The 56544-nt window shown below is 64.7% G+C and carries 53 protein-coding genes and 1 pseudogene (1 of these 54 only partly in view); 31 read left to right on the top strand and 23 right to left on the bottom strand.

Annotated elements, in window-relative coordinates; all coding sequences use genetic code 11:
* On the bottom strand, nucleotides 1-496 hold the 5' end (the start) of the coding sequence (hglS, locus tag FM101_RS03715; protein WP_086995661.1) for a 2-oxoadipate dioxygenase/decarboxylase. 887 nt of this gene lie to the left of the window's left edge; 496 of the gene's 1383 nt are visible here — the first part of the coding sequence; the start codon lies at nucleotides 494-496; its stop codon lies beyond the left edge, outside the window.
* Between the two features lie 43 nt (nucleotides 497-539).
* Nucleotides 540-1739, bottom strand: coding sequence for an NAD(P)/FAD-dependent oxidoreductase (locus FM101_RS03710; RefSeq protein ID WP_086995658.1), 1200 nt, complete (start codon nucleotides 1737-1739; stop codon nucleotides 540-542).
* A gap of 140 nt (nucleotides 1740-1879) precedes the next feature.
* Between FM101_RS03710 and FM101_RS03705 the strand changes: the two genes are divergently transcribed.
* Nucleotides 1880-2806, top strand: a complete 927-nt coding sequence (locus FM101_RS03705; RefSeq protein ID WP_086995656.1) for a LysR family transcriptional regulator — start codon at nucleotides 1880-1882, stop codon at nucleotides 2804-2806.
* Between the two features lie 20 nt (nucleotides 2807-2826).
* Here FM101_RS03705 and FM101_RS03700 read toward each other — a convergent pair whose 3' ends face one another.
* Together FM101_RS03700 and FM101_RS03695 are read right to left on the bottom strand one after the other, a co-directional pair.
* Nucleotides 2827-3669: an NAD-dependent epimerase/dehydratase family protein gene (locus FM101_RS03700; RefSeq protein WP_218778256.1), complete on the bottom strand. Its 843-nt coding sequence runs from the start codon at nucleotides 3667-3669 to the stop codon at nucleotides 2827-2829.
* A 39-nt stretch (nucleotides 3670-3708) separates the two neighbouring features.
* Nucleotides 3709-4470 carry a GntR family transcriptional regulator gene (locus FM101_RS03695; RefSeq protein ID WP_086995650.1) on the bottom strand — a complete coding sequence of 254 codons (762 nt, stop codon included), beginning with the start codon at nucleotides 4468-4470 and terminating at the stop codon, nucleotides 3709-3711.
* Nucleotides 4471-4588: 118 nt separating this feature from the next.
* Between FM101_RS03695 and FM101_RS03690 the strand changes: the two genes are divergently transcribed.
* The gene (locus FM101_RS03690; RefSeq protein WP_086995713.1) at nucleotides 4589-7429 is read left to right on the top strand and encodes an FAD-binding and (Fe-S)-binding domain-containing protein; all 2841 of its coding nucleotides are present in this window, start codon (nucleotides 4589-4591) and stop codon (nucleotides 7427-7429) included.
* 6 nt (nucleotides 7430-7435) lie between these two features.
* Here the strand turns inward: FM101_RS03690 and FM101_RS03685 are convergent, their stop codons facing one another.
* A complete protein-coding gene (locus FM101_RS03685) occupies nucleotides 7436-7831 on the bottom strand; it encodes a hypothetical protein (protein WP_086995646.1) in 396 nt (131 codons plus the stop codon).
* Between the two features lie 40 nt (nucleotides 7832-7871).
* Complete coding sequence (locus FM101_RS03680; RefSeq protein WP_086995643.1) at nucleotides 7872-8258, bottom strand: ArsR/SmtB family transcription factor; 387 nt, start codon at nucleotides 8256-8258, stop codon at nucleotides 7872-7874.
* 111 nt (nucleotides 8259-8369) lie between these two features.
* On the opposite strand from FM101_RS03680, the gene arsB reads away from it, so the two are divergent.
* Genes arsB through FM101_RS03665 form a run of 3 tightly spaced genes read left to right on the top strand, consistent with a single transcriptional unit; the run spans nucleotide 8370 to nucleotide 11192 of the window.
* Entirely contained in the window at nucleotides 8370-9461 is a 1092-nt protein-coding gene (gene arsB / locus FM101_RS03675) for an ACR3 family arsenite efflux transporter (RefSeq protein ID WP_086995640.1), read from the top strand.
* A complete protein-coding gene (locus FM101_RS03670; RefSeq protein WP_086995638.1) occupies nucleotides 9458-9922 on the top strand; it encodes an arsenate reductase ArsC in 465 nt (154 codons plus the stop codon). The genes arsB and FM101_RS03670 overlap by 4 nt, the downstream gene beginning before the upstream one ends.
* A complete protein-coding gene (locus tag FM101_RS03665; protein WP_086995635.1) occupies nucleotides 9912-11192 on the top strand; it encodes an FAD-dependent oxidoreductase in 1281 nt (426 codons plus the stop codon). The genes FM101_RS03670 and FM101_RS03665 overlap by 11 nt, the downstream gene beginning before the upstream one ends.
* Nucleotides 11193-11223: 31 nt before the next feature.
* On the opposite strand, the gene FM101_RS03660 is transcribed toward FM101_RS03665, so the two are convergent.
* Together FM101_RS03660 and FM101_RS03655 are read right to left on the bottom strand one after the other, a co-directional pair.
* Nucleotides 11224-11904 (bottom strand): response regulator transcription factor, encoded by a 681-nt coding sequence (locus FM101_RS03660; RefSeq protein ID WP_086995633.1) that lies wholly within the window; start codon nucleotides 11902-11904, stop codon nucleotides 11224-11226.
* The gene (locus FM101_RS03655; protein WP_086995630.1) at nucleotides 11892-13157 is read right to left on the bottom strand and encodes a sensor histidine kinase; all 1266 of its coding nucleotides are present in this window, start codon (nucleotides 13155-13157) and stop codon (nucleotides 11892-11894) included. Before FM101_RS03655 ends, FM101_RS03660 begins: the two co-directional genes overlap by 13 nt.
* A 133-nt stretch (nucleotides 13158-13290) precedes the next feature.
* Here FM101_RS03655 and FM101_RS03650 point away from each other — a divergent pair, with 133 nt between their 5' ends.
* A complete protein-coding gene (locus tag FM101_RS03650) occupies nucleotides 13291-14277 on the top strand; it encodes a CPBP family intramembrane glutamic endopeptidase (protein ID WP_179204216.1) in 987 nt (328 codons plus the stop codon).
* A gap of 135 nt (nucleotides 14278-14412) precedes the next feature.
* On the opposite strand, the gene FM101_RS03645 is transcribed toward FM101_RS03650, so the two are convergent.
* The 3 genes from FM101_RS03645 to FM101_RS03635 form a co-directional block, all read right to left on the bottom strand.
* Entirely contained in the window at nucleotides 14413-15675 is a 1263-nt protein-coding gene (locus FM101_RS03645) for a metal-dependent hydrolase family protein (RefSeq protein WP_086995624.1), read from the bottom strand.
* Nucleotides 15676-15773: 98 nt separating this feature from the next.
* A complete protein-coding gene (locus FM101_RS03640) occupies nucleotides 15774-17285 on the bottom strand; it encodes a SulP family inorganic anion transporter (RefSeq protein WP_086995620.1) in 1512 nt (503 codons plus the stop codon).
* Nucleotides 17286-17503: 218 nt separating this feature from the next.
* Nucleotides 17504-17884 (bottom strand): MerR family transcriptional regulator, encoded by a 381-nt coding sequence (locus tag FM101_RS03635; RefSeq protein WP_086995617.1) that lies wholly within the window; start codon nucleotides 17882-17884, stop codon nucleotides 17504-17506.
* A 101-nt stretch (nucleotides 17885-17985) separates the two neighbouring features.
* Here FM101_RS03635 and FM101_RS03630 point away from each other — a divergent pair, with 101 nt between their 5' ends.
* The 6 genes from FM101_RS03630 (at nucleotide 17986) to FM101_RS03605 (ending at nucleotide 23890) form a co-directional block, all read left to right on the top strand.
* Nucleotides 17986-18630 (top strand): hypothetical protein, encoded by a 645-nt coding sequence (locus tag FM101_RS03630; RefSeq protein WP_086995615.1) that lies wholly within the window; start codon nucleotides 17986-17988, stop codon nucleotides 18628-18630.
* Entirely contained in the window at nucleotides 18627-19199 is a 573-nt protein-coding gene (locus tag FM101_RS03625) for an OmpA family protein (RefSeq protein WP_086995612.1), read from the top strand. The genes FM101_RS03630 and FM101_RS03625 overlap by 4 nt, the downstream gene beginning before the upstream one ends.
* Before the next feature lie 95 nt (nucleotides 19200-19294).
* Nucleotides 19295-20377, top strand: coding sequence for an ABC transporter ATP-binding protein (locus FM101_RS03620; RefSeq protein ID WP_086995609.1), 1083 nt, complete (start codon nucleotides 19295-19297; stop codon nucleotides 20375-20377).
* 119 nt (nucleotides 20378-20496) lie between these two features.
* On the top strand, nucleotides 20497-21564 hold the full coding sequence (locus FM101_RS03615; protein ID WP_086995607.1) for an extracellular solute-binding protein: 1068 nt from the start codon (nucleotides 20497-20499) through the stop codon (nucleotides 21562-21564).
* Nucleotides 21565-21566: 2 nt separating this feature from the next.
* On the top strand, nucleotides 21567-23117 hold the full coding sequence (locus FM101_RS03610) for an ABC transporter permease (protein WP_086995604.1): 1551 nt from the start codon (nucleotides 21567-21569) through the stop codon (nucleotides 23115-23117).
* Nucleotides 23118-23194: 77 nt separating this feature from the next.
* Complete coding sequence (locus FM101_RS03605) at nucleotides 23195-23890, top strand: HAD family hydrolase (RefSeq protein ID WP_086995601.1); 696 nt, start codon at nucleotides 23195-23197, stop codon at nucleotides 23888-23890.
* 14 nt (nucleotides 23891-23904) lie between these two features.
* Here the strand turns inward: FM101_RS03605 and FM101_RS03600 are convergent, their stop codons facing one another.
* Genes FM101_RS03600 through FM101_RS03590 form a run of 3 tightly spaced genes read right to left on the bottom strand, consistent with a single transcriptional unit; the run spans nucleotide 23905 to nucleotide 26319 of the window.
* Nucleotides 23905-24561, bottom strand: coding sequence for an SDR family oxidoreductase (locus FM101_RS03600; RefSeq protein ID WP_086995598.1), 657 nt, complete (start codon nucleotides 24559-24561; stop codon nucleotides 23905-23907).
* A 9-nt stretch (nucleotides 24562-24570) separates the two neighbouring features.
* A complete protein-coding gene (locus FM101_RS03595) occupies nucleotides 24571-25614 on the bottom strand; it encodes an NAD(P)-dependent alcohol dehydrogenase (RefSeq protein ID WP_086995595.1) in 1044 nt (347 codons plus the stop codon).
* 48 nt (nucleotides 25615-25662) lie between these two features.
* Nucleotides 25663-26319, bottom strand: coding sequence for an NAD(P)H-binding protein (locus FM101_RS03590; protein WP_086995593.1), 657 nt, complete (start codon nucleotides 26317-26319; stop codon nucleotides 25663-25665).
* 97 nt (nucleotides 26320-26416) lie between these two features.
* Between FM101_RS03590 and FM101_RS03585 the strand changes: the two genes are divergently transcribed.
* The 8 genes from FM101_RS03585 (at nucleotide 26417) to FM101_RS03550 (ending at nucleotide 34560) form a co-directional block, all read left to right on the top strand.
* Nucleotides 26417-26761 carry an ArsR/SmtB family transcription factor gene (locus FM101_RS03585; RefSeq protein WP_086995590.1) on the top strand — a complete coding sequence of 115 codons (345 nt, stop codon included), beginning with the start codon at nucleotides 26417-26419 and terminating at the stop codon, nucleotides 26759-26761.
* 101 nt (nucleotides 26762-26862) lie between these two features.
* Nucleotides 26863-28104 carry an amidohydrolase family protein gene (locus FM101_RS03580; RefSeq protein ID WP_086995585.1) on the top strand — a complete coding sequence of 414 codons (1242 nt, stop codon included), beginning with the start codon at nucleotides 26863-26865 and terminating at the stop codon, nucleotides 28102-28104.
* Between the two features lie 34 nt (nucleotides 28105-28138).
* Complete coding sequence (locus FM101_RS03575; RefSeq protein WP_179204215.1) at nucleotides 28139-28804, top strand: MFS transporter; 666 nt, start codon at nucleotides 28139-28141, stop codon at nucleotides 28802-28804.
* Complete coding sequence (locus FM101_RS03570; RefSeq protein WP_143269194.1) at nucleotides 28765-29388, top strand: MFS transporter; 624 nt, start codon at nucleotides 28765-28767, stop codon at nucleotides 29386-29388. The genes FM101_RS03575 and FM101_RS03570 overlap by 40 nt, the downstream gene beginning before the upstream one ends.
* Before the next feature lie 82 nt (nucleotides 29389-29470).
* On the top strand, nucleotides 29471-30784 hold the full coding sequence (locus tag FM101_RS03565) for a LolA family protein (protein ID WP_086995574.1): 1314 nt from the start codon (nucleotides 29471-29473) through the stop codon (nucleotides 30782-30784).
* The gene (locus FM101_RS03560) at nucleotides 30781-31818 is read left to right on the top strand and encodes an ATP-binding cassette domain-containing protein (RefSeq protein WP_428844138.1); all 1038 of its coding nucleotides are present in this window, start codon (nucleotides 30781-30783) and stop codon (nucleotides 31816-31818) included. The genes FM101_RS03565 and FM101_RS03560 overlap by 4 nt, the downstream gene beginning before the upstream one ends.
* Nucleotides 31808-32626, top strand: coding sequence for an ABC transporter permease (locus FM101_RS03555; protein ID WP_342744349.1), 819 nt, complete (start codon nucleotides 31808-31810; stop codon nucleotides 32624-32626). The genes FM101_RS03560 and FM101_RS03555 overlap by 11 nt, the downstream gene beginning before the upstream one ends.
* Nucleotides 32627-32769: 143 nt before the next feature.
* A complete protein-coding gene (locus FM101_RS03550; protein WP_086995570.1) occupies nucleotides 32770-34560 on the top strand; it encodes an HNH endonuclease in 1791 nt (596 codons plus the stop codon).
* Between the two features lie 704 nt (nucleotides 34561-35264).
* Here FM101_RS03550 and FM101_RS03540 read toward each other — a convergent pair.
* The gene (locus FM101_RS03540; RefSeq protein ID WP_158225954.1) at nucleotides 35265-36209 is read right to left on the bottom strand and encodes an FUSC family protein; all 945 of its coding nucleotides are present in this window, start codon (nucleotides 36207-36209) and stop codon (nucleotides 35265-35267) included.
* Nucleotides 36210-36431: 222 nt separating this feature from the next.
* Nucleotides 36432-36836 carry a VOC family protein gene (locus FM101_RS03535; protein WP_086995561.1) on the bottom strand — a complete coding sequence of 135 codons (405 nt, stop codon included), beginning with the start codon at nucleotides 36834-36836 and terminating at the stop codon, nucleotides 36432-36434.
* 249 nt (nucleotides 36837-37085) lie between these two features.
* Here FM101_RS03535 and FM101_RS03530 point away from each other — a divergent pair, with 249 nt between their 5' ends.
* Nucleotides 37086-38030, top strand: a complete 945-nt coding sequence (locus FM101_RS03530) for an NADP-dependent oxidoreductase (RefSeq protein WP_179204214.1) — start codon at nucleotides 37086-37088, stop codon at nucleotides 38028-38030.
* 66 nt (nucleotides 38031-38096) lie between these two features.
* On the opposite strand, the gene FM101_RS03525 is transcribed toward FM101_RS03530, so the two are convergent.
* Entirely contained in the window at nucleotides 38097-38624 is a 528-nt protein-coding gene (locus FM101_RS03525; RefSeq protein ID WP_086995556.1) for a GNAT family N-acetyltransferase, read from the bottom strand.
* A gap of 322 nt (nucleotides 38625-38946) precedes the next feature.
* On the opposite strand from FM101_RS03525, the gene FM101_RS03520 reads away from it, so the two are divergent.
* The 5 genes and pseudogenes from FM101_RS03520 to FM101_RS03500 all read left to right on the top strand — a co-directional run bounded on the left by FM101_RS03520 (nucleotide 38947) and on the right by FM101_RS03500 (nucleotide 46913).
* A complete protein-coding gene (locus tag FM101_RS03520) occupies nucleotides 38947-40779 on the top strand; it encodes an alpha/beta hydrolase (RefSeq protein ID WP_245806607.1) in 1833 nt (610 codons plus the stop codon).
* Nucleotides 40780-41199: 420 nt separating this feature from the next.
* On the top strand, nucleotides 41200-42120 hold the full coding sequence (locus FM101_RS03515) for an ABC transporter permease (protein ID WP_218778255.1): 921 nt from the start codon (nucleotides 41200-41202) through the stop codon (nucleotides 42118-42120).
* An 8-nt stretch (nucleotides 42121-42128) separates the two neighbouring features.
* Nucleotides 42129-43052 (top strand): ABC transporter permease, encoded by a 924-nt coding sequence (locus FM101_RS03510; protein WP_086995551.1) that lies wholly within the window; start codon nucleotides 42129-42131, stop codon nucleotides 43050-43052.
* A pseudogene (locus FM101_RS03505) lies at nucleotides 43049-45151 on the top strand (dipeptide ABC transporter ATP-binding protein). The gene FM101_RS03510 and the pseudogene FM101_RS03505 overlap by 4 nt, the downstream one beginning before the upstream one ends.
* A 43-nt stretch (nucleotides 45152-45194) precedes the next feature.
* A complete protein-coding gene (locus tag FM101_RS03500) occupies nucleotides 45195-46913 on the top strand; it encodes an ABC transporter family substrate-binding protein (RefSeq protein ID WP_179204213.1) in 1719 nt (572 codons plus the stop codon).
* A gap of 102 nt (nucleotides 46914-47015) precedes the next feature.
* Here the strand turns inward: FM101_RS03500 and FM101_RS03495 are convergent, their stop codons facing one another.
* Nucleotides 47016-47459 (bottom strand): hypothetical protein, encoded by a 444-nt coding sequence (locus FM101_RS03495; RefSeq protein ID WP_086995545.1) that lies wholly within the window; start codon nucleotides 47457-47459, stop codon nucleotides 47016-47018.
* Between the two features lie 182 nt (nucleotides 47460-47641).
* On the opposite strand from FM101_RS03495, the gene FM101_RS03490 reads away from it, so the two are divergent.
* From FM101_RS03490 to FM101_RS03475, 4 genes are all read left to right on the top strand, one after another.
* On the top strand, nucleotides 47642-49123 hold the full coding sequence (locus tag FM101_RS03490) for an amidase (RefSeq protein WP_428844137.1): 1482 nt from the start codon (nucleotides 47642-47644) through the stop codon (nucleotides 49121-49123).
* Between the two features lie 81 nt (nucleotides 49124-49204).
* The gene (locus FM101_RS03485; RefSeq protein WP_086995542.1) at nucleotides 49205-49708 is read left to right on the top strand and encodes an RNA polymerase sigma factor; all 504 of its coding nucleotides are present in this window, start codon (nucleotides 49205-49207) and stop codon (nucleotides 49706-49708) included.
* Nucleotides 49705-50289: a methylated-DNA--[protein]-cysteine S-methyltransferase gene (locus tag FM101_RS03480; protein ID WP_086995539.1), complete on the top strand. Its 585-nt coding sequence runs from the start codon at nucleotides 49705-49707 to the stop codon at nucleotides 50287-50289. The genes FM101_RS03485 and FM101_RS03480 overlap by 4 nt, the downstream gene beginning before the upstream one ends.
* Nucleotides 50286-50960 carry an alpha-ketoglutarate-dependent dioxygenase AlkB family protein gene (locus FM101_RS03475; RefSeq protein ID WP_086995536.1) on the top strand — a complete coding sequence of 225 codons (675 nt, stop codon included), beginning with the start codon at nucleotides 50286-50288 and terminating at the stop codon, nucleotides 50958-50960. Before FM101_RS03480 ends, FM101_RS03475 begins: the two co-directional genes overlap by 4 nt.
* Before the next feature lie 25 nt (nucleotides 50961-50985).
* Here the strand turns inward: FM101_RS03475 and FM101_RS03470 are convergent, their stop codons facing one another.
* Nucleotides 50986-52341: a dihydrolipoyl dehydrogenase family protein gene (locus FM101_RS03470; protein ID WP_086995533.1), complete on the bottom strand. Its 1356-nt coding sequence runs from the start codon at nucleotides 52339-52341 to the stop codon at nucleotides 50986-50988.
* 81 nt (nucleotides 52342-52422) lie between these two features.
* Nucleotides 52423-53031: a helix-turn-helix domain-containing protein gene (locus FM101_RS15525; protein WP_179204211.1), complete on the bottom strand. Its 609-nt coding sequence runs from the start codon at nucleotides 53029-53031 to the stop codon at nucleotides 52423-52425.
* Between the two features lie 109 nt (nucleotides 53032-53140).
* On the opposite strand from FM101_RS15525, the gene FM101_RS03455 reads away from it, so the two are divergent.
* Entirely contained in the window at nucleotides 53141-54340 is a 1200-nt protein-coding gene (locus FM101_RS03455; RefSeq protein ID WP_158225960.1) for an MFS transporter, read from the top strand.
* A gap of 31 nt (nucleotides 54341-54371) precedes the next feature.
* On the opposite strand, the gene cls is transcribed toward FM101_RS03455, so the two are convergent.
* The 3 genes from cls to FM101_RS03440 form a co-directional block, all read right to left on the bottom strand.
* Nucleotides 54372-55835: a cardiolipin synthase gene (cls, locus tag FM101_RS03450; RefSeq protein ID WP_086995527.1), complete on the bottom strand. Its 1464-nt coding sequence runs from the start codon at nucleotides 55833-55835 to the stop codon at nucleotides 54372-54374.
* A 77-nt stretch (nucleotides 55836-55912) separates the two neighbouring features.
* Nucleotides 55913-56110: a hypothetical protein gene (locus FM101_RS03445; protein WP_086995524.1), complete on the bottom strand. Its 198-nt coding sequence runs from the start codon at nucleotides 56108-56110 to the stop codon at nucleotides 55913-55915.
* A complete protein-coding gene (locus FM101_RS03440; RefSeq protein WP_086995522.1) occupies nucleotides 56107-56349 on the bottom strand; it encodes a hypothetical protein in 243 nt (80 codons plus the stop codon). The genes FM101_RS03445 and FM101_RS03440 overlap by 4 nt, the downstream gene beginning before the upstream one ends.
* Between the last annotated feature and the right edge of the window lie 195 nt (nucleotides 56350-56544).

The following is a 56544-nucleotide window of genomic DNA, read 5'->3' as shown; positions in this document are numbered from 1 at the left end:
GGTCGGCCAGTTCCAGCAGGCCATCAGGGAACAGGCTGCGAGAGTCGATGAACTCCCGCAGCTCGCGTTGGAGTTCTTCGTTGAAGAAGCGGGGGTCTTCGGTAGCCAGCAGCGAGGTGAAAACCCGGAAGGGGTTCTTGGCCAGCTCGTCCTCATCGACGGGCCGGAACGCGGTGGCGATGACCGGGACCGAGGACGACGAGGCATCGCGGAGGTCATAGAAGCCGACCGGATGCATGCCGAAGGCTGCGAAGACGCGGGCGACTGACGCCAGCTCTTGAGGTGAGCCGACGCGGATGGCGCCGTGGCGTTCGGCGGTGACCCGCTCCAAGGTGCCCAGCCGTTCGGCGTCGGATCCGTGGCGATCCATGAAGTCTTGGTTCACGTGGCTGGAGACCTCAACCAGTGTGTTGTATGCCGGAACCTCTTCGCCATACATCTGTGACAGGCGCAGGGCGAATTCGGCTCGTAGTTGCCAAGTGTGCAGAAACGGCACGTGTTCTTCCTTTCCGAGGTGTGGTGGTCGGGGTGGGGGCTGGTCAGATGATGTGGACTTCGTTCAGCTGCGGGACGTTCTGGCAGCTGAAGCGTTCCGCGGAGAACCCGGAGGCGTCCATGAATGATTCGCGGCCCAGATGCAGATCGGCCATGATCTCCCCGACGCCAGGGGCCTGAAGGAAGCCGTGGCCGGAGAAACCGGTGGCGTAGGAGAACCCGCGCACGTCTTCGGAGGCCCCGATCAGGGCATTCCTGTCGGGGGTGTTCTCATAGAGGCCGGCCCAGCCGTGCTCCAGTTCGCGATCGCTCAGCGCCGGTGCGCAGATCTCGGCCGAAGCGTTGAAGTCCGGGACCCAGTCGAAACTGAAATCACGGTCGAAGCCCTTTTCCTGTCCGGGGTTCGAGATGCCGAGCAGCAACTGGTCATCGTAGTTATGGAAGTACATGGTGGTGCCCAGATCGAGCGTGAAGGGAATCACCGGGGGAGTGGGGCCGCCGTCGGGCCGGGTGATGCCGATCTGGCGCTTGACCGGCACCACCGGCAGGTCGACGCCGACCATGTTCCCGATGGAGGCGGACCATGCCCCGGCGCAGCAGATCACCGAGGTGGTTCGGATGGTCCCGCGCGAGGTCTGCACGGATTCGACGGAACCATTGGACGCCTCGATGCCGGTGACCTGCGTCCGGTCAGCGATGACGAGCCCGAGTTCCTTGGAGAGCGATGCGTAGCCGTCGACCACGCTGCGGGGGCAGGCGAGCCCGTCCTCGGGGGAGAACTGGGCGCCGAGCAAGGCCCCGGGGGCGATGTATGGATTGATGCGTTGGGCTTCGTGCGGGCTGACCATGCGGCTGTTGCCGCCGAGGCTGTTCTGTAGCTCCACGCTGGCTTCGCAGGCCGCAAGTTCTTCGGGGGTCCGGCACAGGAAAAGGTAACCGACCTCGCGGAAGGAGATGTCGATGCCGTGGGTGGACTCGAAGTCGCGGAACTTGGCCAGGCTGTGGCGACCCAAGCGGATGTTGTTCGGGTCGGAGAACGTACCTCGCACCCCGCCGAGGGGCTTGGCAGAAGAACCGGCCCCCAAGGCGCCGCGCTCGAGGAGAACGACATTTTGAACTCCGGCTTCAACGAGGTGGTAGGCGACGCTCATGCCGATGACGCCGCCGCCAATCACCACGACGTCGGCGGATTCCGGTAGATCTGTCGAATGCTCTGGGGTGAGGTCGGTGAGCAAACTGGCCATGTCCCCTCCTTCCTATGTGAACCGTGGGAGTGACCCACGTCATGTTTTCTTCTGGAATCACCATCCCCCGAGAGCGGTTATTACACAAGCTATTGTTTTTTGAGCAATTGCTTTAGTGAAACTATAGGTAGGGTCGAGGCATGAACTGGACGCTCCACCAACTCAAGTTATTCGCAGCCGTCGCCCGCACCGGCAGTATGACGGCGGCCGCGGACGATGCCGGATATACGATCGGGGCCGTTTCCCAGCAGATGAAGGCCCTGCAGCAGGAAGTCGGTTCCGCCCTGTTCATCAAGGACGGGCGGGGCGTGACGCTCTCCGATGCCGGGATCAAACTGCTCAAACATGTGGGCCCGCTCCTGACGGCAGAGCAGGATGCGGTGCGCAGCGTGGATGATGATTCGAAAGGCAGCGAATCGGTGGTCACCTTGGGGATCTTCGCCACGGTCGGCGCCATCGCCTGCAAGCCGCTGATTGATGCGCTGCGCGTCACCGATCCGGATCTGGAGGTGATCTTTCATGAAATCGATGTCGAACGCGACGCTGAATACGTCAGATCGGGCGCGGTGGATGTTGCCTTGACCGTCGAGTACTCCCAGCTACCGGACATGGTTGGCAGAGATCTGGAGCGAGTGGTCCTGCATACCGAACCGATGCTTTTGGCCGGCAATGACCATGCCGGGCTCCACCCGGGAATGGACTTGACCCGAGAACGAACGTGGATCCTGCCTCCGGCTGAAACGGCATTTGGCAGTGCTGCCCGGCAGGCGTGCCTGAGTCAGGGCGCCCAGCTGGATGATGTGCACAGCATCACCGATACCGCCCTCGTACTCGCGCTGGTGGAGGCCGGGGTGGGGATGTCGATCACCACGCCGTTGATGCAGATTGTCCACCCACTGCGCCTGCAGACGCTGGCTCTGGCTTCGGGATCGAGTAGGTCGCTGGTGACCCTGGCCAAAGCCAGCCATATGCAGCGCCGCTCGGTCCGCCGGGTGGTTGAAACCCTGGAGACCATCCTGAACGGCAGCCTCATGGAAACCCGGCAGCCGGATGAGGCTCCACGCTAGAGGGAGCTGCCGCCGAGGCCTCAGTCGCCGACGCCCTCGGATCTCATCCTGTCCAGCGAATACTCGGCGGAGGCGAAGCTACCGCCTTGAGGGGTCCCGGGGTCGATGGCCTCGAGGACACCATGCTCTGCCGCATCATCGACGGGAACGAAACCCAGGGTCTTGCCGGCGTCAAGGTTCCACCAGAGTTCCGAATTCTTGGAGACCGCATAGAAGACGCCGTGGTGCTGCGATGTGCGCATGGCCGCCGTGAAGGCGCGCACCGCATCCCCGGGACTGAGCATGGTGCGCATATGCCGCGGTGATGCGGGTTCGGAGAGGTAGGTTCCGATGCGCAAGGCGATGGTGCTCAGGCCGAATTTATCGGAGTAGAGCTGGCACAACGCTTCGCCGGCGGCCTTGGAGACCCCGTAAAAACCATCCGGCCTAGCAGGCATGTCGACCGTCAGCTCGGTATCCACGTCGTAGAAGCCGGTCAGTCGGTTGCTGCTGGCGAAGACGACCCGGCGCACACCGGCCCGGCGGGCGGCTTCGAGCACATGGTAGGTCCCGACGATGTTGACCTGTGCGAGGTCATGGAAGTCCGCTTCGTCCGAAATGCCGCCGAGGTGGATCACCCCATCCGCTGACGCAAAGGTCTGCTCGAGTGTCTTGAGATCCTCGACATCGCCCCGCACCACGGTGTCCGTGGGCCCCACCGGCTCGGTGTCGGCCACATCGACCGAGACCAGGTTGACTCCCAGCTCGGCCAAGGCCCGACGGAGGGGGCGGCCGATCCTTCCGGCGGCCCCGGTGACGATCCACCGTTGGCCCGTGAAATCCTCCATGCCGGCGGCATCTTCCGTTGGTGAAGTCTGTGTCATGCCCCGAGTGTACAAAAATGCTTGGCCCGGAGCTGCTGGCTAGTAGCCCCGGGTCAGTTCATCCCAGAGGCGGGCGGCGTCGATATCGAGGTCCTGCCGAGCAGCAGCCTGGGCCAGAAGTAGCCGTCCTGTGGTGGCCAGGTGTTCGCTCATCAGCTGCCCAGCGCACTGTGGATCGTTGGCGATGACTGCTGCCACGATGGGCGCATGCTCGTTCAGGATGTCCTCGTAGGTCCGCTGTCTGCCGGCGGTGGAGACCCCCAGCAGCCGGGTTGATACCCGCAAGCGGTTGACCACCTCCCGGGCGCGATGGCTTCCGGCCGCTTCGAGGAGCAGGTCATGCAAGTACTGGTCATCGGCGAAGAAGGACTCGTCATCGCCCGCCCGCGCAGCACGGGCCATGCTGGCCTCCAGTGCCTTCAGGGCGGTAGCGAGTTCATCGCTGCAGGCCATCGCGGCCCGACGCGCTGCGGGGACTTCCAAAGCCAGGCGAATCGAAAAGATCTCGGCCACGTCCTGCGGGGTGGTGGGGATGATGCGGAAGCCGCGATTGCGGGCGAACTCCACCAAACCGGCTTCTTCGAGCCGCAGGAGGCCGTCACGGACCGGGGATCGTGAGAAACCCAGACGTTCAGCCAGTTGGTAGACGCTGTAGAGCTCGCCGGGACGCAGATCCCCCGAGGCTGTGGCAGTGCGCACGAAGTCCATGACCTGCTCGGTCAACGACCTCCTGACGGGAGGGGCGTTCCCGGCTCCCGGGCTGTTGCTCGTGGTGCCGGGGGCCGAAGGCTGGATGCTCATAAGTAACATGTTACTCTAATTCAAGTCGTGATCGTGAGGAGCAGCAGTGGAACAACTAGCGCCAAACCCCTTCAAGGCGGTGCCCCCGGGAACGATCCATGAACTACTACGCACGGACATGACCACCCGGGCCGCCTACGTTTCGGACGCCTCGATCTATCGGCGCCTTCCCGCGGCAGTACTGGAAGTGCGCAGCGTTGAAGATCTCCGCGGTGCCGTCGCCCTGGCCGGCGAAAAGAACTGGTCGATCACCATGCGTGGTGGAGGAACCTCGGTGGCCGGCAACGGCATCGGGGAAGGGCTGGTACTCGACACCTCCCGCTACTTCAACCAGATTCTTTCCATTGACCCCCAGGCGCGAACGGCTAGGGTCCAGCCAGGGGTGATCTGCGACCAGCTCCGCGATGCAGCCGGGGAATTCGGGCTGACCTACGGCCCGGATCCCTCCACGCATAGCCGCTGCACCATTGGGGGAATGGTGGCCAATAATGCCTGCGGTTCACATTCACTGGAGTGGGGGACCGCGGCGGAGAACCTTGAATCGGTGACCTTGATGCTCGCCGACGGCCGGGAAGTCGTCTTTGGACCCGACGGTACCGACGATCCCGAAATCAACGCCAAGTTGCTGGCGCTGCGGGATGGGAACCTGAAGACCCTGCGGACCGAGCTGGGGCAGTTCCCGCGCCAGGTCTCCGGCTACGGGCTCCACTACCTGCTGGCCGAGAACGGCTTCGACGCCGCCAAGGCCCTGGCCGGCAGCGAGGGGACCTGCGGGATCATCACCGAGATGACCGTGAAGCTGGTCAAGCGTCCACTGGCCAGCGCGCTGGCCGTGCTGGCCTTCGAGACCGTCTTCGATGCCGCCGAGGCCGCGGCCGTGGTCCGCGGTACCGGGATGACGACCGCCGAAGGCATGGGCTACGACCTGCTCGAAGCCTTGCGTTCACGCCCCGGCCAGGACTTGGCGGGCTCGGAGCTGCCCGGGGTCAATGATCCGGCCGGCGGGCAGGACGCCGGAGGCTGGCTGTTCTGTGAGGCCGTCGGCGATACGGTCGAGCAGGCCAGGGGAAATGCCGAAGACTTCGTTGCTTCGGTCACTACGGCCACGTCATCGATTGTGGTCACCGAGCATGCGGAGGCCCGGGCGCTCTGGCGCATCCGTGAGGCCGCCGCCGGCATCGTGACCCGCCTGCCCGACGGTGGGGAGGCTTGGCCCTCCTGGGAGGACTCGGCGGTGCCACCGAAGCATTTGGCCCATTACCTGCGTGATCTGTACGCCTTGATGGACCGGCACGGGCTGCGCGGAATCCCTTTCGGACACTTTGGTGAGGGCTGCGTCCACATCCGGCTCTCCTTCACGCTAGGAACCGATGAGGGGGTCGCCGACTTTCGTTCCTTCATGGAGGAAGCCGCCGACACGATTGCCCGTTATGGCGGTTCGGTGTCAGGGGAGCATGGTGACGGCCGGGCTCGCTCCGAACTGCTGCGCCGGATCTATAGCCGCGAAGCCCTGGAGGCCTTCCGCACCTTCAAGAACATCCTGGACCCGGGACGGATCTTCAACCCCGGGGTCTTGGTTGACCCCGAGGTCGTTGACGATCGGGTCCGCCCCGGTCCCGGCCAACGCAGTTTCGAGCTGCTTCCCGTCCAAGCCCTGAGCCGTGACGGCGGCTCACTGGTGAACGCGGTGAACCGCTGCGTCGGGGTCGGTGCCTGCCGATCCGACGAAGGGGCCATGTGCCCCTCCTTTCAAGCCACGGGAGACGAAGTCGACTCGACCCGCGGCCGCGCCCGGGTGCTCTCTGAAATGTTCCGGGGCGAATCCCTGCCCCAGGCCTACCGTTCCACCGAGGTGAAGGATGCCTTGGATCTCTGCCTGTCCTGCAAGGCCTGTGCCAGTGAATGCCCGGTCAACGTGGATATGGCGACCTATAAGTCGGAATTCCTGCATAAGTTCTACCAGCGGCGCATCCGGCCGATGGCCCACTACAGCATGGGCTGGCTGCCGCTGCTGACCCATGTGCTGCACCGGATCCCCGGGATGGCCTCGGTGACCAACCGCCTGCTGGGGATCGGCACAGTGGAGAAGCTGGTCAAGAAACTTGGGGGCATCGAACCCAGCCGAGCCATGATTTCCTTCGCGCCGTCTAGTCTCCAATCGTGGTTCGCCCGTCGTCAGCCATCCAATGGCCCCCGTGCCGGAGTGGGGACCCGCGATGCAGGCACTGTGGTGCTGTGGCCCGATTCGTTCACCAATCATTTGGACACGGGGCCGGGGCTGGCCGCCGTCGAGGTGCTCGAAGCCTTGGGCTACACCGTGGTCATGCCCCAGGGATTTGTCTGTTGCGGGCTGACCTGGCATTCAACCGGACAGCTGGATATGGCACAGAAGGTGCTGACCCGAACCTTGGATGTGATGGAGCCCTATCTTCGCGCTGGATATCCGGTGGTGGGTTTGGAACCTTCCTGCACCGTCCTGCTGGCACACGATCTGCCGGAGATGCTGCCGGATGATCCCCGGGCGGCCCTGATGGCGAAGTCCGTCGTGTCCTTGGGCGGGCTCATCGAACACCGGGTCCCGGCCAACGGAGAGTCCGGCACTGAGTGGCCCTTCGAGGAATTGGACGCCACGGCGGTCAGCCAAGTGCATTGCCATGAACGCTCGCAGGGTGACCATGGTCCCGCGGCAACGGTGCTGCGGAGTGTGGGCGTGCGTGAAGAAGAGATCAAAACCGGCTGTTGCGGCCTAGCGGGCAACTGGGGCTTCGAGCCGGGGCATGCGGAATTGTCCAAGACCCTGGGCGAACGCGAACTCTTCCCAGCAATTCGAGCCCGGGAAGCAGGGGACCTGGTGTTGGCCGATGGGTTCTCCTGCCGCACGCAGATCACCGAAGGCACAGGAGTCGATGGCCTCCACCTCGCCGAAGTGCTGCAGAAGGCTCTGGTGAAGAAGACCTAAACGCCGTTAGAAAAAGGCGCTCCCATTTTCCAATACGGTTCCCACCAGCGGATCGCCCCACCAGCCCAGTCCATTCGCGTCGAAAGTCAAACGGTCGATGTAGGTCCCCAACGGCTCGGCGACGTCGAAATCTGCAATGTTTTGACCCTGCTCGACGGGATCCTCACAGTCCGGATCCTCTGCACCGCGCATTAGCCCGACAGTGGGTCCCCAGGGGGAGGTGTAGACGATGAACATCGCGCCCTTGTCCACCCAAGCGTCGAACACCTCGACGCATTCCCACGCGGTCGGGCCGCCGGAACCCAACCGCTTCAGGCAGGAAGTCAGGACGATGGTGACCCAGTCGGGGTGGGGGATGGCATCGAAGGTTTCGATGAGGGACTGCAGCCGGGGAGTCATCATGTGCTGAGCCTACGCGGATGCGTGAAAACGAATGAAGCGGTTAGAGCCCCGCGGCCAAGGTCTCCGCCACGTGATCCAAGGCCCCGGGGACCAGGGAGTAGTAGGCCCAGACCCCGCGCTTCTCACGGTGGAGGAAGCCGGCGTCGACCAGGATCTTCAGATGGTGGGAGACCGTGGGTTGGCCCAACTGCAGCGGCTCGGACAGATCGCAGACACAGGTCTCGGCGTTGGTGTCGGCAGCCACGATGGACAGGATCCGTAGCCGGCTCGGATCGGCGAGCGCCTTGAACGAGGCGGACAGCGCTTCGGCTTCCTCGATCTCCAGTGGAATACGGGCGGGGGCGGAGGCGCACCCCGGTGCCGGTTTCGTGGCAGTGGATGCCGGGCCGGCGCCCCTTGGGACCTGGCCGGTGGCTGACGTGGACATGAGCTGCCCTGCTTTCTGGCGCTCCCGATCGGGAGATTGACATCTGTCGATATCGACCACCATACTCGACACATCGATGTTCGTCGATATATACCCTGGGAGCCCCACACCATGAACAGCACCGCCGTGCCCGCCGACACCGGACACGTCACGAAGAAGCTCTCCACCCTGGACCGGTACCTCGCCGTCTGGATCCTCGCGGCCATGGCCGTCGGGCTCGGACTGGGACGGGTGATCCCCGGATTGGGGGAAGCGCTGGATTCCCTGCAGGTCGCCGGGGTCTCCCTGCCCATCGCCATCGGACTGTTGGTGATGATGTATCCGGTCCTGGCCAAGGTCCGCTATAACGAAACCGGGAGGGTCATCGGCGACAGGAAGTTGATGGTCACCTCCCTGGTCATGAACTGGCTGTTGGCCCCGGCCTTCATGTTCGCCCTGGCCTGGATCTTCCTGCCCGATCTGCCCGAATACCGCACCGGGCTGATCATTGTGGGATTGGCCCGCTGCATTGCCATGGTCCTGATCTGGAACGACCTGGCCTGCGGAGACGGTGAAGCCGCCGCCGTCCTGGTGGCCATCAACTCGGTGTTCCAGGTTGTCGCCTTCGGCGCCCTGGGCTGGTTCTACCTCCAGGTCCTACCCGGCTGGCTCGGCCTGCCGACCACCAGCGCGGGCTTCTCCGTCTGGACGATCACCCTCTCCGTCCTGGTGTTCCTGGGCATCCCGCTGGTGGCAGGATTCCTGACCCGGACCTTCGGTGAACGAGCCAAGGGCCGCGACTGGTATGAGGGCACCTTCCTGCCGAAGATCGGTCCCTTCGCCCTCTACGGCCTGTTGTTCACCATCGTCGTGCTCTTCGCCCTCCAGGGGGATACGATCATCGGCCAACCCCTGGACGTCGTCCGCATCGCGATACCGCTGTTCATCTACTTCACCGTCGTCTTCGGCGCCGGGATGCTCATCGGGCGTGGTCTGGGCATGGGGTATGAACGCACCACCACGCTGGCCTTCACCGCGTCGGGAAACAATTTCGAACTGGCCATCGCGGTCGCCATCGCCACCTTCGGGGTCACCAGCGGTCAAGCACTGGCAGGAGTCGTCGGGCCCCTGATCGAGGTGCCGGTTCTGGTGGGGCTGGTCTATGTGGCCTTGTGGTCCCGCAAATTCTTCACCACCGGTACCCCACGAAAGGTCAGCGCATGAGCCAGACTCACATCCCCTCCGTCCTGTTCGTCTGCGTCCACAACGCCGGACGCTCCCAGATGGCCGCCGGCTTCCTGCAGCAGCTGGCCGCAGGCCGCATCGAGGTCCGTTCGGCAGGCTCCCAACCCGCCGAGAGCGTCAACCCGGCAGCGGTGAGGGCGATGGCCGAAATCGGCATCGACATCTCCACCCAACAGCCCAAGGTCCTGACGACTGAGACAGTTCAGGAATCCGACGTCGTCATCACGATGGGCTGCGGCGACGCCTGCCCCATCTTCCCCGGCAAACGCTACGAGGATTGGCAGCTCGCCGACCCTGCAGGACAAGGAGTGGACGCCGTGCGGCCCATCCGCGATGACATCCACTCCCGGGTCCAGACGTTGATCGCCGAGCTGCTGCCGGGGGTCGAACCGTTGGAAAGAACGCAACAGCAAGCAGGAGGAACACAGCATGGATCGTGAAAACACCCTGCCGGTGATCATCATCGGTGCAGGACCCATCGGCCTGGCCGCCGCCGCCCAGCTGCGCGAACGAGACCAGGAGGTGCTGGTGCTCGAAGCCGGTGCCACCCCGGGAGCGGCCATCAGCAACTGGGGGCATATCAAACTGTTCTCCACCTGGCGCTACAATATTGACCCGGCAGCCCGCCGGCTCCTGGAAACCCCGGCCCCCGGCTACGCCGCCGACTGGCAGACACCTCGCGCAGCCCACCTGCCCACCGGTGCCGAACTCGTCTCCGAGTACCTGGTGCCACTGGCCGAACACCCCGAACTGGCGCCCCGCATCCGGTATAACCACCGCGTCACCCACGTCTCCCGCGTCCACGACGACGGAAAAGGTCTCGACCGCACCCGGACCGCAGGCCGCGAAGCCACCGCGTTCCTGATCCGGGTCGCCACACCCGGCGGGGAGACCGAGATCCTGGGCCGGGCCGTCCTGGACGCCTCAGGAACCTGGGGGACCCCGAACCCCGTGGGACGTTCGGGGCTCGAAGCCCTCGGCGAGGCCGAAGCCCGCAGGTGCGGGTTCATCACCTCCCCACTACCTGACCCACTCGGCGAGGACCAAGACCGGCTGGCGGGCAAAACCGTCATGGTCCTCGGTGCCGGACATTCGGCAGCAAACACCCTGATCAGCCTGGGCCGGCTGCGCCAACGCCACCCCGAAACCCGCATCCTGTGGGGACTGCGCGGCACCGCCGACCCGGTCAGGCTCTACGGCGGCGGAGCCGCAGACCAGCTCCCGGCCCGCGGACAACTCGGGGCCAGCCTGCGCCGACTGGTCGAATCCGGCGACGTCACCATCGAAGAGAACTTCTCGATCACCCGGCTGGTTTCCGGGGAACGGTTGAGCGTCCTGACAGCCGACGAACGGGAACTCATCGTCGACGCGCTGGTTCCGGCCACCGGCTTCCGGCCCGATCTGCGGCCGCTGGCCGAACTGCGCCTGGACCTGGATCCAGCGGTCGAGGCACCCCGGGCACTGGGTTCGCTGATTGATCCCGAATTCCACAGCTGTGGCACCGTCCCGGCCCACGGGGAGTCCGTGCTGGCCCACCCCGAATCCGGGTTCTACCTGGTCGGGGCCAAGAGCTACGGCCGGGCACCGACGTTCCTGCTGGCCACCGGCTACGAACAGGTCCGCTCCGTGGCCGCCGCGCTATCCGGGGACCGGTGCGCCGCAGATGCGGTGGAACTGGAACTGGCATCCACCGGTGTGTGTTCCGGCTGAGCGGTAGCCCGCACCGTCACTGCGGGCGAAGCTAGGAGCTGAGGCCCCGGCCGGCGTCGTGAACCAGCAGGGCGATCTGCACCCGGTTCTCGGCGCCGAGCTTATCCAGCACCCGCCCCACATGGGTTTTCACCGTGGTGATGCTGATGTGGAGTTGCTCGGCGATCTCGGCATTGGAGAGCCCCCGGGCCACAGCCGTCGCGATGCCTCGTTCACGCTCGGTGAGCAGGGCCATCTTGCGGGTGGCCTCGGTATCGGCTTGTGCCTGGCCCCGGTGGGCGGTGGCCGCGGTGACCAGATGTCCGATGGCCGCGGGGGAGAGCATGGACCCGCCGCCGGCAACGTGATGCACCGCTTCGACCAGGCGGGCCGGCGGGGTGTCCTTGAGGAGGAAGCCACTCGCCCCCAGCTCCAGAGCCTGCAACACCAGGTCGTCGGTGTCGAAGGTCGTCAACACCAGGATCTTCAGCTCGGGGTCCCGGGCGAGCAGTTCCCGGGTCGCCGCCAGCCCGTCCATGGTCGGCATGCGCACATCCATGAGGATGACGTCGGGCCGGGCATCGCGGATCACGTCCAATGCCGCAACACCATCGCCGGCTTCGCCGACGATCTCGATCAACGGATCCCCGTTCAGGATGAGCCGTAGCCCGGCCCGCACCAGGTTCTCGTCATCGACCAGCACCACACGGATGCCCTGATCTACCGGTTCCATGGGACCCAAGCCTCCACGACGAAGTGACCCTCGCCGTCGTCCGCTGCGCTCAGCGATCCACCGGCCAATCTGACGCGTTCCGAGAGTCCGGTCAGTCCCATGCCCGAGGCCGGGGCAGCGTTGGGGCCAGTGGCTTTGACGTCTGGCACTAGCGCACGGGTCCTGTCGGTGAGGCCATTGCGCAGCGACACCGTGAGCCGTCCACCCGGGTTACCGGCCAACCGCACGTAGACGGTCTGCGCTGGGGCGTGCTTGCGGGCATTGGTCAGCCCCTCCTGCAGGACCCGGAACACGGTCCGGCTGCTCGTTTCATCCAGTGCCTCCAGTTCGGTGGCTCCGGGCGGGTTCCCCTCCAGGACGGTGGGGGTTCCGGCCTCCCGGCTTTCGGCCAGCAGGGCCTCGAGGCGTCCGAGCGTGGGCGGGGGAGTCGTGGAGTTTGGTTCGTTTGAGACGGTCGCCGGATCACGCAGGACACCCAGGACCTCGCGGAGTTCGCTGACGGCCAGATGGGCGTTGGCGCGAATCACCCCGGCGGCCTCGCTGACTTGTTCGGCCGGCAGGTCCGTACGGTATTCCAGAGCGCCGGCATGCAGGGCCACCAGGGAGAGCCGGTGGGCCAGTACGTCGTGCATTTCCCGAGCAATGCGGGTGCGTTCGTTGGCGCGGGCCTGCTCCAACTGGGCGTCTTGGCTGCGCCGGTTGCTGGCCAACTCAGCCTCCAGAGCGGCCCGTAACTGTCGGCGCCCACCGATATACATCCCGGTCAGGACCAGGACGGCGGTGAAGATGACGACGAAAAGGACGACAAGCCACCAGGGCTCCAGGGGTTCCTCCCCGGGCAGCAGGGGCATGCTGGTTTCCACGAGAAACGAGGCGCCCATGAACAGCACCGAGACGATGATGATTTCCGCCCAGCGGCGCCGGGTGGCCAAGGAGACGAGAGCCAGCATCGCGGCGGCCGAGCCCAGGGTGGAGAACGAGGCGAAAACCACGAGCAGGATGGTGAGGGTGCGCGGTGCCCGATGCCTGAAGGGATACAGGAGGAAGCAGAGGAGCCCCAAGACCAGGTCCACAAAGATCAGCACACCGAAGGTTTCCCCGGCAGGCCCTGAGGGGTCCAGTTCGAAGACCGGGGCATAGACGACGGCGAAGGCGACGATCCCGAGCAGCACGGCGACCACCAGACGCCAGGTACCGCTCCAGGCCCGGCGGAGGCGGGACCGTGGTGGGACAGAAAGTTCGGCGGTGGTCATAGGCTCAACCCTATCCAGCCGGTACTGCGCAGACATCCTCCCCACGGTCGGTTTGGCACTCATCCTTTAGGCCCGATATTTTTCGTTCCGACGGTCGATGCGGTGACGGCGGGGTATGGGAAAGGATGGGTTCATGACGAGCACCAACACACCTCAGCCATCGCAGACTACCGAGACCGGCGACGCCTCGCCCTTGGCCTATCACCGGTTGGCCCGCGACGGGGCCGGTTACCGGTGGTGGAAGCCGCTGCTGGTCGGGGTGATCGGGGTCGGCCTCTATGTGGGCTTCATGATCGCCGCCTTCTTGGCTGTCGTCATCGTCGGGCTGCTGAGCCCCGGATTCGAACGCATCATGGACGGAGTGTTGCTGGGCTCCGGAGTCCCGGACATGAACGACCCCTTCGTCCTGATCCCCCTGCTCGTCTCCTTGGCCTTGATGATTCCGGCCCTCTGGCTGGCCACGCTGATCGTGGGCACACGGCCCGTCGGTCTGCTCTCCTCGGTCACCGGGCGACTGCGCTGGACCTGGCTGCTCTGGTGTCTGGGCGCCGCGCTGGGGATCAACGTCATCGCCCAACTGGTGGCACAGTTCCTGCCCGGCACCGAAGAGGGCGGGGAATTCATGTACGACGGCGGCAGGACCCTGGCCGTCTTGGCTGCCGCCTTGCTGGTGGTCCCGTTTCAGGCAGCTGCCGAGGAGTACGTCTTCCGCGGCTATCTGATGCAGACCCTTGGTGGCTGGTTGCGGCATCCGGCCTTCGCGATCGTGCTGCCGGTGCCGCTGTTCGTGCTCGGCCACGACTACGAGCTGCTGGGTCAGCTCGACATCGCGGTCTTCGCGATCGCCGCCGGCTGGTTGAGCTGGCGTACCGGGGGACTGGAGGCGGCGATCGCCCTGCATATCGTCACCAATGCCAGCATCTTCGCCTTCGTCGCCTTCGGGGTCGCCGACGCCAACGCCGATGATGTCGGCATCGTGGACCTGCTCCTCTCGGTGGCCGTCACCGTCGCCACCGTCCTGGTCCTGGCCAGACTGGCGACAGCACGCAAGGTCCAGCGCACCCGCCCCTCAGTTCCCGAGGCTGACCTCCAGGGTCGAGCCCCCGTAACCGTTCTCTAGGTCGCGTCCTTGAACGGTGACCGTGGAGACGTCCTCGGGGAACCGGTCCGCGGCGCTGTCGGTGGTGGCTGTGCCGGAGGATCGGCGCGGCACGTTTCATGTGATCAGCATGCCACGCGCTGCACCGCAGTGACATCAGTTCCGGGGCCGGGATTCGGGGCCGAACTGCTCGACACCGTCCTGGAAAACCCGCTCGATCATGGAGTGCAGGTCCGCCAACTGCCCGGTGGATTCGAGCTTCCCGTTGAGCACCACGGCATCGGCCAGATAACCTTCGGCCAGCCGACCCACCGAGTGCTCCGGGGTGATCAGTTCCCCGGCCACCGAGGTCGTCGACGCCAACACCTGTTGCAGTGACATCCCGGCGTCGGCCAACAGGGCCAGCTCCTCGAGGTTCTCGCCATGGATACCGACCCCCGAATCGGTGCCCATGCCGATCTTTACTCCGGCCGCAATGGCCCGGGCGACCGAGCCCCGGTGGTCTTCGTGGACCCGGTAGGCCTTGTCGATCACGGTTTGCGGTAGGCCACTGTTTCCGGCCTCGGCCTTCCTGATGACCGCTGCCGGGGCGGCCAGCGTGGGCACCAGGTAGGCGCCCCGGTCCAGGAAGACCTGGATGGTCTCGTCGTCGAGATAGATGCCGTGTTCGATGGTCCGCACGCCGGCATCGAGGGCATTGCGGATTCCAGCGGTGCCCTGGGCATGGGACATGACGTACTTGCCCTGGGCTTCGGCTTCGTCGACGACGACCCGGATCTCTTCGGGGCTGAACTGTGAGTGGCGGGGATCGTCGGCGGGGGAGAGGACCCCGCCGGTGGAGCAGATCTTGATCTGGTCGGCCCCGGCGCGCAGCATCGTGCGCACCGTTTTGCGCACTTCTTCGACCCCGTCGGCCACCCCGCTGGGCCGTCCGGGGTGTGGACCGAGGGCGGGGGCCGAGACCCCCGAAGGCAGCCAGAAATCTCCGTGTCCGCCGGTCTGGGACATGATCGAAATCGCCAGACGCAGGCGGGGCCCCTGGATGAGCCCGGAAGCCTGGGCTACCTGGGCGCCCAGGTCGGCACCACCGGCATCGCGGGCCGACGTGATCCCCGCCCGCAACGTGGCCTCGAGGTTGTGCACGGACTCGTAGAACTGCAGTGAGAACGGCTCGGCAACGGCGTGCAACGAACCCGGGTTCGAGGAGGTGACATGGATGTGCAGGTCGATCATCCCGGGCAGCACCGTCTTGCCCGTGCAGTCGATGACGGTGGCCGAGGCATGTGGGGCCGCATCCCCGGCGCCGGGGCCGACAGCTGCCACGCGGCCGTCCACGAAGACGACGTCTGCCGGCTCCGGAAGGAAGGCCACCCCGTCGAAGACCTGGGCATTCGTGAAAACCGTGGATGTGCTGGGCATCGGGACCTCCGGAGACGAGCAGTTCGCATGAACCTCATGTCCACGCCTGCTATGGACTCTAGCCCCCGGCTCATGCACCGGACTTGGAGGAAGGTCGGCTAGCCGCCGAGCTTGCCCGCCATCCGCCGGCGCATTTCCAGGCTGGCGGTGTTCAGCCCCTGGACGGAGACCGCCTTGCCGTACTTCTCGTATTTCTCGGTGATGGAGTCCAGCGCGGCGATGGTCGAGGCATCCCAGAGGTGGGAATCATGCAGGTCGATCACCACGCGCTCGGGGTCCCCGGCGTAGTCGAACTGGGTGTACAGGTCGTTGGAGGAAGCGAAGAACAGTTCGCCGTGGACCCGGTAGGTGGCGAGCTGTTCGCCGTCGTGTTCCTCGAGATCACGATCGACGGTGACGAAGTGTGCGACCCGGCGGGCGAAGAGCACCATGGCGGTGAGTACGCCGACGCCGACGCCGATGGCGAGGTTGTTGGTGGCCACGGTGCCGATCACGGTGACGACCATGACGGTGGTTTCGCTCTTGGGCATCATGGCCAGTGTGGAGGGTTTGATGGAATGCCAGTCGAAGGTCGCCACGGAGACGAAGATCATCACGGCCACCAGGGCAGCCATGGGGATCAGGGCCACGATATCGCCCAGGGCGACCACCAGGACCAGCAGCAGGGCACCGGCCAGGAACGTGGAGATCCGCGTCCGGGCGCCGGAGGCCTTCACATTGATCATGGTCTGGCCGATCATGGCGCAACCGCCCATGCCGCCGAAGAGCCCGGTGACGATGTTCGCCACGCCCTGGCCCCAGGACTCGCGCGTCTTGCTCGAGCGGGTATCGGTGACGTCATCGACGAGCTTGGCGGTCATCAACGATTCGAGTAGACCCACGAAGGCCATCGCCAGGGAGAACGGGAAGATGATCTGTAGCGTTTCCCAACTCAGCGGGACGTTCGGGGAGACCAGGCCCGGCAGGGAATCGGGAAGATCTCCCTTGCCACCGACGGTGGGCACGTTCATGGACGTCAACACGGTGATCAGGGTGATCACGACGATGGCGACCAGCGGGGCGGGGACCGCGGTGGTCAGTTTCGGCAGGCCGAAGACGATGAGCAGGCCCAGGGCCACCAGCGGGTAGACCAGCCACGGAACGCCGAGCAGTTCGGGGACCTGGGCCGAGAAGATCAGGATGGCCAGCGCGTTGACGAAGCCGACCATCACCTGGCGGGGGATGAACCGCATCAGCTTCGCCACCCCGAGGACGGCCAACACGATTTGCAGGAGTCCTGCCAGCAGGACGGCGGCGATGAAGTAGTCGGTCCCGTGGCTGGCCACCAGCGGGGCGATCACCAGGGCGATGGCACCGGTGGCGCCGGAAATCATGGCCGGACGACCACCCACGAAGGCGATGGTGACGGCCATGGTGAAAGCGGCGAACAATCCGACGCGTGGATCGACCCCGGCGATGATGGAGAAGGCGATGGCCTCGGGGATCAGCGCCAAGGCCACGACCAGCCCGGCCAGGATCTCGGTCTTGAGCAGGCGCGGGGACTTCAAGGTGCGCAGGACCGACTGGCGCTCTTCGGGCGTCAGCGTCGTGCTGGGGGTGTCGATGGCCACGCGGGCCTCCGTTCGAATCAAACATCAGCGGGCAAAGTGCGGGGGTGCAGCAGGCGGGGCTGCAGGAATTCTGGGGTGCGCGACGCTGCGCGGCCGGGCAAAACACCGGCGGTGCCTCGAGCTGGTTTCGAGGGACCAACCGTGAAACGGGCCGCAGTAAACTCTACCCTAACGTGAGGGTTGGGCGGTGCGGAGGTGACGCAGGGATCCACCGGGGCTCATGCGCCGGCGAGGCCTTCGAGTTCGGTGATGAGCTCGTCGGCCTGGGCCAGATAGCGGGCCAGCTTTTCGCGTTCGTGGCGGGTGCGGTCCAAGAAATGTCTGGCTCGCTCGACCCGCTGGGCTCCGGGGGACGGCTCCTCGACGATGGAGAGCAACTCGGTGATCTCCTCGAGACTGAACCCCAACGGTTTCATGGCCTTGATATGCGTCAGGCGATCGACGTCGGTCTCCGTGAAGACCCGGAAACCACCGTCGGTCCGGGCGCTCGCCGGGAGCAGTCCCACGTCGTCGTAATGTCGGATCGTGCGCAGTGACAGGCCGGTCCGCTCGGCCAATTCGCCGATATGCATGGTGCGGCCCGGGGTGTGTTGCGGCATGGATCCTCCGTCGCTGGTCGGCTCATCACGTTACCAGCGCCTGGGTGGGCCGGCTGGCCGTCGCAGATGTGAGCGGGCGACGAAGCTGGTGAGTATATTCAATGTTGTACGGGCGCGGTCTTGATCTGCGCTATCACTCGATGCTCGGAGACCCGATGAAAAGCACCTGGCCCCTGTTCGTGACCGTTGCCCTCGCGGCAACCTTGCTCTCCGGCTGTAGTGCCGGCGATTCCGAGCCGAAGAGTGACGCTCCCTCACCGGCAGCCACTGCCAGTGCCTCCAGCGACGATGGCGGGAATGTGGAGGAGGACTCCGGCGTCGGAGTCGCTGAGATGGATACGACCAAGGTGCTGGCTGAGCAGGAGTACCAGCTTCCCGGCACGAAGGACAAAACCACGTTCGGGGTTCAATCCCTCAAGGTGGAAGGGGAGACGATGAAGCTCACGTTAGTGATGACGCCCGACTTTTCCTCTGTCAGCGACTCGGAAACCCTGCGGATGTACAAGTTGACTGGAGACGACGCGTTCGAGCCTTTGCTGATCGACCGAGACCATCTGAAGGAATACTCGGTCATTAGTGAATCGAGCAAAAAATGGACAGTCGACCACCTGAAGACCAAGACCACCAACGGCGAGCCGGTGATCTGGTGGGGGATGTATGCGGCGCCGGAGGACGAGATCGACACGGTGGATCTCAGGCTGTTCGGTGACCTGCCCGAGTTCACGAACGTGCCGATCCAACGATGAGTAGGACCTCGAAGCGCGTGTTGCGCGGCTCCGTTGTTGTTCTGGTCTCGCTGATGGTGGCCCCGGCGATCGCCGTCGCGGACACCACCCAGGCCGAGGACTTGCCCGAGCCCACCCAGGCCCAACTGGCGAAGTCGGTGCATGTCTGGGATCCGACACGGGGAGTGCACACCTGGAAACTCGAGGGGTCGGTCTCCGAGGTCGAGCAGGTGGAGACCAAGGACAAGGAAACGACGATCACCCTCTCGACCGACATCCTCTTCACCCCCGACAGTTCCACACTGCCCGGGACCGCGGCGCAGCGGATCGAAAAGCTGGTGAAGGATGTTCCGAAGGGGGCGAAGATCAAGATCGACGGTCATACCGATTCGGTGAAGGGCAAGGTCGATAACCAGAAGCTCTCCACCGACCGGGCCGAATCCGTCGCCGAGGCCGTCGCCAAGAAGCGTTCAGACCTCAAGGCGACGGTCAAGGGTCATGCCGATTCGCGGCCCGTCAAGCGCGAGGATCCCCAGGATCCCTCGACGCGCGCAGCGAACCGGCGCGTAGAAATCACTTATCAGGGCTGAGAAGTAGCGGGTCTACGAATAAGTGCACATGGATGTGATGTAGGAAGTGTCACCTTCGTTAGGTATGGGTAACCTTCCTCGGGTAGCCTGAAGATGTGTTGACGATTCGTGGGTTGAGCAAGACCTTCTCCGGGCGCCCCGGACAAGAGCCGGCGCAGGCACTGGACCAGGTCGACATCGACGTGGCCGAAGGCCAATTCGCCACCATCCTGGGCCCCTCGGGCTGCGGGAAAACCACCCTGCTGCGCTCCATCGCCGGCTTCGAGGACCCCAGTGCCGGCACCATCAGCATCGACGGCCGCGAGGTGGCAGCCAACGGACGCTCCTTGGTTTCCGCCCATGAACGCGGCGTCGGCATCGTCCCCCAAGACGGGGCACTCTTCCCCCACCTCTCGGTCGCCCAGAACATCGGTTTCGGTCTCACCGGCCAGCCCCGCCGCGAACGCAATCGCCGCGTCGCTGAAGTCCTGGAACTGGTGGGGCTCGATCACCTCGGTTCTCGCCGCCCCCATGAACTCTCAGGTGGCCAGCAGCAACGCGTCGCCCTGGCCCGGGCCATCGCGCCCAATCCGCGGGTGATCCTGCTCGATGAGCCCTTCTCCGCCCTGGACGCCTACCTGCGCCAGTCGTTGCGCGAAGAAGTGCGCAACCTCCTGCGTGACATCGGCGCCACCGTGGTGCTGGTGACCCACGATCAGGCAGAGGCCATGACCCTGGCCGACCACCTCGTGGTGATGCGCCACGGCAAGGTCGTCCAGGCCGGCAAGCCGCGTGAAACCTACTTCCGGCCCTGCGATATCGAACTGGCCCGCTTCCTGGGCGACGCGGTCGTCGTCGACGGGGATATTCCCTGCGGCGCCGCCACCGGCACCAGCGGTTCCACCGTCTCCTGCGCGTTCGGGGAGCTCGCCATCGGCTCCTGGCATGGCCGCCCGGGCCTCTGCGACGTGCTCATCCGCCCGGAAAACATCACCGTGCGCGGCACCGGCGAAGGCGTTGGCCTTCCCGGGGTCGTCGGCACCGTTGTCGATCAGTCCTTCTACGGGCACGACGGCGTCCTGCAGGTTGCCATCCCACAATTGCCCGAGCGGGTTCCCGTCCGAGTGATGGGGGACCAGGCCTTCGATGTCGGGCAGTCCGTGACGCTTTCGGTGGACCGGGCGGTATGCACCTACTAGGCCCACCAGGCCCCCTGAACCCCATCAGCTGAGCGTCGTCGACGCCGAATTTTCCCGTGCGCCAGCGCGGTCCGTACCCATTCATGCAGCACCAACGAGTTAGGTCCAGACGTATTCGTATGTTCTCCACTCTTTCCCGGCGGGTTTTCGCCGTCACCGCAGTTGTTTCCCTGGCAGCCCTGACCGGATGTTCAGCAGGTGGCACCGACGCCGCCTCGAGCGCTTCGAACTCCGGTGCCGCGGCCGAAGACACGACGCTGACCGTCTACACCGACCAGCACGCCGAACTGATCGAGGGCCTGACAAAGGCCTACACCGATGAGACCGGTGTGAAGTTCAACATCCAGGCCGACGCCACGGTGGGCCAGATCGAAGCCGAAGGCAAGGCAGCCCCCGCCGACGTCTTCCTCTCCGAGGATCCGGGCCCGGTGGCCCAGCTGGGCAAGAAGGACCTGCTGTCCGATATCGACGAGGCCACCCTGGATCAGATCCAGCCGGGCCTGAGCTCGCAGAAGAAGCAGTGGGCGGCCTACGCGGCCCGCACCCGGGTGCTCTACTACAACCCGGAAAAGATCGACGAAGCCAAGCTTCCCGAGAAGCTGATGGACATCAACAAGCCCGAATACAAGGGCAAATTCGCTTGGGCCCCCTCGGGCGCCTTCGTGGCCACCACCCAGTACCTGATCTCCACCATCGGTGAAGCCAAGACCAAGACGTTCTTGGAGGGGCTGAAGGAGAATGGCGTCAACGAGCAGAAGAACGGCAACGTCCGCGATACCGTCGAAGCCGGTAAGCACGCCATGGGCCTGTCGAACCACTACTACTGGTGGATCAAGGCCGATGAGGTCGGCGGCGCCGACAAGATGACCTCCAAGATCCACCACTTCCCGGAAGCCGACGCCGGCAACCTGATCCTCTCCTCCGGCGCAGCCGTCATGAAGTCCTCCGAGCAGCAGGAAGCCTCGGCCGACTTCATCAAATGGCTCACCGCAGCCGACGGCGGGCAGAAGCTCATCGCCGAAGGTGACATCGACGTTTCGGGCGCCCAGTACCCGGTCGCCAAGGACGCCGAAAGCAAGATCGTCGGCTCCCTCGATGAGATCAAGTCCCCCGAATACGATATGGACATCATGGCCGACCAGGCCGAAGCGGAGAACCTGCTGAAGTCCTTGGGCATGTCCAGCTAGCCTTGCCCACCCGCACCAGAAAGCCGACGGCGACCGCAACCCTTGCGGTCGCCGTCGGCGTGCTATCCCTGCTGCCGGTCAGCTACCTGTTCATCGCCGGTTTCTCCTTCGCCGACATCCGGCAGCTGTTCAGTTTCCCCACCACGGTCCCCGATATCGCCCGGACCATCGGGCTGACCGTCTCGGTCTCGGTTCTGTCGATCGTCCTCGGCGTCGCGGCGGCCACCCTGGTGGTGCGCACCGATATCCCCGGACGCAAGCTGCTCACGGTGCTCTTTGCCATGCCGCTGGCCGTTCCCGGTTTCGTGAGCGCCTACGCCGCCTATTCGGCCAACCTGATGTTCTTCCCGCAGGCAGACCTGGTCACCAATTTCGGCGGTGCGACGGCGGTGCTCTCGCTCTCGCTCTACCCCTACGTCTTCCTGCCAGCGGTGATCGCCCTGCGCAACACCGACCCCGCCCAGGAGGAAGTGGCCCGCAGCCTCGGGACCCGCTCGCACGCAGTCTTCGGGCGCATCGTCGTCCCGCAACTGCGCCCGGCCTTGGCCGGCGGCGTGCTCATCGTGGCGCTTCACGTGCTCTCCGAATACGGAGCCATGGTCCAGCTGCGCCAACGCACCCTGACGACGACGATCATGGCCGAAATGATCGACTACGGCGACTACTCTTCGGCCCGCTCCATTTCTGTGCTGCTGGCCGTCTTCTCCTTCGGGGTGCTGCTGGCCAATCGGGCGTTTTCCGGGCGCACCGTCCCCGGTTCGGTCGGAAGCGGTTCGGTCCGCCCGCCCTCACGCTGGCGGTTGCGCGGGGCGAAACCGCTGGTCATGGCCACCGCCCTGCTCATTCCCGGGCTGGCCCTGGGGCCCACCGCATTGATGACCGTGCGCGGGCTGACCTCACCGCACCGTTCCGCCGTCGTGCATTGGCCCGATGTGTTCGCCGCGATGGGCTCCACCCTGGGCTACGCCGGATGGGCCGCACTTTTCGCCACCATCCTGGCCTTCCCGGTGAGCTGGTGGGTCAGCCGGAAGCCCTCCGTCTCCTCGCATCTGACCGAACGCTCGATCTGGGTGGCCCATTCGGTCCCCAACGCGATCCTGGCCCTCGCCCTGGTCTTTTTGGCCACCCGGTTGCTGCCCGGAATGTATAAGACGGCTGCCCTGCTGGTGTTGGCCTACGTGATCCTTTATCTCCCGCTGGCGGTCAGCAACCAGCGGGTCGGCATGCAGGCGGCCCTGGTCAAGTACGACGACGTGGCCGCCTCGCTGGGTTCGGGTAGCTTCCGCAGATTCTTCAGGGTCTCGCTGCCGTTGGCACTACCCGGCGTGGTCACCGGCGCCCTGTTGGTGGGCCTGGATGCCAGCAAGGAATTGACCACCACGTTGATGCTGCTGCCCTATAATTCCAACACCCTGGCCACCGGGCTGTGGTCCACCACCAACGGGGAATCGCTGGACTTCACCGCGGCCGCCCCATACACCCTGATGCTGGTGATCCTGGGGTCCATTCCCGTCTTCCTGATCGTGCGCCGCACCCTGCGCTACGTGCGCTAAACCGCAGACTGCCGCGGACGGGAGCGACTGGATACACTGACGACATCGGTTAGCTGGCCCCCGAAAGGAAACATCCCATGGGCGCACCCCGCCACGCAGTCCTTTTCGACGTCGACGGGACGCTGGTCGACTCCACCTATTGGCATACCGTGTCCTGGTGGCAGGCACTGCGCCAGCACGGGCACACCGTTCAGATGTCCCGCATCCACCGGGCCATCGGCATGGGCGGAGACAAACTCGTATCCCACGTGGTGGGGGAGAACGTCGATGCTGACCAGGAGCAGGCGCTGAAGGATGCCCATGCGGCGATCTTTTCCACCCACTGGCCACAGCTGACCCGCTTTGACGGGGTCAAGGAACTGCTCCGTGCCTGCCATGGGGCCGGCGCCGCCGTCGTTCTCGCGTCCTCGGCGCAGGGCCCCCAATTGGAGGTGTTGCGCCGGACCATCGACGCGGATGATTTTCTGACCGCGGCCACGAGTTCCTCCGACGCCTCGGCGAGCAAACCCGAACCGGATATCGTCGAGGCCGCGCTGGAATCCGCGGGCGTCGCGGCCGAACAGGCGATTTTCATCGGCGACGCCGTCTGGGATGTTCACGCCTGCGCGAAACTGGGCCTACCGGTGATCGGGTTGGCCTGCGGCGGGACGAGCGCCGCCGAACTGCGTGAAGCCGGCGCCCTCGAAGTGCACGAGCAGGCCGCCGACCTCCTCGCGCACCTCCAGGTCAGCGCGCTGGGACGCCTGCTCGACGCGGCCCGGGACGGCTCCTGAGCGCGCCGGGCCGCTCAGGACTCGACGAACTGTATTTCGCCGGTTTCCGCCCCGGTATGTAGGTCCCAGAAGGAACCGGCAATGGCATCGGGGTCAAAGAACGTCCCCGCCTGCACCACACCGCCAATGGTGACGGTACCGACGGTGATGCCGTCCGCGGCGAGCTCATCGGCCAGGGTGAACACCAGATTCCGCAGTCCTGCCTTGCCGATGGCCGCCGAGACCCTCGAGGCCACCGGGTTCACCCCGAGCATCCCTCCCGTGAACAGCAAGGTCCCCGCACCGCGTTCCCTCATGGCCGGTGCCACCAGGTGGGCGCATTCCAGCGCACCGAGGACGTTGACCGCGAAGTCCCCGGCCACCTCGGCGGCCGACACCTCCAACGGCGTGCCGATGGTGATGGCCCCGGCGTTGTAATGCAGGACATCGGGGGTGCCGAACTCGGCCTCCACGGTGGCGAAGGCAGCGGCCAGCGAGACCGGATCCGTCACGTCGGCCACCAGGGGATGGGCCTGGATGCCGGAGGCCTTCAGCTCGGCCACCCGCTCGTCCAGCGCCTCGGCTCGACGGGCCATCAGGACGACGGTGAATCCCTCGGCCCCGAACTTCCGGGCGACACCGGCACTGACGCCCGATCCGGCCCCGACGATGGCGATGAGCTGCTTCTGCATGGTGTCGTCCTAGTCCAGCGTGGAGGTGTCGATGACGGCGCGGTAGCGGACCTTTGAGGACTGCACCCGCTCGTAGGCCTCGTTGATCTGCTCGGCGCCGATCAGTTCGGTGGCGGCCTCGACACCATGTTCGGCACAGAAGTCCAGCATTTCCTGGGTTTCGCGGATGCCCCCGATCAGTGAACCGGCGAAGGAGCGGCGGGCGCCGATGAGCGCGAACACGTTCAGCGAGAGCGGGACCGGGGGAGCGCCAACGTTGGTCATCGTCCCGTCCAGAGCCAGCAGCGACAGGTACGCATCGAGCTCGATTTCGGCACTGACCGTATTCAGGATGAAGTCGAAGGAGCCGGCGAGCTGGGTGAACGTTTCCGGGTCGGAGGTGGCGTAGTAGTGGTCGGCACCGAAACGCTTCCCGTCCTCCTGCTTGGAGAGGGTCTGCGAGAGCACGGTGACCTCGGCGCCCAGGGCGTGGGCGATCTGCACGCCCACATGGCCCAGGCCGCCCATTCCGACGACGGCCACGCGGGAGCCGGGTCCCACGTTCCAGTGCCGCAGCGGTGAGTAGGTGGTGATGCCGGCGCAGAGCAGGGGAGCGGCGGCAGCGAAGTCGAGGGCCTCGGGGATACGCAGCACGAAGTCGGCATCGACGACGACGGCCGTGGAGTAGCCGCCCTGGGTGATGCTTCCATCGCGGTCCACGGCGCCATAGGTGCCCACGTTGCCGCCCGTGCAGAACTGCTCCTCGCCCTTCCGGCAGTTTTCGCAGTCGCGGCAGGAGTTGACCAGGCAGCCGACCCCGACCTGATCGCCCACCTGGTGGTTGGTGACCTCGGAGCCGACCTCGGAGACATAGCCCACGATTTCGTGGCCCGGGGTCAGCGGGTAGTGCTGATCGCCCCAGTCGCCCTGGACGGTGTGGATATCGGAGTGGCAGATGCCGGCATATTTGATGTCGATGAGTACGTCGTTCACCCCGACGTCGCGGCGTTGAAGGGTGGTGGGAATCAGGGGTTCGTTCGCTGCGGGGGCGGCGTAGGCGTTAACGGTGAGCATGGTGTCCTTTGCTAGGTGCCGCAGGGGATGCGGCGAAGGGTAGGGGAATCAGGGGGTGGAAGTCAGGGCGGCGACGGCTTCCGCCACCGGGGTGTTGCCACCGGTCAGTTCGACGATGACGCGGTTCAACGCGGGTTTGGCCAGTGCGGCATCGATGAAGGCTGCGACGTCGGCGCGGGGGATGGTGCCATAGGGGATCGCCGGCCCGGCGGTCACCCTGCCGGTTCCAGCGGTATCGACCAGGGTCCCGGGGCGCACGATCAACCACTCCAGCCCGGTGGCTGCCACATGCACGTCGGCATCCTTCTTGATGCGCATGTAATGCTCGAAGGCTTCGGGGGAATCCGGTCCACGGCCTGCTTCGGGGAAGACCGAGACGAGGACGAAACGGCTGACCCCTGCCTGTTCGGCGGCTTCGGCGGCCTTCTTCAGCCCGTTGCCGTCGATCAGGGTGGTCTGTTCGGTCCCGGCGCCGTGGGCTCCCGCGGAGAAGACGACGGCGTCGTGCCCAGACATCTTTGCGGCCAGGTCGGCCACGGTGTCCTGGACGAGATCACCGGGGACTGCTGTGGCGTTCGTGGCGGTGATGGCTTCCGCCTGTTCGGGTTTGCGGTGCATTCCGGTCACGTCCTCGCCGCGGGCGGTGAGCAGCTGGGCGAGTGGACGGCCGACGCCTCCTGCGGCGCCGATCTGGAAAATACGCATGACTTCCTCCTCAAGGGTCTGGAATGAAGTACGACGACTAGCGTAGTACGATGGTTCTCGTATTAGCGAATGAGCCCCTGCACTGGAGGATGGGTTGATGAGTTCCCCCCGCACCCTGGAGCACCCCGAAACCGTCGAGCTGAACTTGGACGCCGTCTTGGCTGCCCTGGCCGATCCGATCCGCCGGCGCATCGTGGTGCAGCTCGCCCGCGGGCATCAAGACCAGGCCTGCATCGGTTTCAACCTGCCGGTCAGCCGCTCCACCTCCACCCACCACTTCCGCGTACTGCGGCAAGCGGGAGTCATCGAGCAGCGCTACCAAGGCACCGCCATCCTGAACTCGTTGCGCGCAGCCTGCCTGGAAGAGCGCTTCCCCGGGCTCTTGCCGGCCATTGTTGCCGCCCAAGCGCCGGTGGATGGTCCGCTGCCCGAGGAGGGCTAACCGCCACCCGTCCGGCCCGAACGCAGGACCCCACCCCTTTCCCCCGAGGTCCAATTTTGGAATGATACTTTTGGGATACGGAAAAGAGAGGGGTTTCGGCGATGCTGATCCGCAATGTCAGGCCATGGGGCGGGGAAGCCGCCGACGTGGAACTCGAAGGCGACCGGATCGTAGCGATCCGGCCCCACGCAGGAGCCCACGGCAGGCCCGTCGGCTCCGCGCCCGAAGCACAGGCCACCGGAGCCGAAGAGCTCGACGGGCGGGGACGCCTGCTCCTGCCGTCCTTCTCCGACGTCCACGTCCACCTGGACTCCACCCGGATCGGGCTGCCCTTCCGCGAACACACCGGCGGTGCCGGGGTGTGGGCCATGATGCTCAACGATCGGAAGAACTGGCGTCACGCCGAGGTCCCGCTGCCCGAACGGGTCGCCGGAACCCTGGAACGGATGATCGCCTACGGCACCACCCGGGTGCGTAGCTTCGCCCAAATCGATGTGGACGCCGGACTGGAGAAGTTCGAGGCGGTGCTCGCCGCCCGGGAAAAGTACGCACACGCCGCCGAGGTGCAGATCATGGCCTTCCCGCAGGCCGGTCTGCTCATTGAGCCCGGGACCATTGACCTGCTCGAAGAGTCGTTGAAGCTCGGGGCCACCGTGATGGGTGGGATCGACCCCTGTCAACTGGACCGGGATCCGGTGAAGCATCTGGACGTGGTCTTCGACCTGGCACAAAAGTACGACGTCGATATCGACATCCACCTCCACGAACCCGGCCAGCTGGCCGTCTTCAGCGCCGAGCTGGTCTGTGAACGGGTCCGCGCCCTGGGCATGCAGGGGCGGGTCACGCTCTCCCATGCCTACGAGCTCGGTGCCGTCTCCGAAGCGGTGACCGCGGCGATGATGGAGCAGATGGCCGAACTGGATATCTCCTGGACCACGATCGCCCCGGCGCGGACCGCCCCGCAGTTCAACCTCGCAGCCATGAGCGCGGCAGGGATTCGGGTCGGGCTCGGCCAGGACGGCCAACGTGACTACTGGAGCCCCTACGGGAACGCCGACCTGCTGGATCGGACCTGGCAACTGGCCTTCACCCACCAACTGCGCCGCGACGAGGACATCGCCCACTGCGCCGCCATCGCCACCATCGGCGGTGCCTCGATCATGGATCGCAACGTCCCGCGTCTCACTGGCGTCGCCGACCGGCCAGGACTTGAGGTGGGCGATCGCGCGGATCTGCTGCTCTGCCCGGGGGAGACGGTGACCAGCGCCATCATGGACCGTGAGGCCGACCGCACCGTGGTGCACGACGGGCGGGTCGTCGCCGAAGGACTCCATGTCAGCTGACACGCCGCCGCCTTCGCCGCCTTCGCCGCCTTCCATGCGGGCCGCACGCCTGCTGGGCCTGTTCGCCGCGGCAGCTGTGGGGCTGAATCTGCGTCCGGCCATCACCTCGGTCGCCTCGGTCCTGGACCAGCTGCCGGCCCAGCTGGGGGTCTCCGATACCGGGATCGTCGTCCTGTCCTCCCTGCCGGTCGCCGCCTTCGGGCTCAGCGCCCCGCTGGTGCCCCGGCTGGCCCGCAGGTTCGGGGTCAACGGTGCCTTGCTACTCTCCATGGGGGTGCTCGCCCTGGCCCTGCTGCTCCGTGTGCTCGTCCCGGTGCTGCTGCTCCCCGGCACCTTGGTGGCCGGTGCGGCGATCATGGGTGGCTCGGTACTGATGCCGCAATACCTCAAACAGCTCCAGGCGACGCCCCGGGCCATCGGGGTGGCCACCACCATGTTCGCCGTGGGGGCGGCCCTCGGCGCGGCCCTGACCCGGCAACTTTCCGACGCGGTTTCCGTCGCCGTCGCCCTGGCCGTCTGGGCCCTGCTGGCTGCCCTGGCCTGCATCGTGCTCTACCTGGCCCGCCGCGCCGCAGCGCACGGGCCCGCCGCGCCGCAGCGCACGGGGCCGTCGAGGACTCCGAGGCGTGGACGGGCAGGTCATCCACGGGTTACGGCGTGGTGCCACGGGCCCCCGGACAGTGCTGGACCACCGCCCTGATCGTGGTGGTCTTCGGACTCCAGGCCGTCCTGTACTTCTTCGTGGCCGGCTGGTTGCCCACGGTGCTGGGTGAAGCAGGAACCGACGCGGGAACCGCGGCGAACCTGCTGGCCTGGTTCAGCGTCGTGGGCTTCATTTCCACCCTGGTCACCCCGATGCTGGTGGTCCGTCCGATCATGCTGCGGGTCACCGCCGTCGTCATCGGTGTCGGTATCGCCGGCGGCGTGCTGTGGCTGACCGTCGTCGTCCCCGGGCAGGCCTTCGCGCTGGTCTCCGTCCTGGGACTGCTGCAAAGCGGTGCCTTCGGGGTGGCCATGTCCCTGCTGGTCGCCAAGGCAGCCAGCCCCGCCGCCGCGGGAACCCTGTCGGCGCTGGCCCAGGGCATCGGCTTCGTGTTGGCCGCCGTGGGTTCCGCCGTCGTGGGCTCGCTGCGCCTGTCCACCGGTTCCTGGGATGCCGGGCTGTGGATCATGGCGGGACTGGCGCTGGTGTTCGGAGCGGCGGTCATTGCCGTGGCCGGACGACCGGCGATCGGGCAGCGGCCTGCGACGCGCAACGAGCCGGTGGGTTCCGGGCCCCGTTGAGCCGTGGCCCCGCTTTCCCTCGCCCTGCTCCGGTTCCCGGCGTACCGTAGGGGCAGGGGTTAGTGCCGATCGGGAAAGTGACATGAAACCAGCCATCAAGAAATGGATGCCGGCCGTAGCCATCCCGGCAGTGATTGCCGCCGTGGCCGTCGGCGCCAACGTGTCAGCTTCTGCTGCCCCCGAGCTGGACACCAAAACGCCCGCACAAGTCATCGAACTGATGGCCTCATCCCACCTCGAAGCGTATTCCGGCCAATTCGGCACCTCCACCCGGCTGGGTCTTCCGGCACTGCCCGACGCCGGCGCCCCCGCCTCCTTCGGTCCTCCGGCCCCCTCCACATCGGGTGACGAAGGGAAGTCTGACAGCGGAGGAAAGCCGGGCGCCTCGACCTCCGCCCCGGCTTCGGGCCCGGCAGGTGCACGCGACTCCGGTGGCTCCAGCGATGCGCAACTGGCGCAGTTGCTGAACCTGGTCTCCGGCACCCACCAGGCACGGATCTACGTCGATGGCGCCGATCAGGCCCGGCTGCAGGTCTTGGGGGATATGGAAGAACAAGACGTCATCCTCAACGGCACCAGCCTGTGGACCTATGATTCGGCGGAGAAGAAGGCCGTGCACATGACCCTGCCGCAGCAGCCTTCCGCCGCCCATGAAGGCCATGGCGCAGGGAAGTCAGGTGCCGCGAAGTCAGGTGCCGCGGAGTCGGGCGATGTCGCGACCCGCACGCCGGCGGAGCTGGCCGAGACCTTCCTGTCGGCGGCCGAAGCCTCGACCCAGGTTTCCGTGAAGGAGGGCTCGACCGTCGCCGGGCGGGCCGTTTACAACCTGGTGCTGGACCCGAAATCCGAGAAAACGCTCGTGGACGAGGTGACCATCGGCATTGACGCCGAAACGGGCGTCCCACTGGCGGTCACCGTGGCCGCCGTCGACCAGGACGCCCCGGCCATCAACGTGGCCTTCACCTCCTTCACTCCGAAGGCCCCCGACGCAGCACGCTTCGACTTCACCCCGCCGGCCAACGCCACCGTGACCGAGAAGAAGCTGCCCCAACACGGCGACACGTCAACGAACTGGCCTCGGCACACCTTCGGCACGCAGCATGAACGGCCGGCGCCCTCGGATGCCCCACGCGGTGACCGACACTGGCCCAGCGACGGCGCGCAGGACGGGACCGACGGCGAAGGCTGGGATACGGTCGCCATCATTCCCGCCGACGAGGTCCCCGCAGAGCTGAAGGACTCCGCCATGCTCAACGCCCTGGCCACCGAAGTCGACGGCGGGAAGCTGCTCCACACCTCGCTGGTCAACGCCCTCATCACCGATGACGGCCGCGTCGTCCTCGGCGCCGTGCAGCTCTCCCGGCTGCAGGCGGTGGCCCAGGCCGAGGCCCGGTGACCGACGCAGCCGCCACGGCAAGCCGCGCCAACGCAGTCGCCGCCACGGCCAACACCGGCGAACTGGCCATCGAGACCAGTCGGCTGAGCAAATCCTTCGGTCGCCGGCACGCGGTGGACAACCTGGATCTGGCCGTCCCACACGGCTCGGTCTTCGGCTTTCTGGGGCCCAACGGGTCGGGGAAGACCACCACCATCCGGATGCTGCTCGGGCTCGCGAATCCCAGCAGCGGAACCATCAACGTGCTCGGCCGACCCATGCCCACCGCGTCGAAGGACGTGCTGCCGCGGGTCGGCGCCCTCGTGGAAGGCCCGGCCTTCTACCCTTTCCTATCCGGCCGGGCGAACCTGCTGCGCCTGGACGCCGCCAACCCCCGGGCCGATGCCAGGGACCGGCGACGACGGGTGGATCGCGCCCTGGAAACCGTCGGGCTGTCCCAGGCCTCCGGGCTCGCCGTGCACGCCTACTCGTTGGGGATGAAGCAGCGACTCGGGATCGCCAATGCCCTGGCCACCGACCACGAGCTACTCGTCCTGGACGAACCCACCAACGGCTTGGACCCGCAGGGGACCCGCGAAGTCCGTCACCTCATCGCGTCGATGGCCGGAGCCGGGACCACGGTCTTCATTTCCAGCCACCTGCTCAGCGAGATCGAGCAAATGTGCACGCATGCAGCGGTGATGAGCGCCGGCCACCGGGTGGCCCACGGCACCTTGGAGGAGTTGCGCTCGGACGGTAACGCCTATGCGGTCCTTGAAACCCCCGATGAGTACGCAGCTCGCGCAGTATTGGCCCGGCTGGGGCTCGGTGATCTGGAAACCAGGGAAGCAACCGCTTCGGCGACGGAGATCGGTACCGAGGCAGGCACCGCCGTCGTGCGGGTGGCCGTCCCCGAGGGGGCTGCCACCGCCGAGGAGATTGTTGCAGCACTGGTGGCCGCCGGGGTGCGGGTGCGCGGTTTCGCCATTGAGCGGCCCAGCCTCGAGGAACGGTTCGTGGCCTTGACGGGGGAGGGGTTCGATCTTGCCCAATAATGCGTTGCTGCTTTCAGAGCTGGGGATGGTGTTTCGACGTAGGCGTACGTGGGCGATGCTTGCGGCGTTGGGAGCCGTTCCGGTCCTGATCGCCGTCGCCGTCCGGCTCACCTCCTCGGAGGTTCCAACGGGCCATGGCCCGCAGTTCCTGGACCAGGTGGCCGGCAACGGATTATTCGTGGCGATCGTGGGGATGTTCATGTGCATCCCGTTGTTCCTGCCGCTGACCGTTGCCGTGGTCTCGGGAGACACCATTGCCGGAGAAGCAGGGCACGGAACGCTGCGCTATTTGCTCATTGCCCCCGCTTCACGGGCCCACCTGCTGTTGGTGAAGTACATCGGGGCGTTGGCTTTCTGTCTGGCCGCGGCATTGACCGTGGCCGGCTGTGGGCTGCTCATCGGGGCGGCACTGTTCCCCGTGGGGCCGGTGACTTTGCTGTCCGGGGACACCCTTGCCCTCGGTGCCGCGATCCTGCGGATTGTGCTGATCGCCGGCTATGTTGCCTTGTCCCTTTGTGGGCTGGCAGCGGTGGGTCTGTTCATCTCCACGCTGACGGATGTTCCGGTGGGGGCGATGGCGGCCACCGCGGTGCTCTCGGTTGCTGCCCAGATCCTGGGCCAGCTGCCCCAATTGGACTGGCTGCACCCCTGGTTGTTCACCCATGAGTGGTTCGGGTTTGCCGATCTGCTGCGTGAGCCCATTTTATGGGGGTCCTTCGGCCGGAACGCCGTATTGCAGGGCGGCTACGTGCTGGTCTTCGGTGCCCTGGCCTATGGGCGGCTGAGCACCAAGGACATCCTCTCCTGAAGGGCGTCAAACGGAAGCCGGTTGGCTTCGGATCGCGGCAGTATTCCACTCACGAACCCCTCACAGGTCGGCCAGCTGGCACCTTATCCCCAGCACGTAGGGGCACCCTCGATCGGAATCCCGACCCCTGACAGAGTGGAGGCATGGAACACAACACGAGCGCGGTGGTGGTCGACGGGTGGGATATCGCCCGGTCCACCGGCCTCGCCGTGGACGGTTCCACCCGGTTGAAAGCCGCCGAAGCCTTGGCCCGTTTTGCAGAGGCCGAGAAGTTCAAGGCCGCCGCCATGCTTCATGCCGAAGCACACCGAGCGGTGCCGTCCCTGCTGGATGACTTAGCTGGGGAACCGGGGATGGGGATTTCATTGCGCACCGGTCGGATGGCCGAACAGGCCGCCACGGAAAGCGCCGCGCTGGAAGTCGCACTGGTCTGCGGAATCTCGCCCGGACAAGGGCAGCGCATTCTTGACCAAGCGGAAACCTTGGTCCGGCAAACCCCTGAAGTCATCGATTCCCTGGCCTCGGGACGTCTGGGGAGCGGTCATGTCCAGAAGATTCTCGAACAGGTGAAGTACATCGTTCCTGAAACGCTCCCGGCATTGCCCCCGGAAGCCGATCAGGCGACCCGGGAGGAATGGGATCGTGAGAGGGCCCGGCTGGACGAGCGGGCCCGTGCCGCACGGCGGGATTTCGGTGCCGACATGTTGGCCACCGCTCCGGGGAAGTCGCCGGCACAATTGCGCACCCGGGGCCGGCAGTTGCTGGAGAAGTACTACGGGCTCTCCTATACCAGGCGCTCGCGCACTGCCATGCGGGACCGGCGGATCATGTTCGATGAAGACGCTGACGGGATGTCCTGGTTCTCCGCCTTCCTTCCCACGGCCGGCTGCCACGCCATCTTCTCGAGGATCGATGCCATGGCCAGGGTGCTGAAAGCCGATCCGGCCTCTGCTGCCGATCTGCTGCATCCCGAAGAAATCCACGGCACAACTCCGGAGGCCAGCAATGACCCGGTCGAGCAGCGGACCGTGGAGCAGTTGCGTGCCGATGTGTTCATGGACCTGCTGCTCGAGGGCCCGACCGGGAAGGGTCTGGCCTCGATCCAGCCCGAAGTCTTCGTCACGATCCCGGCCACGATGCTTCCCGGGGTGCCGGGAGGCCCCACGGGTGACACGGACGACGAACCCGTCCAGGTCGGTACGGCCGAACTACCTCCCGGGGCAGAAGTTCCCACAATTCTTGGTGGCGGAGCAGTGGATCAGGAGTCCGCAGCACGTTTCATGGCTGCGGCGAAAACCTGGTGGCGGGTCGTTACCGATCCGATGACCGGGGCCATCGTGAAGTTCGGACAAAGCAAATACCGGCCCAGCGCCGCCCAACGGGCGGCCCTGCGCTTCCGGGACGGAGGCTGTTGCACCCCGGGGTGCCCGGGCCGGGTGGAGGACTGCGATGTGGACCATGACCGGGAGTGGCAGAAGGGCGGCGGCACGGATCTGGGCAACCTGTATCTTAGGTGCCGACGTTGCCACCGACTCAAGTCCTGGGGGTTGCTCGAGTTTGAGGAGGGGACCCACGGCACGGTCGTGGCCACCAGCCTGTTCGGTACACGACAGGAAACGGCTCCGGCCGCCCCGTGGGCCTCCGGCACAAGAGAGCACCGCGTGCGTAACGAGCCGGAGGCAGCAGACATCCCGGAGTCGTCCACGAAGTACGTGACCTGGGGCAAGGTCAATGAGGTTCCGGACTCCTCCTGCGAAAACCCTGAATTCGGTCGCTATGCCAAAACCAGTAACGCCCGGGGCGCTCGCCGTCGGCGGCTGGACCGCGAAGCTGGTGCCTGCGAACCGCGCAACCTCATCCGCGAAGAAGCGGCAGACCCGTGGCAGAGCACCTCAACCGGACCGCGGCAAGGCACGGAGGACATTCCCTTCTGATCTCGGGCATTCCAGGGACAGAAGCGGGTAGGGGAAACGTTCGAGTGCATGCGGTCTCAGAGAAAGCCGTCAGGTTATTTCCTCAGCACGAGGGGAAGGAAGATCTCGTCAACGCTGGATTCAGCGACTTCATCGGGATCGACTTCATCGCGAGCCACGGCATGACCCAAGATCTGTTGCATAGTGATGCAGCATCCCGAGAGAAAAACATCATGCAATTCGTCGATCCTTGTTCCGGTCTCGGCCTAGCACCCGCCCAGCGTTCCTGTATGGTGCACCGAGACCTTGCGGCGTGCGCCAGCATGGGCTAGCGCAGCATGGATGGATTCGGCCTTCCCGGGGCGCCGCCGATAGACAACGGTCCGGCTCGTCGGGGCGCGCTCGGCCCCAGAATCTATCGTCAAGCGGTCGTATCCCGTGTCGCGGAGCTCTGCCCACGTGCCGTCGAGGAGTGCTGCCACCAGAGCCGCGCCGCGACGGCGTGTGGGGGACTGCTGCAGGGAGCCCCCAACAAGACGGGGCGCTTCTTCTGCTAGCGCTCGCGGCAGGATTTCAACAGACGTTCGGGTGGGCAATGACCCGTGGCGGAGTGGGCGTGCTCGTATCGTTCGCCCTGCGCGGAAGGCTAGCCACGACCCCTCAAGAGGTGCTGGAGGAACAGCCTTCGCCAAGGTCGGGAGAACGGTGCCCAAGGTGGGGTGAGCCTAGTCGGAAACTGCCTCTCGGCGGGAGGCCCACCGGCGCAAAAGGAGGGCGACCAGGACGGCCGCGGCGATTCCCACGACCGTGAAAACTACCCGCTCGATGGTCAGCTCGAATCCACGGTCGACGTCACCGAGGGAAGCGAAGATCAAAAGCATAGGTGTCAGCGACAGGGCTTGCATCAGGTAAGCACCGCCCATCGTGTACCAAACCAGGGTAAAGAGGCATAGCACCGCGACGACCACTGCAGCCCACAGCGGTAGGAACAGGACGGCCAACAAGGCAATGATCGCCCCCAGGAAAGTGCCGATCAGCCGGCCGTTGAGTGTTTCCCGCCGCTGGTCGGCCAGAGGACGCAGCGCCATCAGCACGGTCACGGCGATCCAATAGCCGTGCGGCACGTGATAGGTCAGGCTCCAGAACATGACCCCGGCACAGAGGATGCCGACAGCCAACCCATGTTCCCAGGCGCTGCGCCGATCTACGGGGAGGGTAGGCGCCTGGAACTTCAGGAGGCGGGTGATGAAGAAGCCGACCAGCCCGCCACCAAGAATCCACAGAGCCGCGGACCACCAGCTCAAGTCGATGGGGCCAGGGCCAAAGAGGATCACCATGATCGGAGCGAGGGACAGCAGCCCCGCGGAGCGCTGGTTGGCGATGGCGAAGAGCACTGCAGAGAAGAACATGAGAGCCGCTATCGCCCATGGTGTTGCCCCGGCCCAGGACGCCAAGGCACCCAAAACGGCACCCACGACGATCAAGGCAGCGATCTGGCGTGGCCGGCTCACAGGTGTGACAGCCATGCCCAAACCTACGGCCATGCCGAAACCCATGCTGGCTGACGTACCCGCCAGCACGCTCACGAGGGCGGAAGGGATCAGGATGGCAGCGAGGAGCTTGAGCGTGATGGGCAGGGTCCCTGGCTGGGGACGGCTGAAAATGGTCATGTTCTCGTTACCTTTGGAGCGGCCGGTGGAAGACAGGGCTGCCACCTTCCAAGGAAGTGACGATTTCAGGACCCTGCAGCTGCCACGAGAATACCGGTGCGATGAGGTTTGAAACGGTTGGCGAACGTCATTCATCGCAGCGGAGATTCTTCACCGAGTCTCCCTGCGACCTGCTACACCGGCCCTCGGGGTATCCCGTGACCGCCGGTGTCCGAGGAAGGGCTACGGACTCTTAAGCATCAGGACTTCCCCTTCTAGCCCGTCGGGATCCCGGAAGAACATGCTGTATTGCGTACCGAAGTCATTGACGGTTCCGTCGCTGGCCCCCGCCTGCACGAGTCGCAGGCGGATAGTTTCGAAGGCCTCGGCCGAAACTGCTGCCAGACCAACATGGTCAAGGCGCCCACGCCCCCACATGGGGGTTTGTCGTTCGGCCTCGGCATTGCCCTCGATGACGAATACGTTCAATTCAGTGGCCGGTCCGATGCGAATATTGGTCATCGTTTCGCCCGGTCCATGGTCCCGGGTTTCGCCTACCTTGGCGTCGAAAACGGTTTCGTAGAAGCGTCCCAGGCGTTCGACGTCCTTGGAGATGAGCGCTACGTGGTTGATGCCATCGAGCAACATGTCAGGGTCAGCCTTTCCTCATCGGTCTGATCCCTACAGTGTCCTCGCCGTCGGGTTTATTTCAAGACGCCGCCGGGCTGTCGGCCGCTCCTCAGACGTCAGAAACGGCATATGCGACGTCAGTTTTCTCGAATCCGAAGGAGTCCGAGCAGGTCACGGCTGGTGGGCGTGGGCCGATCGTGGCAGGGTGGAGCAACCACGTCGATGGTCGGTGATGACCGTCGGCCAAAACCACTCCGGGAGCCGAGCATGACCGCTATCCAGATCCAGAAGTACGGGCCCACCGACCAGGTGATTGTCGCCGATTCCGGCGGCCCGAGCCAGGTCGGCGAGGGGCAACTCCTCATCCGGGTGGCCGCCGCGAGCATTAACCCGGTCGATACCGGCATTGCGCTGGGGTACATGGCCGAGGCGATGCCGCTGGACTTCCCCATCACCTTGGGTACGGACTATTCGGGGATCGTGGAAAAGGTCGGTCCCGGTGTGGAGAGTTTCTCAGTCGGCGACCTGGTCATCGGGCAGGCCGGGGTGGCGCTGGGCGGTTCCGGTACCTTCGCCGAATATGCCGTGGGTCCTGCAGTATTCGCAGCCCACGCCCCGAAGACCTTGCCGCTAGTTGAAGCTGCAACGCTGCCACTGGTCGGAGCCAGTGCCCTGCAAGCCATCGAATCACTGCGAATCATTCCAGGAATGACGGTGCTGGTACTCGGGGGAGGGGGTGCCATCGGTAGCCTGGGCGTCCAGCTGGCGCAGGCCATCGGTGCCAAGGTGATCGCTACGGCCGGTGCCGCAGATCATGAAGATGTGCTCGCGCTGGGGGCTTCGGAAGTCTACGACTATGCCGACTCATCATGGCGGGAGGGTCTCTCCGCCGTCGATGCCATCCTGGATGCCTCCCCAGGCCTGGACCCGGCACCGTACTACGGTCTTCTACGTCCGGGCGGGACGATGGTCTCATTATCGACTCAGCATGATGAAGCTGTCGCGGCAGCCGCAGGGATTTCCGCTGAGACCCAGATCAGCGTTCCGGTGACCGAGGTGCTCGAGCAGTTCGTCGCCGCCGTGGACGCGGGCCACGTGATCCTGCGGATCGGAACGACCCTCCCGTTGGTGCGGGCCGCCGAGGCATTTGCCGCGGACAAAACGACTCCCGGAAAAACGCTACTCATCGTCGCGGATCTCACTGAGCGTTAGACGGGTAGGTCGCGGATCATCACCGTAGATAGACCCGACGGGGCTGGTTCCTGTTGTTGGAAGGGGTCAGCTGGACTGTTGGCTGGCGCGCGGGGCAAATCCCGCGGGACGGACCATGCGGATTTCTGGCAGCTCGTTGAATGCGGCGGGCAGCCGCTTCCGGGTCCCGTCCGGACGAAAGCCGTGCTTGGCGTAGAACGCCTGGGCGCGCGGGTTCTGTTCCAAGACCCATAAGTACGCAGCAGCATCTGAAATACAGGCCTCAATCAAGTCGGAGCCGAGCCCGCTTCCATGGGTCCGTGCCAGCGTGTAGATGCGATATAGCTCCACCGTGCAGGGTTTTTGCTCGTCGCGTCCGGGGCCCGATTCGGCGAACCCGACGACGGAACCGGCTCCATCGTGGGCAAGGAAGTGGGGATCTGTACCGTTGAGGAAGGAGCGGCGCCGTTGAATGCGCTCGTTCCGCTCGACGCCGACGGTGTGGAAAACGATCTGGGGCATGAGGCTCCGGTAGCTCTCTTCGAGAGCAGCGGCGTGCATGTCCACCAAGGCATCGGCATCTTCGGGGATGGCTTGGCGGATGCGGTAGCTCATGGGCCCAATCTATCGTCCTCGCCCAGCGTGCTGCCCGACTCTCCACCGAGAAAGGCGACGAGCTCCGAAGAGCAATGACTATCGTGCGCCCTACTCCGCGCGCTTCCATGCGAGGGCCGGAAGGATTGATAGTGCGTGCAGCGAGAACGGAGAGGTATTTTCCGCGGAACGATGTCAACGAATTGTCATCACAGATTTAGTGTAAAGATTTCTGACTTGTCTTGCCCCCTTGTTGATGTTGTCCATAGCCTGACTGCATGGAAAATAAATACAAGGCACCGCCGATTGCTCCGAACCGTCAACTGCCAACGGGATGTGCCCAGTGACCGCCCGTCGCTGGGCCGGCCCTTGCGCTTTCCTGGCTGCCGCAACTCTGCTCGTCGCCCCGGCGTCCGCTGGCGCCGCGACGGCGGTGACCCCGCTCCCGACCTCAACGGCGGCTCTCCCGCAGGCCCCATCACAGAAGACGGAGGCCCAGAAAGTCGACCGTGTGGCCACACCTCAGGCCGACTGGTTCGACTGCACCGACATCGCCAAAGGTGCCGATTGTGCGAATATTCCGATGCCATTGGATTACGACAAGCCCAAGGGGCAGACGACCGACGTCGCCGCATTGAGGCTGAAAGCCACCGGTAGCAAGGCCGAAAAGTTGGGAACCTTGTTCCTCAATCCCGGAGGACCGGGCGGCTCCGGCGTGCAGATGGCTGCTTCGGCGGATTTCTTCCTCAGTCCCGAACTCCGCCAACGTTTCGACGTCGTGGGGTTCGACCCCCGCGGAACCAATTTCAGTGACAACGTGGCCTGTTGGGAAAATATGGGTCAGCAGTCCGATGCCTTGCAGGGCTTCAATGTCGCCTTCCCGTTCACCAAGTCCGAAAAGAAGGCCTACATCAGTTCCTCTGAGGCGTTCGGCCAAGCCTGCGCGAGCACGGGAACCCCGCTTTCTGAATCCATGTCCACTGCCGAGGTGGCCCGGGATATGGATCTGCTTCGGCGCATGGTCGGGGATGAACAGCTCAGCTTCCTGGGCTTCTCCTATGGCAGCTACCTGGGCAATGTCTACGCCAACATGTTCCCCGACCGGGTTCGTGCGGTGGTCATCGACGGTGTGCTGGACCCGGAAGGCTGGGCCGGTACGAAGTGGAACAAGGCGCTCCCGCAGACCCAACGCATCAAATCCGGCCAGGGTGCAGCCAAGGCATTGAAGGAAATCCTCGAACGGTGCAAAGCTGCCGGCGAAGACTATTGCCAGTTGTCCGCCGATGGAGACCCGGCCAAGGCCTATCAGGCCATCGTGGCGTCGTTGAAGAAGGAGCCACTGGTCGTCAGTGCCGAAGGTGAAACCTTCGAGCTCAGCTATGCGATGTTGACGTCATTGATGCTGAATTCCTTATATGCACCCGATGCCGGGGCAACCGTGGATGGATTACTTGCCCAGGTATCCGCGCTGATGGCCGAACCTGCTGCGCAAGGCAGTGCACTGGCCAGGCGCCAGAGCCAAGCCCGCAAGGATCTGGCTGCGCGAATCACCGAGGAGGATCAGGCAGCGGGCGCGGAAGCAAAGGCGAAACAACGCATCGGCAAGTCAGCCGGTTGGGCCTTCCCCTATAGCAATGCTCCGGAGGCGTTCCAATCCGTGCTGTGCACCGATGGGACGAACCCGTACCGGGCCGGGAACTGGACCAATTACGCGGACTATGCCCAGATTCTGGCTCCGGACTTCGGGCCGTTGTGGACGTGGTCATCAGCGCCGTGTGCGGGCTCGACGTGGACCGCTCGGGACGAAGACTCCTATCGCGGGACCTTCGATCATGACACGGCCAACCCGGTGCTCGTCGTGGGCAACTACTGGGATCCCGCAACCAACTACGACGGGGCAGTCAACGCCGCTTCATTGCTGCCCAAGAGTCGCCTGCTCTCCAGCACCAACTGGGGCCACACGGCCTACGGGACGTCGGACTGCGCGACGGGCGCCGTGGACGCCTATCTCTTGAAGGGGAAACTGCCGGCACAGGGCACCGTCTGTGAGGGTGATATCCAGCCGTTCACCGTCCCGCTCGATGAGCAGGATGCGCAGGAGAATCGCCGGATGACACCGGACCGAGGGCTGCCCCCAGTGGTCCCGCCGATCCCAGGAGCCGTCCCGCGTTCCTGAGTCGACGCCGTGGAGAACCCCTTGGTTCCTTGTCCTCTTCCTGGGCGGGTCCGGGGGGTTCTTTCGTGGGCAGAAGGAAGCTACCCGTGGGCGGTCCACCTGTTTTCGACTAGGACTTTTCGGTAGCTTGCAAAGTCAGAGTGGGGCTTTGCTCGAATATTTACAATGGTGACACATAAGTCATTCGTGGGACTCAATCAGTTATGGGGTATTCAGTTACTTTGTAAGGTTCACGTGACTCCATTATGAAATTGTTGCTTCAGAGAGCGTGACACGGATCACCCATCCTTGGCAGGGTGGTTGAGGTCAAGGGCTTCGTTCCGGACGTCAGAGTCGACGCCGGGGTCCACGGCCCACTAGCTCCAGAGGAACCACGTTTGCTGAAATTCATCGCCCGAAGATTTGCTTCGTACAACAGTCATGTTGTTCCTGGCAACCAGCGGGGTCTACTTCCTAGCGTCCTGGTTCCTGGGCCCGCGTTCCAACTACTTGGCTCTTCGACCACAGCCCCCGGCAGAATCGATCAACTCCTCGTTGGACTATGCAGGTATCAACGATCAGACGCCGATCTTCGAGCGCTATTGGAATTGGCTCACCGATATCGTCCTCCACTGGAATTGGGGCTACAGCCCCGTGGGGGAGCCAGTCAGCGGGATTATTTGGGACCGGGCCTGGGTTAGCGTTCAACTGGTCACCATCTCTACGGTGTTGGCGATCATCATCGGCATTGCCATTGGCGTCAGAGCGGCTATCCGCAAATACAAGGCTTTTGACCATGTCACCAACTCGGTCAGTGCCGTCTTCTTGGTCATGCCGTCCTTCGTCCTGGCACTGCTGGTCGTTTTGACGTATCTGACCCTGCAACAAAAATTCGATCTCCACTGGTTCGCTGTGACGGGCTTGGGGGACGGCACATTCTTCAGCTACGTGCAACACCTCTTCCTACCCACCCTGGTGCTGACCTTGGTGGGCTACGTGGGGTTCCACCTCACCCAACGCACCTACCTGCTGGACACCATGAATGCCGATTTTGTGCGGACCGCCCGGGCCAAAGGGGTCCCGCAGAATGTCGCCATCCGTCGTCACGCACTGAGGACGTCCATGATTCCCACCGCCTATGGCATTGCGTTTTCGATCACCGGGACGGTGACGGGCGCACTGTTCGTGGAGCAGATCTTCGCGATCCACGGAGCCGGCCTTTATTTCATCGAAAGCCTCTCCAAGAACGACATTAACGGTTCCGTTGCCGTGGCATTCCTCGGTGGCGTGGCCACCTGCGCGGGACTCCTTCTCGCTGACATATTCGTTGCCTTCCTGGATCCCCGGATCCGGATCTCCTAAGGGGCCCCATGACTACTAATGCGAGCGTTGAATTTTCCAACCAAGACAGCGAAACCCGGATCACCGTTAAGCGCACGTCGAAGCACCGGCTGATCCTGCGTCGCTTCTGCCGCAATAAGCAAGCAGTCATCGGCGTCGTCATCGTCCTGCTGATGGTCTTCTACGCCATCTTCGCGAAGTACATGACGGAGTGGGCTTATGACGAACCAGATTTCTTGAACCTCAAGCAACCACCGAGCGCCGAGCATTGGTTGGGGACCGATATCGTCGGTGGCGACCTGTTCGTTCTGTCGGCCCGCGGGTTGGGGCGATCCCTGATGATCGGTTTCATCGCCTCCATCGGTATCACCGTCATCGCTGCCTTCGTCGGGGCAGCCATCGCCTACGTCGAAGGCTGGTCCGAGACGATCGGGACCTGGATCCTGGACATGCTCTTGGTCGTGCCCACGTTCTTTTTGCTCGCCATCATGGTGTCCAAATCAACGGGAACGAGCGGTTGGATCTGGTTGACCTTCGCGCTGATGCTCTTCGGATGGATCGGCTATGCACGAGTGCTTCGTTCCATTGCCCAATCTCTCCGCGACCGTGAATACGTGGCAGCCGCCAGATACATGGGGGTGAAACCGCTGACTATTCTCTGGCGTCATATGATCCCCAACCTGGGCTCGATCCTGATCATCCACACCGTGCTCGGTGTCGTCTATGCCGTTGAAGCGGAGACGGGCCTGTCCTTCATTGGTTTCGGGATCACCCCTCCGGATACTTCCCTGGGCGTATTGATCAAATCAGGGTCGGCGACGCTGATGACCGCCCCATGGATGTTCCTGACGCCCGCGCTGCTACTGCTCGCCCTGTGTTACAGCATGACCAAGATCGGGGATGGCCTGCGGGATGCCCTGGACCCCTCGTCGGAATCCGGAGGCAAGGCATGACCATGACCCATCCCGCAGAACTCGGTGATACGCGGGCATCGTCAACAGAACCCGTCCTTTCCGTCAGGGACCTGACAGTCAGCTACGGCAGTGAAGCTGGCCCGGTGCGGGCCGTCAGAGGAGTCTCCTTCGACCTACTGCCCGGGCGCACCCTGGCCATCGCCGGTGAATCGGGTTCCGGGAAGTCGGCCGCCTCGCTGGCCATTATGGGACTTCTCCCCAGTTCAGCCGTCGTCGACGGATCCGTCCGACTCGATGAACGCGAACTGCTGCGGCTGAACGACCGGGAGATGTCATCGGTGCGAGGCCTTGAAATGAGCATGATCTTCCAGGACCCGCTGTCGGCATTGACCCCGGTTTTCACCATTGGCCAGCAAATCGCCGAAGCCTTGGACACTCACCAGGACCTCAACCGCGACCAGGTCATGAAGCGCTCCATGGAACTATTGGATCTGGTGGGAATCTCCGATCCTGCAGCACGTTTGAAGGCCTACCCTCACCAGTTTTCCGGAGGTATGCGCCAGCGGGTGATGATTGCCATCGCCATTGCCAATGACCCGAAGGTCCTCATCGCCGATGAGCCGACGACGGCGTTGGACGTCACTATCCAAGCCTAGGTCCTCGACGTGTTGAAGCTTGCACAGCGTGAGACCGGAGCAGGCGTCGTCATGATCACCCATGACCTCGGAGTTGTGGCGAATATGGCCGACGACGTCATGGTCATGTACGCCGGCAAGCCAGTGGAACACGGAACGGTCGACGCGGTGTTTGGTGCCCCGCAGATGCCATACACCATGGGTCTGCTGGCCGCAGTTCCCCGTCCAGACCGCAGCACTTCTGGCCCGCTGGTACCGATCGAGGGGAACCCGCCTTCGCCGGTGATCCTTCCTCCGGGATGCCCCTTTGCCGAGCGCTGCCCCATCGCCGTAGACCAGTGCACGGAGGCCGAACCGGCCTTGGTCGCCCATGGTGGGCCCAACCCGCACGATGCTGCCTGCATCCGTGCTGACGAGATCGTCGAACAAGGGCTGAAATACACCGACGTTTATCCGATACCTGAGCTTCCACCACGTGACGTCAGCGTCCCCCGTGAAGAGCGCGGGACCGTGCTGGAAGTCGAGGGCCTCAAACGCCATTTCGAACTATCCAGCGGTATGCTTCGCCGCAAGGCCGGTACTGTTCGCGCCGTGGACGGGGTCACCCTAGATATCCGTCAGGGCGAGACCCTCGCCTTGGTGGGGGAGTCCGGTTGCGGGAAGACCAGCACGTTGCTGGAGATCATGCAACTGAAGCAACCCATGAATGGACGCATTGTCCTGATGGGGCGCGACGTCTCCGAACTCAGTGCTCATGACCGGCGCAAGCTGCGGTCGGATCTGCAGATCGTCTTCCAGGATCCGATGGCCGCCCTTGATCCACGGATGCCTGTCTATGACGTCATCGCCGAGCCGCTGAAGGCCCAGGGCTGGAGCAAGAAAGCCATTAATGAGCGACTCGGGATCCTCATGGAACTGGTCGGACTGAACCCGGATCACGTGGACCGCTTCCCGGAGCAGTTCTCCGGTGGACAGCGACAGCGCATCGGCATCGCCCGGGCTTTGGCCATTGAACCGTCTCTGGTGGTCCTGGACGAGCCGGTGTCAGCCTTGGATGTTTCCATCCAAGCTGGGGTCATCAACTTGCTGGAATCGTTGCAGGCCAGGCTCGGGGTCTCCTTCCTGTTCGTGGCGCACGATCTTTCGGTAGTTCGCCATGTCGCCGATCGCGTCGCCGTGATGTACCTCGGGCGGATCGTGGAGATCGGCGACGTCGAGAGCGTCTACACCCAGCCGCGCCACCCCTACACGGCGGCGTTGTTGTCGGCGGCACCGATCCCTGACCCGCAGGTGGAGCGCCAGCGCCAGCGGATCATGCTCACCGGTGAGCTCCCCAGCTCCACCGAGCGAATTTCCGGATGCCGCTTCCGGACCAGATGTCCCACTTACAAGATGCTTCCGGAAGCCGATCGCGCGGTATGCGAGGCAGACGAGCCGGATCTAGTGAAAGAAGGGGAAACAGACCAGCAACGTGCATGCCACTTTCCGATGGAAATCAAATGAGGACCGGGACCAACCGGTCCCCAGCTGAATGGGAGTTTCAAGTATGAAAATGAACAAGATCCTGGCGGTCGCCGCGACGGCTTCCGTCTTCGCGCTCTCCGCTTGCGGTGGCGCGAATAATGGCGACGGCAGCGATGGCGCTGATCAGTCGGCGGCGAAGCAACCGGCCGCCGGTGTCGCACCCAACACCGATCCGCTACCCCAGCCCGAGGTTGGGCAGCTCTATAACAACCCGCAGGAACGCGACGCTGTCAAGGATGGTGGGACGCTGACCCTGTCCATCGGTGAGATTCCGCCGAACTTCAACGGATTCAACATCGATGGCAACACGGTGTATACGACCAACATCGATAATTGGACCTCTCCGACTTTGTGGAACTTCACCGAAAGTGGAGAAGCCAGCCCGGACAAGGACTACCTGCTCTCGGCCGAGCTGGTGAGTGAGGATCCGGAGACTGTTAAGTACGTGTTGAACCCGGACGCGAAGTGGAATAACGGAGACCAGATCACGTGGAAGGCCTTCGAAACCACGTGGAAGACCCAGAGCGGTAAGTCGGATAAGTACAATCCGGCAGCTACCGACGGCTACGAAAACATTGAGAGCGTGAAGAAGGGCGAGAACGAGAAGGAAGCCATCGTCACCTTCAAGAAGTCGTTCTACCCCTATGAGACGCTCTTCGGAAACCTGGAACACCCGAAGAACCTGGACGCAAAGTTCTACAAAACTGGCTGGGTCAACGACCCCCACAACGAATTGCGCGCCGGACCGTATAAGGTTGGCGACCACTCCAAAACGGAGCTGACGCTGGTACCCAACCCCGAATGGTGGGGTGAGAAGCCGAAGCTGGACAAGGTGGTCTATAAACAGATGGAATCCTCCGCTTCCATCAACGCCTTCCAAAATGGAGAGATCGATGCCACCGGCGTTGGCACCGCGGACCGTCTGGCGCAGATCAAGGACATGGAGGACGTCCAGCTACGGCGCGGCTTCGACAGTTCCGTCGCCGTGTACACGTTCGGGCAGGACAGCCCGCTGTTCGAGAACGACTATGCCCGTAAGGCTTTCTCGCTGTCGACCGATCGCAAGCAGCTCCAGGAAATCGCCTATAAGGGCCTCGATTGGGAAGAGCCGCTTCCGGGCTCGGAGGTGCTCTACCCTTGGATGCCGACTTACACGGACAACTTGGACGGCTTTGAGTACGACGTTGACGCTGCCAAGAAGCTCATGGAAGACAACGGCTGGACCATGAATGGTGACGGCTACTACGCCAAGGACGGAAAGGTCGCTGAGTTCAAATACGTGAACTTCGGCGATGACCCGATCTCGGATGCCCGGGCCCGCGCTCAGCAGTCGATGTCCAAGAAGGCCGGACTGAAGATGGAGATCGACAATAAGAAGAGTGCTGACTTCTCCAAGACGGTCACCAGTGGTGCCTTCGACGTGATCATCATGCGCTGGAGCCAGGGCGACCCCTACGGTTACGCCTGGGCCTGCCAGCTCTACTGCTCGGATTCCGAAAGCAACTTCTCGGGTGTGGGCAGCGACGAGGTCGATAAAATGATGAAGGAGGTCACGACAGTTGCTGATCAGGACGAGGCGCTGAAGCTCGCCAATGAAGCTGAAACCAAGGCCCTCGCACAGTTCGGTACCCTTCCGCTGAGCAATGGACCTGATATGTCAGCCGTCAAGAAGGGGCTGGCCAACTATGGCCCCTCGGGCTGGTTGGTTGAAGAACCGGAGAACGTCGGCTGGGAGAAGTAGACTCAGCCAACAGATGCCTGTGGCCGATCCCGCTGAGGGGTCGGCCACAGTTCATGAGGCCGCTGGTTCTCTGTGGGGAACCGGCAGCCCGACCACGGCCAACTAACGCGGTGCGTTGGCCTCTAAACGGTCAATGACAGGTTTCAGTGCGAGCAGCAGTAGTGAAGCGATCGCGGCGGCCGCCAACGCAGTCAGCGTGGAGGTCACCACCAGGGTGAATAAGCCGGTCAGGACGGCCAGCCCTCCGAGGAGGGACAGGACCTCCCGGGCCACCCGAAGCTGTTGGGGCAGGATCAGCTTCAGGGCGAACTCCAGGACTTCATTGGCCACCAGCCAGGCCAGCAGGAAGCCGATCAGAATCAATACGCCCCAGGGCAGCACTCCGGGTTTGAAATCACCCAGTCCGGGAAGGGCCACGGCAGCACCGAGACCGATGCCCAACGGCACCGAAACCAACAGCACACTACCCGCGAGGAACAGGACCAAGATGGTGACGCCGCCGACCCCCAACGGTTCGGACGTCTGATCCGGAGGTATGCCTGTCATGGGGAACACGTTGCCATGTCAGAGGGGCCATTCCAAAGCCCCGAGTCCCACGCAGAGGTAGAGCCCGGAACCGCAGCACAGGCTCCGGCCGGGTGGGTGTTCCCGACAGCAGGGCAACGGTGGACACTGGAGGTCAATGTAGCCACCACGAAACCGGGGAAATAGTGAACGAACTCCAGCAGATGTCAGCGACTTCCCTGGTGGGTGCCATCCGCCGTCGGGACGTCTCGGCCCGGGAAGCCGTCGAATCCCAGCTGGACCGCATCGCCGCAGTGAACCCGGTGATCAACGCCGTGGTCACCTTGGCTCCCGATGACGCGCGGGCCGCCGCGGAGGCGGCCGACCGGCTCACGGTCTCCGGGGCCGACCTGCCGCCGTTGCATGGGCTGCCGATGACACATAAGGACACCCACGACGTGGCCGGGATGCGCAGCACCCACGGCTCGCCGCTGTTTGCCGACCACGTGCCCGACGATGATGCGCCCATTATTGCGCGGTTGCGTGCCGCCGGAGTGATCTCCATGGGTAAGAGCAACGTCCCCGAATTCGCCGCGGGCTCCCATACCTTCAACCCGGTCTTCGGGACGACGACGAACCCCTATGACCCCACCTGCAGTGCGGGAGGATCTTCCGGCGGGCTGGCCGCTGCCCTCGCCGCCGGCATCCAACCCCTGGGTGATGGATCCGATATGGGAGGCTCGCTACGCATTCCTGCATCGTTCTGCCATGTCGTCGGGTTCCGTCCCTCCCACGGGGTGATCCCGATGCCCGCCGTCGACAACGATTGGGCGTGGCTCTCGCGCACCGGACCGATGGCCCGGACCGTGGAGGATATTGCGCTGTTCATGGCGGCCACCGCTGGGCCCTCCGAGCGGGTGCTGCCCTCGGCGCCGCTGACTGGGGCTTCCTTTGCTGGGATCTTCGAAGGTTCCGGGGGAGCGGGGGGCGGCAGGGATCCCGGCGATCTGCGAGGGGTACGGATCGGGTGGAGCCCCGACTTCGGCCTCGGCGTCCCGGTACAGGCCGAGGTCCTGGAGGTGTTGCGGAGCCAAATGCGCCACTTCGAAGAGGCCGGTGCGATCGTCGAGGAAGCCTCCATCGACTTCACGGGGGCGGATCTGGTGTTCGAACGTACCCGGGCCACCGATTTCGCCGCAGGATTGGGCCCGCTGGTGGAAGGCCACCGCGACCAGATCAAGCCGGAGGTCAGCTGGAACGTCGATGCCGGGTGGTCGCTGACCGCCACCGAACTCATCGAAGCCACAGCGGCCAGAACCCGACTGGCCGCAGGCACCCGAGACTTCTTTTCCCGCTACGACCTCTTCCTCAGCCCGGCGGCCCAAGTCCTGCCCTTCGACGCGACGCTGCGCTATCCGGCAGCAATCAACGGGACCGCATCGACGTCGTACCTGGACTGGATGCGTTCCGCCTCCCTGCTCTCAGCGACCGGGGTGCCCGTCCTGGCCCTCCCGGCAGGACTGAGTTCCCCAGGGCTCCCGGTGGGCTTCCAGTTGGCGACTAACCACTACCGCGATGTCGAGCTGCTGCGTTACGCGCGGGCCTTCGAAGCCCGTGCCGGCTGCGGCGGACAGCGACCTGATCTGGTGCCCGGGACCGGCCAAGCCCAAGGCCCGATCATCACGGTTGGCCCCGAACAGGGGTGAACGGCAGTTGGTGGGGCCCTACAGGAGAATAGGCTGAATGACGCATCTCACGTTTCCTCTCGGTCAGGCGTCTACAGGGTGATGAAGAATAAACAGGCATTCGAAACCGTTGTTCAACGGCATGGGAGAACCGTGCTGCGCGTTTGCCGTGCCGTCCTGGGGGCCGGAGCCGATGCCGACGACGCCTGGTCCGAGACGTTCCTGGCAGCACTGCAGGCCTGGCCCGGGATCGGTGAGGAGACGAATATGCAGGCCTGGCTGGTGACCGTCGCCCACCGTAAGGCCATCGACGTGACCCGGGCCCGCGCCCGTCAGGGAGTTCCTGCCGAATACCTGCCCGAGCCGGCCTCTGCGTGGGGCAACCCGGGGACGGGCGAGCCCGAACTCTGGGCCGCGGTGGGGCAACTGCCCACCCGTCAACGACTCGCGGTGGCCTACTACTACTTCGGCGGCTTGAAACACACCGAAACGGCAGAGCTCATCGGCGGTACCGCCGAGGCCGTGAGGCGTGCAGCAGCCGACGGATTGAACACCCTGCGCCGGACCTACGGGGCCGACGCCTTCCGGGAAGGAACTCTCAAATGAACACCGACACCCCCCATGAGGCGGCGCATCTAGCGTCCCTGCGACTGGACTTGGCCGAACGGGCCGATGCCGCAGACCTCCTCGACGTGGTCTACCGGATGGTGGACAGCCCCGTTGGCCCGTTGCTTTTGGCTGCCACCGAACGAGGGCTGGTGCGGGTAGCTTTTGAACGCGAGGACTTCGACACCGTGGTCGAAACCCTGGCGTCGCGCCTGGGCTCCCGCATCTTGCGCGGCACGGCCCGGCTCGACGAGGCGGCCCGTGAAGTCGAGGAATACTTCACCGGTCACCGCCGGCACTTCGATCTGGAACTGGATCGGTCGCTGTCGGCCGGCTTCCGGCTCGAGGTCCAGCGTTACCTCCCGCACATCAACTACGGCCAGACCCTCAGCTACGCGCAGGTCGCCGACTCGGTGGGGAATCCCCAAGCGGTTCGTGCCGTGGGGTCCGCCTGTGCCAGAAACCCGCTGCCCATCGTGGTGCCCTGCCACCGGGTGGTGCGCACGGACGGCTCACTGGGCGGATACATCGGCGGGCTGGAGGCCAAGAAGGCCTTGCTGGGTCTGGAAGCCGCGGCATGAGCGGCGAGGCACTGTTCGGCGATGACCTGTTGCACCGGCCGCGCCGCGAGCTGGCTCCCGGGGCGATGTGGGTGCCCGGCTGGTTAAGGCTGGACCAGCAACGGTGGATCGTTGACCGCTTCCACGAATGGGTCAACGGCCCGGTACCGATCCGTTCGGCACGGGTCGGCGGACACGAGATGAGCGTGAAAACCGTCTGCCTGGGCTGGCATTGGCGACCCTATGAGTACACGCGTGAAGCGGTGGACGTGAATGGCAACCGGGTGCTGGACGTCCCAGACTGGCTGGTCCGGCTCGGGCGCAAGGCAGTTCTCGAGGCCACCGGCGACCCGCAGGCGGGGCAGGCCTACACCCCGGACACCGCCCTGGTGAACCACTACGACGACGCCGCCCGCATGGGCATGCACCAAGACCGGGACGAACGATCCCGGGCCCCGGTGGTCTCGCTGTCCATCGGGGACACCTGCCGCTTCCGGTTCGGGAACACGGAGAACCGAAATAAACCCTATGAGGACATTGACCTGGTCTCCGGGGACCTCTTCGTCTTCGGTGGCCCCTCCCGGCTCGCCTACCACGGGGTCACCAAGGTGCATCCGCAGACGGCCCCCGCGGGCTGCGGGCTGGAGACCGGACGCATCAACATCACCTTGCGCGAAACCGGGTTGGGCTAGCGCTGCGCACGGGCCACTCCGAGGCTCAGAAGGTGAAGCGGCCCAGGGCTTCCAGGTAGGCCTCGTGGAAGGTCGGGAACTGGGGGACCTGATCACGCAGCGTCTCGATCGGGATCGAGGTGCGGATGGCCAACGCAGCATGGTGGATCCACTCGGCCGCTTCGGGGCCCACCGCCCAGGCGCCGACCAATACCTGCCGGTTGGTGTCGGCGAGCAGGCCCAGACGCGATGCCGGTTCGGGTTCGTCGATCCACGGTTTGGCCAAGGCCGCGGTGACATCCAGTTCTACGGATTCCACCGAGAGGCCCTCCTGCGTGGCCTGCTGGTGGGTTAGCCCGACGCAGGCGATATCGGGGATGCCGAAGACCACCCGCGGAATCCCGTCATAGTGGGCGGTGCGCTGCTGGCCCAGGATCGCGTCGGCGACGATGCGTCCCTGATATTTGGCCACATGGGTGAAGGGCAGGATGGCGTTGACGTCGCCGATGGCCCAGACGCCCTCGGCGGCCCGACAGGAACCGTCGACGGTGATCTCGCCTTTCTCCGCGAGGGTGATGCCCGCGGCTTCGACGTCCAGGTCACCGGTGTTCGGGCGCCGTCCCGTCGCGAACACGACGACGTCTGCCGCTACCTCGGGCACGTCAGCGCCCTCGAGCTCGAGCACGCTGTCCTCGCCATCGCGTCGTGCGCGGGTGGGGGAGGAATCCAACAGGACGCGGACCCCGGCCCCTTCGAGCTGTTCCAGGGTCAATTCCCCGACGCGCGGTTCCTCGCGGGACAGCAACGCCGAACCACGGTGGACCAACGTGGTGTCCACCCCGAAACGAGCTAGGAACGTGGCGGTCTCCACCCCGACGGCGCTACCCCCGATGACGACGACACGGGCCGGCAACGTCGTCGCGGTGTAGATCTCGCGGTTGGCCCAGGCCGTGATGTCTTCCAACCCCGGTAGCGGGGGGAACACCGGCGTCGTCCCGGTGGCGACGATGACGTGGGTGGCTTCCAACGCCCTCTCGCCGACCGAAACGTGCCCGGGTGCTGTGAAGCGGCCGGCTCCTCGGATGACGGTGGCACCGCGTTTTTCGTAGGCCTTCACCTGGGCCGAATCGTCGAGGTGACGGATCATGTCATCCCGGTAATCGCTGGCCGCTGCCCAGTCGAGTTCGGCGCCGGTGACCCCGGGAGTTGAACGGGCTTCGGCGAGGACCTGTGTCGGTCTCAGGAGCGTTTTGGAGGGAATGCACGCCCAATAGCCGCATTCGCCACCGATCAGCTCGCGCTCGACGACGGCGACGTTGAGTCCTGCCTTGAGCAAACGACCAGCGGCCACCTCGCCGCCGGGTCCCATGCCCAGAATGATGACATCAAAGGTGTTCTCCATGTCCCCACCGTCCCATCTTCGACGGGTGGGGGACAGGGGTGGGCCCGCGATCGAGGTGCGGACGTCGCATGTTCAAGAGAGCTAGGCCAGGCTCAACGGTCCGGTGGGGTCCTCCATCATCGTTGCTGCCGGGTAATGCACGACCACGGAGAAGACGGCGGCCGAACGTCCGTCATTGGTGTAGCTATGCTCGATGTCCCCGCCATGGGTGGCGGAATCCCCGGCAGCCAAGACCACCGAGGTGTCGTTGACCCCCAGGGTCAGTTTGCCTGAATGCACGGCCACCAATTCCCGTGTGCCCGGCGGGTGCGGGGTGCTGTGGTGGGATTCACCCACCGCCATGCGCCACTCCCAGAGTTCAGAAACATTGGCACCGCCGAGGCTGCCAGCCAGATGCGCGGTCCCGCCGTCGTCCCCCTCCCAGAGCAGCGGTCCTTCCCCGGCCCTGCGGACCTGGAAGGCATCGGGTTCGCCGGCATCCACGAGGGAGGCGAAGGCCACCCCGAGCGCGTCGGAAATGCCGGAGAGCACGGCAATGGAGGGGTTCGCCTGACCCTGTTCGATGGCCACCAGTGTTCGACGGCTCACCCCGGAACGGGTGGCGACCTCGTCGAGGGACCATTGGCGGGCCGTGCGGCGGGCGCGAATGCGTTGGCCGATCAGCGTGGCGATGTCCTGGTTGCCAGTCACGGAGGTTCCTTTCATGGAGCGGAGACCATGCTACGCCAAACCGACATCAACTCCCCATGGTGATGCACTGCATAGTGCAGTATTGTGCACTCTTCGTTATGCTGGTTCGATGACTTCCTACCGTGATCTTTTCCGTGCCCCTGGCGTCCTTCGCGTCGTGGTCTCGCAACTGGTCGCGCGTTTTCCCGCAGGGATGCTCGCGTTGGCCGCGCTGATCCACGTCGAGCACGTCCACGACTCCTACACCGCCGCCGGGCTCGTCCTGGCGGCACTGGCCATCGGGCAGGCAGTCGCCGGGCCGCTGAGCAGTCGGATCTTCGGCCGTTTCGGTATGCACCGGGTCCTGCTGGTCACCCTGGTGCTCTCCGGGGTATCGATCCTGGTGCTCGCGCTTCCCGGGCTGTCCGTGACGGCGTACGCGGTGATTGCCTTCATCAGCGGGATGAGTACCCCTCCGTTCCAGCAGGCGGCCCGTTCGATCTACCCCTCGCTGGTGGCTCCCGGCGCCCGCGGGGCACTGTTCTCCTTCGACGCCTCGCTGCAGGAGATCATCTGGATCCTCGGGCCGGTACTGACCACGTTCGTCTCCCTGACCATCAACACCTCGCTGGGTGTGGTCATGGCCGCGGTCTTCGTCACCGGCGGTGGCATCTGGTTCATCACCACCGAACAGATCTCCCGTGCCGTCGCTGCGCCGCCCACGGGGCGTTTCGGCTCGGTGTTGCGCTCGCCGGCCCTGCGACTGGCAGCGGTCATCGGATTCCTGATTTGCGGCTGCATCTCGATGGTCGAGGCCTCGGTCGTGGCGACCTTCGGTGAAGGCGGAGCGCAGTCGGGCATCATCCTCGGGGTCCTGTGCGTCGGCTCACTGTCCGCAGGGCTCTACCTGGGCCGCAAGCGCATCAACCGCTACAGCACGGCACGGCGCATGGTCGTCGTCGTCATCGGCCTGGCGCTGGCCAGCGTCAGCACGGACTTCTGGTGGCTCATGGGCACGGTCTTCCTGGCCGGCCTCGGGGTCGCCCCGGTGATTGCTGCGTTGACCCAGATGACCTCATCGGGGGTTCCCGCGGCCGACGTGGCCGAAGCCTTCGGGTGGACGACGACGGCGCAGCTCATCGGTGTTGCCCTCGGCTCAGCAGTGGCAGGGGCCCTCATCGACGGCCCAGGAACCCAGGCGGCATTCGTGGGTGCCACCGTGGTGGCCGTGATCACGCTCGGGGTCGCCGTGGCCGTCAAACGCGGCCAGCCGGGCGTCCCCGAAACGGTGGACGAGCTGATCGACGCGGGCTACACCAAGGCCGCCTGAGGACCCTTCCCCAGGCTGTGGTGCGGGAAGGTTATTGCAGCGAGGAAGTGAGGCGGGCCAGGTTGTCCAGGATCTTCTCGCCCGCCGGGCGGTCCGTCCAGTCCTCCAGAACGAGTTGACGGCTATTGGCCCGGTAGCCGTCCTCGATACGGCGCACGCCCTGAACGAAATCGTGACCCTGGATCATCACGGAAACCTCCATGTTCAGGCTGAAGGACCGGATGTCCATATTGCTGGAACCAATCACCGCAACATCGTCATCGATAGTGAAATGCTTGGCGTGGAGCACCGTCGGCGAAGCGTAGAGGTGGATCTTTACCCCGGCGCGCAGCAATGCTTCGTAATAAGAGCGTTGGGCATGGTGGACCAATTTCTGGTCCCCGATCTCGGAAACGAAGAGTTCGACGTCCAGACCGCGGGCCGCCGCGGTGATCATCGCCAACAAGGTGGACTCCTCGGGCACGAAGTAGGGGCTGGTGATGCCGATCCGGTGTTCGGCCTTGTGGATCAGGGAGACGTAGAGCTTGAGGTTATTGTCGTTCTCGAAACTCGGGCCGCTGGGTAGCACCTGGGCATCGAGGAGCCCGGACTCTTCGGGGAGAACCACTGGCGTGGTGTCCAACGAGAGCAGCTCATCCGTTTCGCTGAACCAATCGGTGACGAAGACAGCTTCGAGCTCGCGCACCGCAGGGCCTTCTAGCCGGACCATCAACTCATGCCAGTGCAGGCCGAGCTTCTCGTTTTTGGCCTTGTGGTATCCGGCGTCGATCATATTCTGCGACCCGGTGAAGCCGATATGTCCATCGACGATGACGAGTTTGCGGTGATTTCGCAGGTCGGGACGTTGCCACTGTCCCCGCCAGGGGCGCAGCGGGAGCATGGTGTGGAATTCGGCTCCCAGGTGCTCGAGCACCGTCCGGGTATGTCGACGGTGCGGGGCCATGAAGCCGGATACATGGTCCGAAAGCACCCTAACCCTCACCCCGCGAGCCACCGCCCGGGCGAGTGCTGCAAAGAACGGTGCCGTGGAATCATCGTGGACCAAGATGTAGAACTCGACGTGCACGTAGTTCAGGGCGGTGTCGATATCCCGGGCCATCTCTTCGAAACAACCTTGGTAGTTGTCGAGGAGATCGATGCGGTTGCCGCCGACCATGGGCAAGGCGCCCAAATTCTCGTTGAGCGTCACCACCGAACGCAGCCAGTGTGGCCACTGGGAACCATTGCCGACCCGGTGCAGCCCTTCAGTACGTTCCAGAATCAGCTCATTGACCTGCCGCTGTTTCTCACGGCGTTTGCGGGGAAGCCGGCTGAGCCCGATGAGGAAGAAGACCAGGGCGCCGAGGAAGGGGATGAAGATGATGGCCAGCAGCCAAGCGACCGCCGTGGACGGACGGCGGTTGGCCGAGATCAGCACGATGGCGATGGTACCCAAAACGGCGTGAAGGCCAATGAGCAGCAGGGCAGCTGTGTCGACGGCGTCGAGGGAGATCATGGATTCAGCCTGTCACGCCGGGGACGAAGCCGGAAGGAGGTGACCGTCATTGGGAACCGTCACTTGCCGCCAGCTGGTTAGTGCTTCTGTTCCTTCTGCTCTTCGTCGGGCTCTATCGCAACACCATCGCGTTCGCCTTCAAGGTGTCGTCGAAGCTTCTCTTCGGTTTCTTGGCGCCGCCGGGTCATATTCCGGAAATCATCCTCTTCGCCGGTATGCGGGCCCGCTTGGCGGCGCTCCGCGCGCTGCAAAGGAGTCCTTCGTTGCTCGCTCATGCTCCATCCAGCCCTGCCGGGTCGCGGAGGACCTGCTCGCGCTGGGGATCGGTCTGGGGATCCGGCGGAAATTCGATGGGGTCGATGGACGGCTCGGGCCATGGTTCTGCCGGCTCCGGTGAGGTGGGCGGGTCAGTGGCGGGAACCGTGCTCGGGCTGGGCTCGGGGTGCATGGGCGGCTGCCTCGGATCGCCGGGGATCGACACCCCGCGTTCCGGAAGGGGCTGTTCCTGGTACATGGCTCTGCTCCAATGTTCGGACGGATCGCCCACAGGTGATGGGCGGCGCCGGCGCGGTACAGGCGTGGTGAGTACCCCGAGCGTCCTGTGTGAAGTGAAGCACTGGCCCGCGCGGCGGGTCAATGGTTGTGGGGCCTAGGTGTATTGACCACTGAGGTTGGGTACGCGGGCAGCGGGTGGAAGTCCTCGTAGTGA

The organism is Arthrobacter rhombi (assembly GCF_900163545.1).
In the GTDB taxonomy this organism is placed as follows: domain Bacteria; phylum Actinomycetota; class Actinomycetes; order Actinomycetales; family Micrococcaceae; genus Arthrobacter_H; species Arthrobacter_H rhombi_A.
The sequence above is the reverse complement of the archived record's forward strand: the minus strand, read 5'-3'. Positions and strand labels throughout refer to the sequence as shown.

Coding starts and splice junctions, on each gene's coding strand:
- FM101_RS03710 (WP_086995658.1), bottom strand. CDS start 1,739: ATGGCCAGTTTGCTCACCGACCTCACCCCAGAGCATTCGACAGATCTA.
- FM101_RS03705 (WP_086995656.1), top strand. CDS start 1,880: ATGAACTGGACGCTCCACCAACTCAAGTTATTCGCAGCCGTCGCCCGC.
- FM101_RS03700 (WP_218778256.1), bottom strand. CDS start 3,669: ATGACACAGACTTCACCAACGGAAGATGCCGCCGGCATGGAGGATTTC.
- FM101_RS03695 (WP_086995650.1), bottom strand. CDS start 4,470: ATGAGCATCCAGCCTTCGGCCCCCGGCACCACGAGCAACAGCCCGGGA.
- FM101_RS03690 (WP_086995713.1), top strand. CDS start 4,589: ATGACCACCCGGGCCGCCTACGTTTCGGACGCCTCGATCTATCGGCGC.
- FM101_RS03685 (WP_086995646.1), bottom strand. CDS start 7,831: ATGATGACTCCCCGGCTGCAGTCCCTCATCGAAACCTTCGATGCCATC.
- FM101_RS03680 (WP_086995643.1), bottom strand. CDS start 8,258: ATGTCCACGTCAGCCACCGGCCAGGTCCCAAGGGGCGCCGGCCCGGCA.
- arsB (WP_086995640.1), top strand. CDS start 8,370: ATGAACAGCACCGCCGTGCCCGCCGACACCGGACACGTCACGAAGAAG.
- FM101_RS03670 (WP_086995638.1), top strand. CDS start 9,458: ATGAGCCAGACTCACATCCCCTCCGTCCTGTTCGTCTGCGTCCACAAC.
- FM101_RS03665 (WP_086995635.1), top strand. CDS start 9,912: ATGGATCGTGAAAACACCCTGCCGGTGATCATCATCGGTGCAGGACCC.
- FM101_RS03660 (WP_086995633.1), bottom strand. CDS start 11,904: ATGGAACCGGTAGATCAGGGCATCCGTGTGGTGCTGGTCGATGACGAG.
- FM101_RS03655 (WP_086995630.1), bottom strand. CDS start 13,157: ATGACCACCGCCGAACTTTCTGTCCCACCACGGTCCCGCCTCCGCCGG.
- FM101_RS03650 (WP_179204216.1), top strand. CDS start 13,291: ATGACGAGCACCAACACACCTCAGCCATCGCAGACTACCGAGACCGGC.
- FM101_RS03645 (WP_086995624.1), bottom strand. CDS start 15,675: ATGCCCAGCACATCCACGGTTTTCACGAATGCCCAGGTCTTCGACGGG.
- FM101_RS03635 (WP_086995617.1), bottom strand. CDS start 17,884: ATGCCGCAACACACCCCGGGCCGCACCATGCATATCGGCGAATTGGCC.
- FM101_RS03630 (WP_086995615.1), top strand. CDS start 17,986: ATGTTGTACGGGCGCGGTCTTGATCTGCGCTATCACTCGATGCTCGGA.
- FM101_RS03625 (WP_086995612.1), top strand. CDS start 18,627: ATGAGTAGGACCTCGAAGCGCGTGTTGCGCGGCTCCGTTGTTGTTCTG.
- FM101_RS03615 (WP_086995607.1), top strand. CDS start 20,497: ATGTTCTCCACTCTTTCCCGGCGGGTTTTCGCCGTCACCGCAGTTGTT.
- FM101_RS03605 (WP_086995601.1), top strand. CDS start 23,195: ATGGGCGCACCCCGCCACGCAGTCCTTTTCGACGTCGACGGGACGCTG.
- FM101_RS03600 (WP_086995598.1), bottom strand. CDS start 24,561: ATGCAGAAGCAGCTCATCGCCATCGTCGGGGCCGGATCGGGCGTCAGT.
- FM101_RS03595 (WP_086995595.1), bottom strand. CDS start 25,614: ATGCTCACCGTTAACGCCTACGCCGCCCCCGCAGCGAACGAACCCCTG.
- FM101_RS03590 (WP_086995593.1), bottom strand. CDS start 26,319: ATGCGTATTTTCCAGATCGGCGCCGCAGGAGGCGTCGGCCGTCCACTC.
- FM101_RS03585 (WP_086995590.1), top strand. CDS start 26,417: ATGAGTTCCCCCCGCACCCTGGAGCACCCCGAAACCGTCGAGCTGAAC.
- FM101_RS03580 (WP_086995585.1), top strand. CDS start 26,863: ATGCTGATCCGCAATGTCAGGCCATGGGGCGGGGAAGCCGCCGACGTG.
- FM101_RS03575 (WP_179204215.1), top strand. CDS start 28,139: ATGCGGGCCGCACGCCTGCTGGGCCTGTTCGCCGCGGCAGCTGTGGGG.
- FM101_RS03565 (WP_086995574.1), top strand. CDS start 29,471: ATGAAACCAGCCATCAAGAAATGGATGCCGGCCGTAGCCATCCCGGCA.
- FM101_RS03550 (WP_086995570.1), top strand. CDS start 32,770: ATGGAACACAACACGAGCGCGGTGGTGGTCGACGGGTGGGATATCGCC.
- FM101_RS03540 (WP_158225954.1), bottom strand. CDS start 36,209: ATGACCATTTTCAGCCGTCCCCAGCCAGGGACCCTGCCCATCACGCTC.
- FM101_RS03535 (WP_086995561.1), bottom strand. CDS start 36,836: ATGTTGCTCGATGGCATCAACCACGTAGCGCTCATCTCCAAGGACGTC.
- FM101_RS03530 (WP_179204214.1), top strand. CDS start 37,086: ATGACCGCTATCCAGATCCAGAAGTACGGGCCCACCGACCAGGTGATT.
- FM101_RS03525 (WP_086995556.1), bottom strand. CDS start 38,624: ATGAGCTACCGCATCCGCCAAGCCATCCCCGAAGATGCCGATGCCTTG.
- FM101_RS03515 (WP_218778255.1), top strand. CDS start 41,200: ATGTTGTTCCTGGCAACCAGCGGGGTCTACTTCCTAGCGTCCTGGTTC.
- FM101_RS03510 (WP_086995551.1), top strand. CDS start 42,129: ATGACTACTAATGCGAGCGTTGAATTTTCCAACCAAGACAGCGAAACC.
- FM101_RS03500 (WP_179204213.1), top strand. CDS start 45,195: ATGAAAATGAACAAGATCCTGGCGGTCGCCGCGACGGCTTCCGTCTTC.
- FM101_RS03495 (WP_086995545.1), bottom strand. CDS start 47,459: ATGACAGGCATACCTCCGGATCAGACGTCCGAACCGTTGGGGGTCGGC.
- FM101_RS03490 (WP_428844137.1), top strand. CDS start 47,642: ATGTCAGCGACTTCCCTGGTGGGTGCCATCCGCCGTCGGGACGTCTCG.
- FM101_RS03485 (WP_086995542.1), top strand. CDS start 49,205: ATGAAGAATAAACAGGCATTCGAAACCGTTGTTCAACGGCATGGGAGA.
- FM101_RS03480 (WP_086995539.1), top strand. CDS start 49,705: ATGAACACCGACACCCCCCATGAGGCGGCGCATCTAGCGTCCCTGCGA.
- FM101_RS03475 (WP_086995536.1), top strand. CDS start 50,286: ATGAGCGGCGAGGCACTGTTCGGCGATGACCTGTTGCACCGGCCGCGC.
- FM101_RS03470 (WP_086995533.1), bottom strand. CDS start 52,341: ATGGAGAACACCTTTGATGTCATCATTCTGGGCATGGGACCCGGCGGC.
- FM101_RS03455 (WP_158225960.1), top strand. CDS start 53,141: ATGACTTCCTACCGTGATCTTTTCCGTGCCCCTGGCGTCCTTCGCGTC.
- cls (WP_086995527.1), bottom strand. CDS start 55,835: ATGATCTCCCTCGACGCCGTCGACACAGCTGCCCTGCTGCTCATTGGC.
- FM101_RS03445 (WP_086995524.1), bottom strand. CDS start 56,110: ATGAGCGAGCAACGAAGGACTCCTTTGCAGCGCGCGGAGCGCCGCCAA.
- FM101_RS03440 (WP_086995522.1), bottom strand. CDS start 56,349: ATGTACCAGGAACAGCCCCTTCCGGAACGCGGGGTGTCGATCCCCGGC.